The organism is Saccharothrix sabaoui (assembly GCF_051756985.1).
Classification (GTDB): domain Bacteria; phylum Actinomycetota; class Actinomycetes; order Mycobacteriales; family Pseudonocardiaceae; genus Actinosynnema.
The window spans coordinates 1-56,631 of sequence record NZ_JBPKJK010000046.1; the positions used below are offsets into that span (position 1 = coordinate 1).

The window sequence follows — 56,631 nt, forward strand, 5'->3', positions numbered from 1 at the left end:
CCTGTCATCGGAAACTGCGACTTGACATCAGCGTACCCCCTAGGGGTATCTTTCGGTCGCTTTGCAAGATACCCCTAGGGGGTATAGGTGACGAAGATTGGAAGGACCGTCATGAACCCCGATCCCCGGCGCTGGTGGGCACTGGTCGTGCTCGCGGCGGCGCAGTTCATGGTCATCATGGACACTTCGATCATCGCCGTGGCGCTGCCCGACATGCAGCGCGACCTCGGTTTCACGCCCGGTGGTCTCCAGTGGGTGTTCAACGCCTACGCGGTCGCACTGGGTGGTCTGCTGCTGCTCGGCGGCAGACTTTCGGACCTCTGGGGCGCACGTCGGGTGTTCGCCGCAGGGTGGACCACCCTCATCGCGGGGTCCGTCGTCGCCGCCGCCGCGACCGGCGTCGGTGTGGAGATCATCGGCCGCGGTGTGCAGGGCGTCGGGGCGGCGTTGATCGCACCGGCCGCGATGACGCTGCTGATGGTCCTGTTCGCCGGTCAGCCGAACGAGCTGCCCAAGGCGATGGCCTTCTACGGCGCGGCGGCACCGGCGGGCGGCACGGCGGGTGTGTTCCTCGGTGGCGTGATCACCGAGTGGCTGAGCTGGCCGTGGGTGTTCATCATCTACATCCCGATCGGCGTGCTGACCCTCGCCCTCACGCCCAAGCTCCTGCCCGCCGTCCCCGGTCGCAGCGGTGGCATGGACGTCGGTGGCGCGATCGCGGTCACCGGCGGGCTCGCCTTGGCCGTCTACGCCATCGTTCAGGCTCCTGAGAAGGGCTGGGCGTCGACCGCCACTCTCGTGCAGCTGGCTGCCGCGGCGGTCCTGCTGATCGGGTTCCTGCTGGTTCAGCGCGCGGTGAAGAACCCGTTGATGCCGCTGAAGGTGTGGCGCACCCCCGACCTCGCCGCGGCGAACGTCGCGATGGCGCTGCTGGGCGCGGCGTGGATCCCGATGTGGTATTTCCTCAACCTCTACGTCCAGCAGGTGCTCGGGTTCGACGCGTTCGCCAGCGGTGCGGCGCTGCTGCCGATGACAGTGCTGATGACGGTGCTGATGACGACCGTCTCCGGCCGCCTGATCGGCCGGTTCGGCACCAAGCCGCTGATCGTGGCCGGGCTCGCCGTGCTGGCTGTCGGCCTGGGCCTGCTGGCCACCGCCGACCCGGACGGCAGCTTCGTCGTCGACGTCTTGCCGGGCTCGCTGATCTCGGCGGTCGGCATGGCGCTGGTCTTCATCCCGGCGACGATGGCCGCCATCGGCGGAGTCTCCCCTGAGCAGGGCGGACTGGCCTCGGGCATCGTCAACACCACCTACCAGGTCGGCTCGGCGCTCGGCCTGGCCGCGATGACCGCGGTGGCGACGTCACAGGGCGCCGACCGGCTGGGTGACGCGGTCGCCCTGACCGACGGCTACTCGGCCGCCTTCACCGGCGCTGCGCTGGTCGCCCTGACTGCTGCGCTGCTGGCTGCCCTCACCCTGCGCGGCCGGGTCGCCCAGCCTGCCGAGCAGGCGGCGGCCGAGGTCTAGTCCGGTGGCGTGTCAAGCTCGCACCGGTCTGCTCCCCGTATACCCCGAAGGGTATACGGGGAGCACTTGCACAGGTGCACGTCACGCAGTGACCGGCGTTGACCAGAGCACTACCCGTCCTAGTACGTTGAGGGCTGTAACGGCGGCGGCATGGAGATCAGGTGTCCGATTCGAGCAAGTTGACCGTCTGCCGGGGCTGTTGCTGCGGCACCGTGAAGAAGCACCCCGACGTCGACCACGTGAGGCAACTACGCAGGTTCCGCGAAGGTGTTGGGTCGCACGCGGTCACCGTGGCCAACTGCCTGAGCTCCTGCGAGTCGTCCAACGTCGTCGTGGTCAGGCCGGCGCGCGGTGTCGCGGCGAGGCCGGTGTGGTTCGGCGGCGTGCTCACCGACGAGGCGGTGGACCTGATCCTCGATTGGGTGGCCGCGGGCGGCCCCGGCCGTGCCGAGATGTCGGAAGGCCTGAACAACCACCTGATCGACCGACCGGCCGACGACAGCGCCGCGAGCTGAACCGCCGGGTGCCGGTCATCGGACCGGTGTCGGCCGCTGCTCACGCCGCTGCGCCTGCTGCCTGCGCCACCCGTAGCGCGTGACACCGCGCGGCTTGTACACCGACAGCATCACGACCAGCAGCAACACCGCCGAACCGCCGGCCGAGTGCAGGAGCGTGCCGGGCAACTCACGGGGATCGGCGGCCGAGGTCGCCGCGTCGGCCAGGTGGCGCACCGCCGACACCTCGGTCAAGAGCACGGTCGCGGCGAACGTGGTCAGCAGCAGCTTGACCAGCACCCAGTAGTGCCGCAACAACCCCCACGGCGTGCCCAGCGCGTTGACGATGCCGATGAGCACTGATGCCAGCGCCAGCGGAACGATGACGTAGGAAGTCATGAGTTCCATCGCGACATATGCGGCCCGCACCGTCTCCACGTCCTGACCGGTGGTAGCGGTGATGTCCAGCGCGAGGTAGGCCAGGACCGCCCCCAACCACCCCACCGCGGTCGTGATGTGGACGAGCAGCACGAACTTGCGGGTGCCGGGCGCCAACCTCACACCTCACCGCCGGCTGCCGTCTCCTCGGTCGTGACGCCGACCGTCACGCCGGCACCGGTGTGACGACCAGGGCCGTGCTCGCCTCCGAGTCCGGTCAGCATCACGATCAAAGCCAGCAGGATGAGGGCTCCGGCGATGACCGCGAGCACTTTCACCCAGCGCGGCACCCCGGGCGGGGTGTCCGAGTCCGGTCCCGGCGCGGGACTCGGGCCGGTGTCGTCGCCGGAGTGGTCGGGCGGTGTGCTCACGGTGGCCTCCTCGTCGTTCCGCGAAGTTTATCGAGACAATCTGTCGCTGTCCAACCATCGTGTCTCTGTGTTGTCGCGCCGTACACTTCGAGCGTGCCAAGGCTGTGGAACGAGACGATCGACGCGCACCGCCAAGCGGTCCACGAGGCCATCCTCGATGCCACCGCAGAACTGGTCCGGGCGCACGGCCTGCTGTCGGTGACCATGTCGAAGATCGCCGAGCACACCGGGATCGGGAGGGCGACTCTCTATAAGTACTTCCCCGACGTCGAGACGATCCTGCACACGTGGCACCAACGACAGGTCGAGGATCACCTCCGGCAGCTCGTCGACATCCGGGATCGGGTCGCCGACCCCCGCGAGCGGCTCGATGCCGTTCTGCACGCCTACGCGCACATCTCGCGGGAACGCTCGTCCCACGACCGTCCCGGCCACCAACTCACCGCGGCCCTCCACCAGGGCCCACAGCTCGTTCATGCCCAACAGCAGGTCCAGGACCTGATCAAGGACTTGCTGATCGAAGTCGCGGCGACCGGCGACCTCCGGGACGACGTCGCACCCGACGAACTCGCCGCCTACTGCGTGCACGCCCTCTCGGCAGCCGAGAGCCTGCGATCCGAGGCCGCCGTCCGCAGACTCGTCACTGTCACGATCGCCGGCCTGCGACCGCCGCGCTGACGGACGCAGTCGCGAAGCCTCGCCGGCCGGCGACTCCGATAGGTCCACCGCGCACATCGAATCGCTCTTCGCTGTAACGCCCCGCGCGTTGCGATCGACTTCTGCGGTGACGGCTTTCTACTACGGGTCATAGTAGTCAGTGCGTCACGGACTGTTGATGCCCCGGAGAGGTGACCCGTCATGACGACACCGCAGGTGCCGCTGCGCTCGATGCTCATCGCAAGACTCCTGCGGTTGGTCGTCGCGCTTGCGCTCGCACTCGGTGTCACCGTCGTCATCGGCACCATCGCCCCTCACGTGGCCAATGCCGCACCGTGTGATGCGCCGGTGGTCAACAAGGTGGCGTGCGAGAACACCAAGGCGGGGGCGGACAACTGGCAGGTGCCCGTGCGCAACGACTCGATCGTGGGTTACACCACGGACATCAGCGCGCTACCCGGTGGCCGCGTCGACTTCAAGATGCAGACCACCGCGACATCCTACCGGCTCGATATCTACCGGTTGGGCTACTACGCGGGCAAAGGCGCGCGGTTCGTGGGATCGGTGTCGCGGAGCTCCGCGCAGAACCAGCCGCCATGCCTGCGTGACGGCCCGACCGCGTTGATCGACTGCGGCAACTGGGCGGTGTCGGTAAGCTGGAATGTTCCGGCGGATGCGGTCTCGGGCATCTACTACGCACGGGTGCAGCGCAACGACACCGGTGCTCTGAACGAGATCGTGTTCGTGATCCGCGATGACGCGAGCAGATCGAGGGTCCTTTTCCAGACCTCGGACTCGACGTGGGTGGCCTACAACCGGTACGGCGGCAACAGCCTGTACTTCGGTGACGGCCCCGGTCAGGGTGGCCAGGCGTACAAGGTGAGCTACAACCGGCCTTACACCGGAGGTGACGGCGACGACAACTTCGTCTTCAACGCCGAGTACCCGATGCTTCGGTTCCTGGAGCGCAACGGGTACGACCTGAGCTACACCACCGACGTGGACTCGGCTCGCCGCGGACAGCTGATCAAGAACCACAAGGTGTTCATGGCCGTCGGCCACGACGAGTACTGGTCGAACGAGCAGCGCGCGAACGTCGAGGCAGCCCGTGAGGCTGGCGTGCACCTGGCTTTCCTGACCGCCAACGAGATCTTCTGGAAGACCCGGTGGGAGAAGTCCATCGACCCCTCGCAGACGGACTGGCGCACGCTGGCCTGTTTCAAGGAGACCAAGGGAACCCAGAACGACGGGCTCGCCGATTGGACGGGCACGTGGCGCGATCCCCGCTACAGCCCGCCACAGGATGGCGGTCGGCCGGAGAACGCCTTGTTGGGCAACATCTTCACCGTCAACGGTCGCCGCGAAGACTCACTCCAGGTGCCTGCCGCCTACGGCAAGATGCGACTGTGGCGCAACACGTCGCTGCAGACCATGGCCGCCGGATCGACCTACACGTTCGAGCCGGGACGCTAGGGTACGAGTGGAACACCGTACCGGACAACGGATCTCAACCCCCTGGTGTGGCGCAGATGTCGCGGACGTCGGTGTACCTGGCCGGCGTCTACGGGTTGAAGAACTGGGGTGACGTGTACGGTTCCGGCACCGAGACCCACGCCATCACCTACTACCGGCACCCGTCGGGATCGTTGGTGTTCGGCGCGGGAACGGTGCAGTGGGCGTGGGGCGTGGACAACGAGCACGCGTTCCTCACCAACACGCCGACGGCCGACGTTCGGATGCAGCAGGCGACGATCAACTTCCTCGCGGACATGGGCGTGCAGGCCACCACGTTGATGGCCGGTCTGGTCCAGTCGGGCGGTATCACGGACACCCAGGCGCCGACCGTCGCTTACACCAACGTGCCCGCGGTGTCCACCGTGGGCGTTCCGCACACCTTCTCCGGCACGGTGACCGACGCTGCGGGCCAGGTCGGAGGTGTGGAGGTATCCACCGATGGTGGCGCGCGATGGCACCCGGCCGTGTGGCAGGCCGGTCAATCGTCGTGGAGCTACACCTACACCCCGTCGGCGTCCGGTCCGGCGCAGTTGCGGGTCCGGGCGGTGGACGACTCGTTGAACCTTTCAGCACCGGTGTCGGTTTCACCCGTCGTGGCGGCCCGGACGTGTCCGTGCGGCCTGTGGACGAATGCCGACGCACCGGCCGTGCCGGACAACGCGGACGGCGGCTCACTCGAACTCGGCGTGAAGTGGCGCGCGAACGGCGACGGCTACGTGCGCGGAGTCCGCTTCTACAAGGGGTCGGGCAACACCGGAACGCACACAGGCACCTTGTGGTCGTCCACGGGGCAGCAGTTGGCGACGGGCACGTTCACCGCTGAGACGGCATCGGGCTGGCAGACGCTGGCCTTCCCTGTGCCGGTCGCCGTCACCGCGAACACCACGTACGTCGCCTCGTACTTCTCACCGACCGGCAAGTACTCCGTCGACACGGAGTACTTCAGCCGCAAGTCGAAGTACCTGGAGCCGCTGACCGGCTTGCAGGCCGGAGTGGACGGACCCAACGGGGTCTTCCGGTCGGGCGCCGGGTTCCCGGACCGCACCTCGGTGGACAGCAACTACTGGGTCGACGTGCTGTGGGCGCCGGACACGGGTCCGGACACCCGGGCGCCGGACCTGGTGAACACCATGCCGTCGAGCGGCGCGGGCAGCGTGGCGCTGAACCCCACGCTGACCGCGACCTACGACGAAGCGGTCAACCCGACCTCGGTGCAGTTCGCGGTCAGCGGGCCCGGCGGCGCGATCACGGGCACCACCTCGGTGACCGGCAACGGCAGGACCGCGCAGTTCACCCCGAGTGCGGCGCTCCTGCCCCGCACCGCCTACTCGGCGTCGGTCCGCGTCGCCGACTCGGCGGGCAACCAGACCAGCCAGTGGACGTGGTCTTTCACCACCGGCGCGACCCGGCCCGCGACGTGCCCCTGCACGGTGTGGGACGACTTCACCCGCCCCGCGGCCGAAACCTCCGGCGACACCGCGCCGGTCGAGGTGGGCACGAAGGTGCGGTTCGACGGCAAGGGCGAGGTGTTGGGCGTCCGGTTCTTCAAGGGCGCCGGCAACACCGGCACGCACACCGGGTCGTTGTGGTCCTCGACCGGGCTGCTCCTGTCCACCGGCACGTTCACGGGCGAGTCCTCCTCCGGCTGGCAGACCCTGACGTTCACCACCCCGGTCGTCGTGCAAGCCAACACCACCTACATCGTGTCCTACTACGCACCCAACGGCCGCTACGCCGTGACCGGAGGCTACTTCGCCGGAGCGAGCGCGGACTACGGTCCGGTGCACGCGCTCGCGAACGGAGCCGACGGACCGAACGGGCTGTACCGCTACGGCGGAGGGTTCCCGACCTCGTCGTACAACGCGGGCAACTACTGGGTGGACGTGGTGTACCGCAACGGGCTCAACGGCGACACCACCCCGCCGACTTTGACCGCCCGCACCCCGGCGGTCGACGCGGCCGGCGTCGCATTGACCACATCGGTGACCGGGACCTTCAGCGAGCCGGTCGACCCGGCCAGCGCGCAGGTCTGGCTCACCGACCCTGCCGGGGCGAAGCTCACCGGCACGGTTTCGTTGTCAGGTGACCAGCGGACCGCGACCTGGACGCCGTCGGGGGCGTTGACGCCGGGCACGACCTACGGCGTGAGTTTCCGCATCGCCGATGCCAACGGCAACGCGATGCCGGGCGCGGCGACGTGGTCGTTCACCACGACCACCACGGCGTCGTGCCCGTGCTCGTTGTTCAGCACCGCCACCACGCCCGCGGTGACATCCGCCCAGGACAGCGGCTCCTACGAGCTGGGCGTGCGGTTCAGCCCGACGCAGAGCGGCCGGATCACCGGCGTGAAGTTCTACAAGGGTGCCGGCAACACCGGCACGCACACCGGCTCGCTGTGGTCTGCGACCGGTCAGCGGCTCGCGACCGGCACCTTCACCGTCGAGTCGGACACCGGGTGGCAGACCCTGACGTTCGCCACCCCGGTGACGGTGGCGCCCGGCCTGGTCTACACCGCCTCCTACACCACGACCACCGGCAGCTACGCCAACGACCAGGGCTACTTCCAGCGGGCCGGGGTGGACGCGGGGCCGTTGACCGCGCCGCGCAACGGCGACGGCAACCCCAACGGCGTGTTCCAGCCCGGCGGCGGGTTCCCGACCATGACCTACCAGGGCAACAACTACTGGGTCGACGTCGTCTACACGCCCAACACCGACACCACCGCGCCCGTGATGACCGGCCGCACACCGTTGCCCGACGCCGTCGACGTGGCACTGACCAGCACCGCCACCGCGTCGTTCAACGAGCCGATCGATCTGACCAACACCCGGGTCACCGTCCGAGACCCCGGCGGCGCCACGCTGGCCGGCGCGGTCACCCGCTCCGCCGACCAGCAGACGGTCATCTGGACACCGGCCGCGCGGCTCGCGGCGTCCACGAAGTACACCGCCACCGTGCGGGCGGCGGACGTCAACGGCAACCTCTCGGCGTCGGCGAGCACGTGGTCGTTCACCAGCACGGCGAGTCAGACCTGCCCGTGCTCGCTGTTCAGCGCGGCCACCGTCCCGACGACCACAGCGGCGGAGGACACCGGTGCCTATGAGCTGGGCGTCCGGTTCGCGTCCTCCGCCGGCGGCTCGGTCACGGGCGTGAAGTTCTACAAGGGCATCGGGAACACCGGCACGCACACCGGTTCGCTGTGGTCGCTCGACGGGACGCTGCTGACCACCGGGACGTTCTCGAACGAGACCGCCACCGGCTGGCAGACGTTGACCTTCGCCACCGCCGTGCCGATGACCGTCGGGACCGGCTACATCGCCTCGTACACCACGACGACCGGTCGGTACGCGATCAACCAGGGCTACTTCGGCGGCTACACGGTGACCAGCTCACCGCTGACCGCACCGGCGAACGCCGAGAACTCATCCAACGGCGTCTACCGGGTGGGCACGGGGTTCCCGAACACCTCGTTCGGGGCCAACCACTACTGGGTCGACGTCGTGCTCACCCGGTAGCCGATCACATCGGCAGCAGTGGGCAGGAGATCGCGGCCGTGGCGACCAGCAGGCCCAGTCCGGCCAGACCGGGCAGGCTGGTCGCCGCGACCGCGACCGTCACCAGTGCGCCGACGCGGCGCACGAGAGGGGTCCGGTGCGTGCGCGCCAGCCGTTCGAGTCGCAGTGCGACATCGTGATCGGCTGCCGCCAGCGCCCCGGCCGGTGCGCCGCCGGCCCCGATCCGGAGCAACGCGTCGCGCACGGTGTCCGCGCCGTGCCGTGCGGCGGCACGGCGGTCTGCGTCCATCTCCGCCAGTACTCGGATCGCGTCCGGCGCTTGGCGGGTCAGCGGCACGAACGGCATCGCCCAGGCCAGGGCTTCGGCGAGCCCGACGAGCATGTGGTGACGTCCGTGGATGTGGGCACGCTCGTGTTCAAGCACGGCGTCCAACTCTGCGTCGGACAACCGGTCGGCCAGCCCGCGGCTCGCCACGATGAACGGCGGCGTGCCGGAGGCGCTGTAGGCCAGCGGCTGGTCGTGGTCGAGCCACAGCACCGGGATGGGGCCGGGTTGCTCGCGTGCGGCGATCCGGAGCAGGTCCAGTTGTCGGCGGTGCGTACGTCGGGAGGCGGCACGTCGTCGGGCCGCGCCGATGCCGACCCTGGCCGCGACGGCCAGCAGCACGGTGGTGCCGAGGAGGCCCGCCAGGTCGTCCAGACGGGGCATGCCGCCGTGGGACACGGCGGTCCAGCACCCGTGCAGCCATTCCAACACCCACCTGGCCGGGCCGTGCTCCGGGAGCAGCACCATCACCACGCCCGCCGCCGCGGTCGCGGCCACGCCGAGGCAGGTCAGGAACCACCAGGCGATCCCCAATGCCGGGTCTACCCGGCTCGTGGTCAGCCTGTGCAAATGCCGTGGGGCCGCCCAGCCGACGACCAGGGCGCCCAGGACGAGCGCGAACGCGAGAATCATGGTTCTCCATCGAGGGCTTTGCGCAGCACCTCGGACTCCCGTGCGGACACCGTTCGCGCGAAGTGCATCAGGACCGCCTCCGGGTTGCCTGCCGTGTCCAGCAGTTCCCGCAACGCCTTGGCCTCGGCCTCGTCCCGACTCATCGCCGCCTGGTATCGGTAGGCCCGGCTCTCCATGTGGCGGACCACCCAGCCCTTGCGGTGCAGGTTGTCCAACACGGTCATGACCGTGGTGTATGCGAGCGTGCGTTCCTTGGTGATCGCTTCAAGCACATCGCGGACCCGCTTAGCCTCGGACGTGCGCCACAGCACGTCCATGATCGCGGTTTCCAACTCGCCGAGCCCTCGCATCACGCCTCCTACCGGGGATAATAAGCGTGATGCGAGGGCAGCGGTACTCGATCGGCGTCAGCCGGTCTGGAGCAGGCCTTGCATCTCGGTGATCTCGGCCTGTTGCGAGTCGATGATTTGCTGGGCGAGCTTCTTGGCGTCGGCGTTGGAGCCCTGCTGGAGCTCGGTCTGGGCCATCTCGATCGCGCCCTGGTGGTGCTTGATCATCATCTCCAGAAACATCTTGTCGAAGTCGGCGTCCTTGGCCTGCTTCAACATGTCCATCTCGGCCTGGCTCATCATGCCGGGCATGGGTGTGGAGCCGTGGTCCATGCCGGGCATGCCCGTGCTGGGCGCCTCGGCGCCCCACGCCTTGAGCCAGTCGGTCATCGTCTTGATCTCAGGGTCCTGCGCCTTCTCGATGCGCGACGCGAGGTCGAGCACCTTGGCGTTGGACGTCCGTCCCTCGGCGAGCTTGGACATCTCCAGCGCGCCCTGGTGGTGCGGGATCATCCCCTGCGCGAACGTGATGTCCGCGTCGTTGTGCTCGCCCGCCGGCGCGGCGGCAGCGCTGGTGGTGCTCGTGGTCCCGGTCATGCTGCCCATGTCGTGGCCGCCGGAGCCGGTGTCGGAGCCGTTGCCGCACGCGGTGAGCACGAGTCCGGTGGTCAGGACGGCAAGCGCCGTCCCGACCAGATTCTTCCTGGTCATGATGTCCTCTGCGGGTGTTGAAGATCGAGTCGGTCGTGTGGCGTCGCGTCGGCGTCCTGATCGGACGTCACGCGCCGCCTGTCACAGCCGCAAGACGCAGAGGTTGGCCAGCAGCGCCCGAGCGCCACCCGGTCTCGGAGGAGGGGGACGCGGCCGCACCGCTCGCGTCCGCAGTGAGCTGAAACGTTCCGTGATTGCCCGACCGCGCAGAGTAAAAAGGGTCAGCGTCAGGCCCAGTACCGCGCACAGGATCGCCAGGCACAGGTGCAGCATGTCGTGTTGGCCGCCGGGGGCCGGAGCGTGCTCTTCGGACGCGCCGTGCGCGCAGCAGTCGACCACGGTGACGGCTGCCGAGGCGGCCGTCGGGTGCGCGGCCGGCTCCTGCGTGCCGAGGTGGTGCATGCCGACCACGGCGAACGCGACAGCCCACACCAAGGCCCACTGCGAGGCTCGGATGCGGACGCGATAGAGCACGCCATCACGATACACAAATCACCTGACGCGCACCGGGCGGGCCTTTGTTCACGCCGAAGAGGTACGTTTCGATGCGGATGTGGAATGTGGTGAATCACATCTGAACCGAAGTCGTCGTCTTTCCGTAGCGGAATCGAATTCGCTCTCACTCTTTGCGGCCGTGCTCCACCGCCGAGCGCCACGGGACCGTGACGTAGCTCGTCAGCAGACCGGTCGCGCACGCGATGAGGATCGAGCCGGTCCACAGCTCCACCGGCCAGGTGACCCCGTCGGTCAGCGCCAGGGCGAGGAAGTACAGGGCGAACAGCACGAGCGGAACGGCGCTGCTGACGATCCTCAGCACGACCACCCGCCCGGACGCCGGTCGCGCGGGCGATGAGCAGGTCGGCGAGCAGGCCCGCGGCAGGCACGGCCGGGATCAACTGCTGGGTTCCGTGGACCAGGCACCCGATCGCGATCTCGACCGTGAACAGCGCGGTCACCGTGCCGAAGGGAGGGCTCCAGCGGCGGAGCAGGAGGAGTAGCGTCCCGGCGATCACCGCGCTCTGGAGCATCACGCTCGACACACCGATCAACTGTCCCCCTCGGGCGGCAGTTCGACCGCGCCGGGCATCTGCGTCCGGCCGGCCACAGGGTGTTGAACACGCTGCCGAACTCGGCGAAGAACCCGATGAGCGAGGACGTCAGCACCAGGGAGACGACCGCCGGCAGCGGAGCGCTCCCGCCGGGATGCGTCCGCCACGCGGATCGCAGCGGTCCGGACAACACGAGGACGCCGCCGGTCAACGACAACAGATGCGTCGGACTCAGCGCGGCTTCCAGGTCGACTTCGATGTCGAACGCGAGATGCCAGGCCAGGTCGGCCGCGCCGCCGACGAGGAACAGCGCCACCCCCAGCAGTGACGGCAGGTAACCGTCGGGCAGGGATCGCCGCAGTCCTGATCGCCGAGAGCGAACAGCAGGAATGACGAGCACCGCGGCCACCACGGCGAAACCGGAGTACAACACGGCGTGCCACGGGGTGAAGAACGTTTCCAGGGCCGAGGCGAGGTTGTGATGGGCCCACCCGTCGAGCACGACGCCTCCGAACAGCAACGTCGAGCCGCCGGCGACCGCCCAGTCGAACCGGGGCGACGCGGTCGTCCGTTCCTCGGTCGTGACCATGTGCGGAGCCTCCATTCCGGGACGGCGCCTCAGCGGCCCCCGGTCGGGTACGGCCACGCGTTGGGCCGGCACACCTTGCCGTCCGCGACCACTCGATCGGTGCCGAGCGCGGTCAGGTAGTCGTTCGAGACGCCCCAGGACTGCTGCATCATCACCGGGGCGAGCGCGCCGTTCTCCTGGCACGACTTGTGGGGGTAGCCGAGGCCGTGCCCGACCTCGTGGTTGACCACGTACTGTTTGTACTCCACCAGCGCGCCCTGGAACGAGACCGCGCCGCGCACCCACCGGGCGACGTTGATGGTCACGACGTCGGTGGTGGCGCAGGACCCTTCGTACGGGATCGAGAACCCGCAGACCTCACGCGTGGTCAGCTGCGACGTGAGCTTGATGCGCAGGTCCGGCTTGCCGTTGTCGATCCGCTGGAACCCGGTCTGCCCGTCGCCGATCCACCCCCGCGGGTCGGCGAGGATGGTGGTGACGTCGGCGGCGAAGCCCTCGGGGCCGCCGACGAGCTGCACGCCCTCTTCGATCTCGATCGTGTAGGTGACGCGGTCCGGTCCGCCGACGGCCGCTGCCGTGCCGGGGAGCACCGTCCACTTCTTGCCTCCTTGTGCGGTGAACTCCCCGCCGGGCGGGAGCTCGGCCGAGGCGGTGGCCGCGTCGAACAGCGCCGGATCGGGGTTGGGTGCCGGGGGAGTGCGGCCGGGGGAGGGGTGCCCGCCGTCCTCGTGGGCGTCGGCGGCGGCTGGCGCCGCGACTTGGACCGGCAGTGGAGGTGATGTGACGGTCTTGCGCACCACGACGACGGTCAGCCCCGCGAGGAGCAGCACGCTCATCGCCGCCGCGACCTGGCTGCGGGCTGAGCGCCGGCGCGGCTTGGCCGCTCGGTGGCCGTCAGCCGGCCGGGGTCGGGCGACGAGTGGCTGGTCGGAGCGCCGTCTCGGGTCCGATTTGGCGCGTTCGCGGAGCTGCGGCTTCATCACGACCAGGACCTCACATCGTCTACGATAGTTCATAGTAGGCCGCTCGCGGCGGTAAGGGTTGTGCACGGGAGCGGTTCGGGGGAGACGGTGCGGCACGCGCGGTTGGTCGGCCTGGCCGTCGTGGTCCTCGGGCTTGCCGTCGCAGCCGTGCTGGTCGACCTGCCCGAGCCCGAGCAGCTCCGCAGCTGGGTCGCCGGCAACGGACTGTGGGCTCCGCTCGTGTTCTTCCTGCTGTGCGCGGTGGGCACGGCGGCGTTCTTCCCGAAACCCGTCCTGGCCACGGCGTCCGGCCTGCTGTTCGGCATCCTGCCCGGACTGGTCGTCGCGGTGGTCGGCTTCACCGTCGGTGCGCTGATCGCCTTCTTCATCGGCCGCCTGGCGGGGCGGCGGTCCGTCGCGCGCTGGCTGGGGTCCGGCAGGCTGCGGGTTCTCGACGCCGTCTTCGCGCGCAACGGCCTGGCCGCCACGCTGGTGCTCCGCCTGCTCCCGGTGATCCCGTTCGCGGTGTCCAACTACGGCGCCGGCGTCACCGCGGTCGCCCCGACCTCCTTCGCCGCCGGCACCGCGCTCGGCCTGGTACCGACCACCGCCCTGGCCGCCACCCTCGGCGACGCCGCGCTCGCCCTCGACTCACCCCGCTCGATCGCGGCAGCGGCGGCCTGGCTCGTGCTGGCCGTCGTCGGTGTCGTGTGGGGCGGGCTACTACTCCGTCGGGCGGCACCGCCGGCTGTCGATCGTCAACTACTATGACGGGTAGTTGTTGCCGGGGGAGGTGGGGGAGGCGCGATGAGACCACCGCACGTGGTCCTGTTGCTGTGCGCTGCGGGCGGTGCGTTACTTCTCGCGATCCCTTTCCTCTTCGCCCCCAACTTCTTTCCCCAGGCGAATCAGGCGACCTCCGACAGCACTTCCGCGTGGCAGCAGACGTTCGAAATCGGGAAACTGCCCGCGCTGGCGCGTGAGACCGCGCCCCTGATCGACTCCTTCGTCGCGGCGAACTGCCCCGAGTTGAGTCCGCTGCGGGTCGTCGCCGAGGTGCAGGCCGAATCGGGGTGGCGACCTGGGGCGTGGAGCAACGACGTGAACGGGGGCGCGGCGGGTCTGCTCCAGATCAACCAGGCGAACTGGATCAGCCTCGGTGGTGAACGGTGGGCGAGCGTGCCGCCGACCGCCGATGCGGACATCTTCAACCCGGTGATCCACCTTCGGCTGGGGCTGAAGTTCCTGTGCGGCAACCTGCGGGCGATGACCGCGCACGTCGAGCGGACCGGCAAGTCGATCGAACCCCACGACGCGATGAGCGTCTGCCACATCGCCGGGTGCGGACGGGTCCTGTTCAGCCGGACCGGCATGCCGGAACCCGGTGAAGTGGACTGTGGTGCGCAGTGCGTGTCGCTCATCCGCCGCTACCTCGACAACATCCGGCGGTACGAGCGCGAATGCGCGGCTGTCGGCTCCACACCGGACCAGGCGGGCCCGGTCCCCGTGGGAGCGGACTTGGCGGGACTGCCCGCGCCGGTGGCCTACACCGGGCCGGTGACCGGATGCGTGGTGGACGACCCGACGACCTCGGGATGTCTGACTGCCGGCACGGCGCACGCGCTCGGTCAGATCCGGTCCGCGTTCGGCGGGCAGATCGCGTCGGTGAGTTGTTGGGGCGCGCGTCCCGAAACGCCCACCAGCGACCACCCGACCGGGCGTGCGTGCGACGTGTTCCCGGATCGCTTCGGCGTCTTCCCTGCCGGTGAACAGCTTGTCGCCGGGTGGCGGGTGGCGGCGTGGGCGCGAGCGTACGCGGGTCCACTGAAGATCCGTTACATCATCTGGCAAGCGCGGTACTGGGACCCCTCCACCGGTGATCAGGACGGGTGGGGCGAGCGGTACACGGGTGCGGGCGTGTACGACGTGAGCAGCCCGACCGGTGGCCACTACGACCACCTGCACATCAGCTTCGCCGCGTGACCGGGGAGTGGTGATGGCATCGGGAAGTGTCCGGGGAGTCGTGCTCGTGGCGTTGTTCGTCGGGGGAGTCCTGCTCATCTCCACACTGGACGACGAAGACCCCGGCGCGGGAAGCCCGCCCACCGGCCAGCCGTCCGCCTCGACCACCTCGGTGGACGAGCAGCCTCCCGGCCCGGACGCGAGGTCCGCTGCCGCCGTCCCGGTCGAGCCGCCCGAATCCGGCATCCCTCCCGCCGAACCGGGCGTCGACTTCACCGATCCCACGTCCGTCGCAAGGGCATACCTGGTTGCCGCGCACACCGTTCGACCGGAGGAGGTGAGCCGCGTCAACCGCCGTGTGCTGCCGTACCTCGCACCGGACAACCCCGACCACCCCAGGGGCAAGGTGGTCGGGGACGACAAGGTGTCGGTCGCCGGTGTGCTGTCACTCGACGTGGTGACGGTCGACGAGAACCGGGGCGCGATAGCGCTACGCGGCACGTGGCAGGCCGGTGACAAGCCGGCCCAGGACAGCTCTCTCGTGCTGCACCGGCAACCGGACGGCCGGTGGCTGGTCACCCAGGAATCCGCACGCCTTCAGCCTGCCGACCGGTAGGGGCCGACACGCCGGGACGCCGTTGCGAACGGAGCGACGTCAGGCATGTGTGGGGACTGGACAGCTGGCGAGGCATCTGCGCTGGCGCACGTCAGTGCGGCGGTCGCAGGCCGTCGAGGGTGACCGTGACGAGACGGCGGACCGCGGTCTCGGATGGCAGGCTGCCGGCTGCCGCGAGGGCGTGGACGCAGTAGCCGGCGAGTTCGCCGGGTGCGACGTCGTCCCGGAGGTCGCCGGTCGCCGCTACTTCGGTCAGCAGGTCCTTGATCAGGCCGTGGACGTGCTGCTGGGCTTGGGTGACGTGCATGCCTTGGTGCAGCAGCGCGGCGAGGTGAGGGCCGGGATGGTCGTGGGAGAACCGGTCGCGGGAGATGCGCGCGTAGGCGTGCAGGACGGATTCGAGTCGCTTGCGGGCGTCGCCGGCTTGATCTCGGATGTCGGTGAGTCGTCGGAGGGGATCGGCGATCTGCCGTTGGTGCCAGGCGTGCAGGATCGCTTCGACGTCGGGGAAGTACTTGTAGAGCGTCGCCCGCCCGATCCCGGTTTTCTCGGCGATCTTCGACATGGTCACCGACAGCAGTCCCTGCTCGCCCACCAGTTCCGTGGTGGCGTTGACGATCGCCTCCCGCACCGTGTGGCGGTGCGCGTCGATCGTGTCGCTCCATAGCCTGGACACGCTCGCAGTATACGTGACGACGACCCTGTGACGCTTCCGTCAGACAGCGACACAGTGTCTCAATAAACTCGGTGCAACGACCGAGGAGGTCCCTGGTGAACACATCGCCCGATCCGTCCAGCGGCGACGACACCCGCGTCACGCCCGACCGCGGACCGCGCTCGCACACACCGCCCAGGGTGCCGCGCTGGGTGAAGGTGTCCACGATCATCGTCGGCATCCTGGTCCTGCTGGTCGTGGTCGCGCAGCTCACCGGCCTCGCCAGTGATCACGGTCCCGGTCGCCATATGCGCTCCTCATCGCGTTCCCGATCCTGACGGCCGCGTTGTTCGGCCTGCTCGCCGACCGCCGGCTCGGCGCACACGTGTTCGACCCGGCCAACGGTGGCGTGATCCTGTGGCAGCACCTGTTCTGGTTCTTCGGCCACCCCGAGGTCTACATCGTCGCGCTGCCGTTCTTCGGCATCGTGTCGGAGATCTTCCCGGTGTTCAGCCGCAAGCCGATCTTCGGCTACAACGGCCTGGTCTACGCGACGCTGGGCATCGCGGTGCTGTCCGTGGCGGTGTGGGCCCACCACATGTACGCCACCGGCGCGGTGCTGCTGCCGTTCTTCGCGTTCATGACCTTCCTCATCGCGGTGCCCACAGGCATCAAGTTCTTCAACTGGATCGGCACGATGTGGAAGGGGCAGCTGACGTTCGAGTCACCGATGCTGTTCAGCGTCGGCTTCCTGGTCACGTTCCTCTTCGGCGGGCTCTCCGGAGTCCTGTTGGCATCACCGCCGATCGACTTCAACCTCTCGGACACGTACTTCGTGGTGGCGCACTTCCACTACGTGCTGTTCGGCACGATCGTGTTCGCCACCTACGCCGGCATCTACTTCTGGTTCCCGAAGATCACCGGCCGGATGCTCGACGAAGGTCTCGCCAAGCTGCACTTCTGGACGACGTTCCTCGGCTTCCACGCCACCTTCCTGGTCCAGCACTGGCTGGGCAACCAGGGCATGCCACGCCGGTACGCGGACTACCTGCCCAGCGACGGCTTCACCACGCTCAACACCATCTCCACCATCGGCGCCTACCTGCTCGGCGCGTCCACGCTGCCGTTCATCTGGAACGTGTTCAAGAGCTGCCGCTACGGCGAAGTCGTCACTGTGGACGACCCGTGGGGCTTCGGCAACTCACTTGAATGGGCGACCTCGTGCCCGCCGCCGCGGCACAACTTCACCGAGCTGCCCCGCATCCGCTCCGAGCGGCCGGCCTTCGAGCTGCACTACCCGCACATGGTGCAGCGGATGCGCGACGAAGCACACGTGTCCCTGGTCAAGCGGCCGGGGCGCAGCACCCCTGCGGATCAACTGACCGAGGCCGTGCTGGCCGCCACCGACCGCGAGAACCCGACACCTCCACACCATCGCGAGCAAGAGACCGGTGAGCGGAACCAGTAGGGCAAATGACGCGGCGGTTGTGCGGGCAGCAGCAACCCCCATCGGCTGCGCTGTGCCCCTGCCGGAACGACTCCTCACCCACGTGCCCACGGATTCCCGCCTCCGGGGAGCGGCGGGCGAAGCGGAAGTCGGGCACCGCCCGCACCGGCCCGATGACGCTGTCGACGTACGCCGCCACGACGGCGTGGCCGCCCTGGATACCGAATACTAAAGTGGCCGCGTCGCCGGTCAGGTCGTCGACCACTGGACCTGTGCGGCGGGCGAACTGTCTGGATGCGCCCGGTCGAGGTGGTTCGGGCAGTATGTACACGTGCATGTCAAGGACCTGATCGCCGCCCACGGCCACGGGCACGGCCCCGCCGAGCCCGCCTCCAAGCCGGTGCGCAAGCTGCTGCTGGTCCTGCTGCTGCCGTTCGTGCTGGCGACCGTGGTCGGCACGCTCCTGCTGTATCCATTCGGACGAGACCAGCCCACGGGTGCGGCGGCAGGGTTGGCGCAGGTGCCGGTGCGCGGCGACGTGACCGCCGTGGTCCAGGGCGGATGCGGGCCGGACGCGACCGAGCCGGGCGCCACCGGGTGCGTGCTGGTGACCGTGAAGATGAGCGACGGCGCGGCAGCCGGGCGGGAGATCCGCGTCCCGGTGCCGGACCAGCCGGGCACGCCGAAGTTCGCGGTCGGCGACGCGGTGGTGCTGTCCTACGGCGGGGGCAACCCCGGGGAGAGCACGTCGTACCAGTTGGCCGACTTCCAGCGCGGGGTGCCGTTGCTGCTGCTGGCCGTGCTGTTCGCGGTGGCCGTGCTGCTGCTGGGGCGTTGGCAGGGGTTGGCGGCGCTGGGCGCGCTGGCGTTGAGCTTCGTGGTGCTGGTGCTGTTCGTGCTGCCCGCGATCCTGGCCGGTGAGAACCCGCTGACGGTGGCCGTGGTCGGCGCGGGGCTGATCATGTTCGTGGTGCTGTACCTGACCCACGGGCTGTCCGCCCGGACGTCCACCGCGGTGCTGGGCACGTTGGCGAGCCTCGGGTTGATCGGCGTGCTGGGCGCGCTGTTCTCCGCGGCCGCCAAGCTGACCGGGCTCGATGAGGACACCGCGAACCTGGTGTCACTGCTCGGGCACGGCATCGACACGCGCGGGCTGTTGCTGGCGGGCACGCTCATCGGCGCGCTGGGCGTGCTGGACGACGTGACCGTGACGCAGACCAGCGCGGTGTGGGAGCTACGGCGGGCCAACCCGGGGCTGGGGTTCCGCGAGTTGTACGCGGCGGGGTCGCGGATCGGCCGCGACCACCTGTCGTCCGTGGTGAACACGCTGGTCATGGCGTACGCGGGCGCGGCGCTGCCGTTGCTGCTGGCGTTCTCGCTGTCCGGGCGGAGCCTGGGCGAGATCCTGACCGCGCAGGAGGTGGCGCAGGAGGTCGTGCGGACCCTGGTGGGCAGCATCGGCCTGGTGGCCGCCGTGCCGATCACCACCGCCCTGGCCGCGTTCGTGGCCGGTCGCGAACCCGTGCCGGCCGGCGTCGAATCGGAGTCCGCCCCGGAATCCCGCGCGGAGTCCCCCGGGAAGTCGTCCTCTGGGGCGTCCTCTGCTGAATCCGCGTCCGAACCGGCGTGGCGCAAGCGCGTGACCGGCGACCTGCGCACCGGCTACGACCCGGCCAAGCGCCCCTGGCGACGCCCCGGTGCCAGCGAGCTGGCAGGACCAGCGACAACGCGATCGCGGCGGGCACGGACCGCACGAGAAGAATCCGACGACCGACCGTCGCTGCGCCGTACGGGACCGGGATGACGAGGCGGATCCGGGTGTGGGGTGTCGGGGTGACGACAGGTCGGTCGAGCACGATCGGGTCAGCTCTGGATATCCTAAGGGTGCGCTGAAGCGGCCCTGACAGCGCCGTCGACGAGGTGGCGGTCCAGGTGCGTGCCGAGCAAGGCGGCGTCGTGCCCGACCTAGCCCGACAGGGCGGATCCACGATTGCGGCTGTGTCGGGCGGGGGCGAACAGCCGCAGTGAGTCCCCGCCGCAGCCAGGGGCAGCCGACCTGTGCGGCGGCGTCGAGGATCAGGAAGTTCCGTCCGGCGCCGGACAGGGCGTCGATGTGGCAGGAATCCACCGCTCTGGCACGTCCCTACTACGAATGATAGCAGTCCGATTGCAACGGTTGGATGATTGGCTACTATCAGACATAGTAATACTTGCGTAGGCGATCGAAGTCCTACTTTCGTAGGTGTGGTCGGCGGTCGGGACGTGGCTCACTGCACTGTGGTACCGGCACCTCACGGGCACCGTCCCTGCGTCCTGAGGGGCCCGCCATGCGCTAACCCCTGTGGGCACTTGTGCCCATGGTCATCGCTGCCTTGGTGACGACCGCGTTGCCCGTGAACGCCACCAACAGTTGGAACAACTACCACTGGAACCGGTCCTCTACCTCCACTCCGTTGCGTCTGGCCATCCTGGACAGCGTCACGTCCACCTGGGATTCGAGCCCCACCCAGGCCAACGCCGACTGGAGCCGGTCGGCCGCGTTCGAGAACGCCATCACCGCGAGCGACACGAGCACCTCGACGCGGAGCAGTTGTCCCGCATCATCGGGTCGAGTGCGTGCGTGTGTGCAACTACACCTACGGCCAGAACGGATGGCGCAGTCTGGCTCGGGTCAACCTGTCGGGCGGGCACATCGCCTGGGGTGCCACCAAGGTCAACGACTCCTTCTCCTGGACAAGTGCGGGCCGGTGGCACGTCATGTGCCAGGAGATCGGCCGCGACTTCGGGCTCGACCACAGGGTCGAGGACGCGGACGGCAAGGTCGTCTTGGAATGCTCGTACCGGTCCGCCCCCGCCGAGCTGTCCGAAAGCATGACCGTCGGGAGCTACCGGATCGTCACGTGGACTCGCGCCTGCGGCGGATCGTTCCCGGAGAAGAAGGACGAGGAGCTGGGCAATCCGGAACGGATCTGTGGGGCCAAGGTGAACGTGTTCGGCGAGGCTGTGACAGAAGTGGTGGTCAGCGTCCCCGCGGATGCCGACTGCGTCGTGAAGGCAGCCGGCTGACAGGGCTTGCCTAATTACCCCCCGGGGGTATGCTGGGCTCGTCTCCGATCAAGACGGGTGGTCTGCAGTGGACGAGCGCGGTGTGGGTCCGATCGGTGCTTGGAGCGTGGTGGCGGGTGCGGTTCTCGGGTTGTTCGCCACCTATTGGGACGATGGGTGGCACACGATCGTGGGACGCGACGACGCGTTGATCCCTCCGCACCTGCTGCTGTACGGGTCGATCGCCGTGGTGGGCGTGGTGCTCGCGACGTGGGTGGTGCGCGTGCTGGTCCGGACTCGATCGTTCAAGGCCGTCCTCGGCACACCCGGTCTGCCGCTCGCGGTGGCGGCCGGCGTCGTGACCGCGGGTGCCGCCCCGGCCGACGCCTGGTGGCACGCGGCCTTCGGGCGCGACGCGGTGCTGTGGTCACCGCCCCACCTGTTGTCCGTGGTGGCGACCCTCGTGCTCCTGGTCGCCGTGTTCGTCGGCCTGCGTCCGGGTGGATCGCGACCGCTGCACGGCGCGTTGGGCGGGGTTCTTCTCGGTGCGGGCCAGGTGGTGTTGCTGGAGTACGACACCGATGTCCCGCAGTTCGCCGGTTGGCTGTACCTGCCCGTGTTGGTCGCGGTGAGCCTGGGAACCGCGTGGGTCGTGCGTTCAGTGGTCGGACGCCGCTATGCGGTGACCTGGGCGGTGGCCGGCTACGTCGCGTTGCGCGCGGTCGTCGCGGCCGTGCTCGCCCTGGCGGGGTGGCCGGGGCCGGACCTGCCGCTGCCCCTGCTCGGGTTGCTGTTGCTGGACTTCCCCGGCCGGTGGGCCGCCGCCAGGTGGCCGCTCGCCGGGCTGGGAATCGTGGCGGGCCAACTGGTGGCGTCCGCGACCGGGCTCAGTTCGGTCGGTCTGACCGACACTGCGATCGCGACGGCCGTCGTGGTGCCGCTCCTGCTCCTCCTTCTTGTCCTTCGGCGTGTCGGAGCCCTCAAGGCCGCGGCGGCCGTCGGGTTGCTCGTGTTCCTGCCGCTCCTGACCCCACCTCAGGCCCGTGCCCATGACCCCGGGCAGGGCGAGGAGGTCGCCACCGTCGGGATGGAAGTCACGGCGGAGGGGGCTGGCCGGCTACTCGTGCGGGTGGCGGATCCGACAGGGGCGGCCACCGTCGACCTGATCCCGATGCGGCTGCTGGCCCGTCGCGCGGGTGAGGTGGTGGAAGCGCCGCTCACCGGGGCCGGGGAGTTCCGCGGTGACATCACGCTGCCTTCGGTCGGTCTGTGGTTCGTCTACGCGGAGCTGACATCGGAGGGACGTGCGGTCGAGGCGTGGGTGCCCGTGGACTTCGCCGGGCGCGGTGTCCGATCCGAGCGTCGTTCCCTCTACCTGCCGGCCGGCGCCGAACCCGCTGAGGTGGGGCAGTACGCAGCGGGAACCGCCCTGCTCCTGGTCGGAGTCGCACTCGTGGCGTGGGGTGCCCTCGTCGTGCGCAAACGCCGCTACTATGGTGCATAGTAGACAGCTCGACGGGAGTGAGATGACGACACGACGGGTTTTCCACCGACGCCGGTTCCTTCAGCTCGGTGTCGGTGCCGCGGCCACCATCGGACTGGCGTCGTGCTCGTCGTCCGGCCGAGCGGGCACGACCCCGGTCGCGCCGAACTCACCCAAGGTGGCCGACGCCGAGAACGCACGTCGGGCGGCCGGTGCGGCGAAGACGTCCGTGCGGTTGAACGCGGTCACCGGAGTGGTGGACCTCGGTGGTGTGCAGGTCGACACCTGGAGCTACGGCGGACAGTTGCCGGGCCGGGAGATCCGGGTCAAGCGGGGCGACGTGCTCAGCGTCGAGCTGGGCAACGAGTTGCCCGCCCCGACCAGCATCCACTGGCATGGCCTCGCCCTGCGCAACGACATGGACGGTGTGCCGGGGCTGACCCAGGACGAGATCGCGCAGGCCTCGAAGTTCACCTACGAGTTCACGGTTCCGGATGCCGGCACGTACTTCTTCCACCCGCACTCGGGCGTGCAGCTCGACCGCGGGCTCTACGCGCCGTTGATCGTGGAGGATCCCGAGGACGGGGCGGACTACGACAGCGAGCTGGTGATCGTGCTGGACGACTGGCTCGACGGCATCGACCGCACGCCCGACGAGGCACTGGACGAGCTGAAGCGCAACGGCATGGGCGGCATGGACCACGGGTCGATGGGCGCGATGCCGCGGTCGGTGCTGCTGGGCGGGGACGCGGGCGACCTGGTCTATCCCCACGTGCTTGCCAACGGACGCACGTTCCGCGACCCGGTCTCGACCGAGGTCAAGGCGGGTCAACGGGTGCGTCTTCGCCTGATCAACGCGGCGGCCGACACCGCGTTCCGGGTCGGCCTGCCGGGGGTGCGCATGCGCGTGACCCACACCGACGGGTTCCCGGCGAAGCCGGTCGAGGCCGACATGGTGATGATCGGCATGGGCGAGCGGGTGGACGCGGTCATCACCATGCCGGACGGGGCCGTGCCGGTGCTCGCCATCGCGGAGGGACGCGACCTGTACTCGCAGGTGATCCTCCGGAACCCGACCACGAAGGTGGCACCGGCCGGTCCGGAGGCGGTCGCGGAGTTGATGGAGCTGCGCGTGCTCATGGCGGTCGAACTGGAGGCGGCCGACCGGGTCGCGGTGCCGGTGAAGCAGCCCGATGTGGTGCACGACCTGGTGCTGGAAGGCCCCGGGGAGCGCTACGACTGGACGATCAACGGCAAGCCGTACGACCCGAAGGACGGCCTGCCGATCCGCGAAGGGCAGTACGTGCGGCTGCGGATGAAGAACAAGTCCACGATGTTCCACCCGATGCACCTGCACGGGCACACATTCCAGGTGCGCGGCTCCGGCGACCGCGGGCCACGAAAGGACACCGCGCTCGTCCTGCCCGGCCGGAGCCTCGACGTCGACTTCGTCGCCGACAACCCGGGCCAGTGGCTGACCCACTGCCACAACGTCTACCACGGCGAGGCGGGCATGATGGCGGTCGTCTCCTACGTCGAGTAGTGCGGAACGACCGGTCGCGTCCTGTCACGTGCGTGCGCGGCGGGACTTCCTGATACCGCGGTGATGTGCTCCGTGCGGGCTCATCACCGTGTCCAGGACGGGTCGGTTCGCCGCTCGTAGAGCGTCACCGCGAACGGCCGCCAGGATGTCCGGTCGACGTGCTCGTGCAGGCGCCGCAGTGCCGTGTCCGGTTCGAGGTCCGCGTGCAATTGCCGTGCCTCGGGCCATGGATGGGCCATGATGAGGATCCCGCCCGGCGTCGGCAGCTCGCTCAGTCGTCGGCACAACTGCCGCACCGCTCGGGACGGCCGAGGTGGTACAGCATCTCGGCGCAGATCACGACGTCGTACCGGTCGTCCAAGTCGTCGCTGACGATGTCCAGCCGCAGGTAGCGGGGCCGCTTCCCGGATCCGGACGCACTGCCGGCGCGAGCGCGGTCGACCGGCCGCTGGGTGATGTCCACGCCGACGACCTCGGCCTGCGGGTATCGCGCGGCCAGTAGTTCGGTGAACACGCCTTCGCTGCAGCCCGCGTCCAGCACTCGTCGGTAAAGCCGCTCCGGGAGGTGGTCGAGCATGGTCTGGTAGCTGTGTTGTTCGTAGTCGTCTACCGCGAACCCCATGGGTCCGGCCTGCCGTGCCACCACTCGAACCCCAGCCTCAGTAGTCGTCCCTGTTCGGCGGGGCCGGAGCGGGACAGGAGGGCGAAGATCCTGCGGTGACACGAGTCGAGGAACGTGTTCACGGCGACGCCGTAGCCCGCTGATTTCACCGCCGCTGTGCGAAATGGACAGAGACCGGCCTGCGGGCTGACGTGGTGTCCGTGCTGTAGCTGATCACATCGGAAGCAGAGGTAGGAGCAGGGTGAGAACGCCGCTCGGCGGCCCACGTGGGCCCACGTGCGTGCGGCGACCCCGGCAGTCATGACGGACAGCTTTCTACTATCCAAGATAGTTGTTAAGGTCCCCGCGTCCCCCGAGCGGAAGAGGCTGTGCGTGTCCCGTCGCCGAGTGGTTGTGGTAGCCGGTGGAATCATGATCGGAGCAGCTGCGGCAGCGGTGCTGGACTCGCCGGAGAACGCGCCGCCGCCGGGTGGGATCGTGTCGGGTGACATCCGGCCGCTGGCGGCGGCGAACTTCGCCGGGGTCGGTGGTCAAGCCGCGCCGCCGGCTGTGGTGCTCGTGGCCAAGCCCGCCCAGGACGAGGTCGGCAAACTGCGCAAGTCGCAGCGAATCGACGACCAGCGCATCGAGGCGCAGCGGCAGGCCGAACGGGAGGCGGAGGAGGCGCGCCGCCCGAAGGTCGTCGCGCCGGTGCAGGGCGAGATCACGTCGAACTACGGGCCGCGCTGGGGCACCACCCATTACGGGCTCGACATCGCCAACCGGATCGGGACGCCCATCTACGCCGCCACCGACGGCGTGGTCCGGGAGGCCGGGCCCGCGAGTGGTTTCGGGTTGTGGGTGAAGATCGAGCGCGCGGACGGCACCATGACCGTCTACGGGCACATCGACAGCTACTCGGTCCGCGAGGGACAGCAGGTCAAGGCCGGCGACCTGATCGCGCGAGTCGGCAACCGGGGCATCTCGACCGGCCCCCACCTGCACTTCGAGGTGTGGGAGCCGGACGGTCGCAAGGCTGACCCGCTGGCCTGGTTGCAGGCACGTGGTGCGGGGATCAGTTGAGCGCCTGCCGCTGGGTGAACGTGGCGCCGCCGTCGGTCGAGCTGTGGATCGCGGTGGTGGTGGACACGAAGACCTCGGATGGACCGTTGGTGGCCAATGCGGTCGGTTTGCCGGGCACCTGACCGGGACGGGCCCAGGTCGTACCGCCGTCCGCGCTGACGTGGACCCCGCCGTTCGGGGCGACACCGACGATGGTCGCCTCTGACGGCCAGTCGACCAGTTGCAGCAGCGGCGCGCCCGTGAGCGGGGTGAAGGTGCGTCCACCGTCGGTGCTGCGGGCGAGTCCCTGCTCGGTGGTCGCCAGCAGGGTGTCCGGACTCGTCGGGCTGACCGCGAAGTCGGCCAGGGGCACCTGGCCGCGCCGGTCCCAGTTCCGCTGGTCCGACGTGACGGCGAGCTGCCCGGTCTGACTGTCGTAGCCGTACACCGCACTGTGCTTCGCCTCCAACGAGTGGAAATCGGCCTCACCTTCGAGCGACAGCGAACGCCAGCTCTTCCCGGCGTCCGTGCTCTCGATGAGACCGAGCTGTGGTGCCTTGCCGGCGTCCCTCGGGTCCGGGTGACCGCTGCCCAGGAAGTGGTTCGGGCCGACGACCGTGAAACCCATCGTGTCCTGCATCCGATCGCCGACCCGCTCCGCCTCCGCGCCTTCAGGCACCGTGAACAGGCCGTAGTGGCTCGCCGCGTACAGCATGCCGTCCGCCGGATCCACGCCGAGGCCGTGCACGTGGGCCAACCCGGGCGCCGCCGCGCCGGATGTCCCCGTGCCGGGCTGCTCTGGGCTTGCCTGGCTGCATGCGGTGGCCAGCGCCGCCAGCGCCAGGCAGGCGAACACCTGGATCCCACGTCGCATTCGGTCCTCCTCGGGAAGTGCGCCGCTCGACGCGGTGCGGTGCGCGATCTCCTTGTCGGACCGCGGTACTAATATGCATAGTAGAGGTCGTGGACATCGACACCGTGGTGATGCCTCGGGTGGCAGCGGGCCGGCCTGATGGCATCGGCCGGCGCATGCTCAGGGGCCTCGGCGAGTTGCTCGTCACCTTGGGGCTGGTGGTGCTCCTGTTAGTCGTCTACGAGGTGTACGTCACCGATCTCATCTCGGCGGGCAAGCAGGGCGAGGCGAGTGCGGCGCTGGACGAGCGGTGGTCCGCGGACGCCAACACGGTGCAGCAGGTCGGCCCGCAGCGCCAGTCACGCGTGGATCTCGTGCAGGGTGAGGCGTTCGCCAAGATGTACGTGCCGGTGTTCGGTGCCGACTTCCGGTTCGCGATCGTCGAGGGCGCCACCGACCGCGACCTGGAAATCGGTCCCGGCCACTACCCGGGCACCGCGCTGCCGGGGGAGAACGGCAACTTCGCGGTCTCCGCTCGCCGATGTCGCCGTCCGCTGCCTCGGCGCGCCCGGCACGGTTGATCTCGGCGACGCGCTGGTCGGCCGGACCGTGCTGCTCAACCTGTGGGCGTCCTGGTGCCAGCCCTGCCGTGAAGAGATGCCCGTGCTCCAGGCGTACGCCACCGAACCGGGCGCCGTGCCGGTGCTCGGGGTCAACGTCAAGGACCGGGCATCCGACGCTTTGGACACGGTCATCACGCTGGGAGTGCGGTATCCGAGCGTCGTCGACGACTCCGAGGCGGTGCAGCGGGCGTTGAAGGTGCCGCAAATCCTCCCGGTCAGCTACCTCGTCCGACCGGACGGCTCGGTCACTCAGGTGACCGAGCCGCTGGTGTTCCGCACGCCCGGGGAGGTCGGGACCGCCGTGGCACATTTCGGCGCCGGCTCAGGCTGACGCCTGTTCCGGCTTCCGGCGTCGCACCAGGAGGAACGCGACCACGACGACGAACAGGATCACCGACGTCCACACGTTGAGCCGCAGCCCCAGGATCTCGTTGGCCCGGTCCACCCGCATCATCTCGATCCACCCGCGTCCGGCGGTGTAGAGCGCGACGTACAGGGCGAACAGCCGGCCGCCCTCCAACGCGAAGCGCCGTCCCGCCCACAGCAGCACGAACAGCACACCCAGGTTCCACAACGACTCGTAGAGGAACGTCGGGTGGTAGAGACCGATGTCCGGGGTGGCCGCGGGACGGTGCGTGGGATCGATCTCCAACGCCCACGGCAGCGTCGTCGGGCCGCCGTAGAGCTCCTGGTTGAAGTAGTTGCCCCACCGTCCGATGGCCTGCGCGAGCACCAGGCCGGGCGCAGCGGCGTCCGCGAAGTCGGCGAAGCCCACACCGTTGCGCCTGCACCCGATCCATGCGCCCACCGCGCCCAGCGCGACCGCGCCCCAGATGCCCAGGCCGCCTTCCCAGACGTACAACGCCTCGACCGGGTTGCGGCCCGGTGCGAAGTACAGCTCCGGGCTGCTCACCACGTGGTACAGCCGCCCGCCGACGATGCCGAAGGGAACCGCCCACGTCGCGATGTCCAGCACGACGTCGGGGTCACCGCCCTCGGCGCGGATACGGCGGCGGGTCAGCAGCACCGCGGCGATGATGCCGAGGATGATGCACAGGGCGTAGGCCCTGATCGGCAGTGGACCCAGGTACCAGACCGACGTCGGCGGGCTGGGCAGAGCGGCAAGCGGCATCGATCGTCTCCCACGTCGTGGTCATTTGCGGCTGAGGACGACACCGCCCGCGACGGCGAGCAACCCGGCCATCGGGTATCCGGTGAGCAGGTCCTGAAGCCCGGTGGTCGGCAGGAACTGCACGCTGCCGAGGTGCACCACGACGTGAGTGGCCCCCGTGACGACCGCGACAACCAGCAGCGAGATGCCTACGAAGCGGCGGACCAGCCACCGCTTGTACGCGCTCGTGTAGCCGACCTTCTGCTGCTTGGAGACCTCGTCCTCGTGCAGGTTCGCCGCAGCCGCCCGGTCGCGTTCACGCCGGGTCCTCGATACCTTCGGCATCGACCTCACGCCCTTCGCGGACCTACTATACTAAATAGTAGACTTCGGTTGGTGTGGAGCGACGCGGACAAGGACACGGCTCGGTCACGGCCACTGCGCCGGCACCTCCGGCCGCACTCCCTGCTCGGGGTGGTGGTGATCGGGTGCTGGTCATTGAGTCTGGGATTGGACATCGCCTCGTACTCGGCCGCCGATCCCGCGCCGCTGGTGCGGGCGTCGACGTCGTGGATCGGTTACGGCCTGCTCGCGGCCCTGGCGGCGGGCATCGCGGGGTTCGTCGACGCGCTCCCCGTGCCGGTCCGCACCAGGTCACACGTCCTCGTGCTGCTTCACTTCGCGTTCATGACAACCGTGGCGGTCACCTTCCTGGTCGGTTACGTGCTGCGCCGCTCCGAGCCGGTCGACCAGCCGTTGGGCGTCCAGGCGCTCGTCACCTCGCTGATCGGTGCGGCGATTGTCCTTGCTGGCGGTGTCATCGGGGCGTTGCTCGCTCATCGGCGCGCCTGAGCCCGGCGACCGTCGCGGCCACCACGAGCAGGGAGGCCAGGAGTTCGAGCCAGGGGGACAGCCACGGCGATGTCGTGGTGCGGAGGTTGACCCGTTCGACCAGGACCTGCCTGGCCCACGGCTCGGTGGCGGCGGCGATCGAGCCGTCCGGTCGGACGACGGCGCTGACCCCGGTGGTGGAGGCGACTACCGCGGGTCGGTTGTGCTCCACCGCGCGCACCCGCGCCATGGCGAGCTGTTGGAGGGTCTCGCCTCGTTGGCCGTCGAGCATGTAGGTGGCGTTGTTGGTCTGCACGACGAGCAAGGCCGCTCCGGCTTCGACCGACGAGCGGACCAGGCCGTCGTAGGCGACCTCGTAGCAGATGACGTCGCCGATCCGGGTGCCGGCGGCGTCGAGCGCGCCGTCTCCGGTGCCGGGGCTGAAGTCGCGTGGCACGTACTGCAACTGCCCCACCCAGCCGAACAGCGACCGGCCCGGCACGTACTCGCCGAACGGCACGAGCTGCCGCTTGGCGTACTCGGCGGTAGCACCCCGGTCGGGCAACCACAACTGGCCGACGTTGAACATCCGACCGCCCTCGCGGACAATCGCGCCGATCAGCACCGGGCGGTCGATCGCCTGCACGGCTGAGCGGATGGCCTCGGCGACCACAGGGTTGCCCCGAGGGTCGGTATCGGTGGAGTTCTCCGGCCACACGACAAGATCCGGCGCGGGCACTCGCCCGGCCCGCACGTCCTCGGCCAGTTGCAGCGTCGCGTCGGCGTGGTTCTGCGTGACCTGCCGCACGCGCACCTGTTCGGTCAGAGTGCGCCCGCGCGGGACGTTGCCCTGCACCACCGCCACGACGAGGTCGTCGTCGGACGCGCTCGGCGCGGGCAGGACCACCCCGGCCGTCCACACCAGACCGGTGGCCAGCACCGCCGCCGCACCGGCTTTCCACGGGACGCCCGACAGTACCGCCCAAGCCAACGCCGTGCCGGTGGCCGCCGCCAGCAGGGTCAACAGCGGAACCCCGCCGAGGCTCGCCCAGGGCAACGAAGGGGCGTCCGCCTGGCTGAAGCCCAACCGGCCCCACGGGAACCCGCCGAGCGGGAACCGGCCACGCAGGGCTTCGACCGCCACCCAACTCGCCGCGACCGCCACCGGCCACCACGGCAGCCGCATCAGCAACCGGACGAGCACCCCGTGCAGGCCGAGGAACAACGCCTGGAGCACGACCAGACCGATCCACGGCAGCAGACCGAGGTTGCTCAACCACCACAGCAACGGGCCGAAGAAGGACAGCCCGAAGACCGTCCCGAGCCCGAACGCGACGCGCAAACGGCGGCCGGCTACCGACAGGACGAGCAGGGCGGGTCCGAGCGCGGCCAGGGGCCACAGGTCGAACGGTGGAAACGCCAACGCCAAGCTCACGCCGCCGACCACCGCGGTCGCGACCGCCCGCCACGTCGTGCGTCCGACCGTCTTGACCGGCACCACCGGCGGCCTCGTTTCTACTGTGGACATCGGTACGGGTTGACGAGGGTCAGGGCGTGCCGGCCGGCCGGGGAGGTCGGCGACCGGTGGCGTGGCGGTCACACCGAGTTCTTCGCGTCCCGCTGCAAGGGGATTGCCTCGCCTTGCGCGGGTGGACACGTCTGCGGCGCGCAATCGCGGAGCCGCCATCGGGCGGCCACTGCGGTCGCCAGGATGATCAGCGAGGCCACGGCCAACAGGGGTTGGAGCGGAGCCCACACGGCAAGCGCGCTGGACGTGCCCAAGAGTGCGATGACCACCTTGTTGCACACCGGGCACCCGACGGCCAGCGCGCCAAGCAGCGAACTTCCCCAAGTGCGGGCCGAGCCGACGCTCTCCGCGCGCTGTGGCCGAAGTCCGGCCCACATCGCCGTCAGGGCGGCGATGCACACCATGACCGGCAGTTCCCACCAGCGCACCGGGGTCATCCGGGTGAAGAGCGGGTTGTCGATGACATCGGTCGGCACCGCGACCGCGATCGCACTGAGCGCTGCACCGACAAGCGCGCGAGGCCAACTCCACAGCCCAACCACAGATCGCACCCCGCTCTCTCGGTCTACTAAACCTCATAGTAGACATGTCCCCGGCTCCTTGTACCGTCCGGCCTGCTTCCGAGGAGCCGTCCACCACCCCGACCGAGGAGGTATCTGCCCACGTGATGTCGCGACGAACCGAACGCGGCCTGCGAGCCACCTTCGCCGCCGCCGCTGTCATGACCGTCATCGGAACGAGTTCCGGTCCCGCTGCCGCGCAGCCGGCCGAATCCGATGCGGTCAAGCAGTACGAAGAGCTCAGCGAACAGGCGGAGAAGCTCAACGACGACCTGCTGAAAGCCCAGGAGGACCTCACCGCGAAACAAGGGGAACTCGACCGCGCCAACGCCGATCTGGCCTCGGCGGAGCAGGCGCTGGGCGGAGCCAAGGCCGACGAGGAGCAGTTCCGCGGGAGAGTGGACCTGCTCACCGAGGCGACCTTCGAGGGCGCCCGGTTCAACCAGCTGTCCGCGCTGCTGGTCAGCGACTCGCAGCAGGACTTCCTCGAGCGGATGTCGGCCTTGGACCTCCTGGCCGCCGACAACGCCGAGTCACTGGATCGGCTGGGTGCGGCGGTGGCGCAGGCGGACGACGCCCGTGCGAACGCGGAAGACGCGAGGAACCGCGCCGGGCAGGCCGCGGACGACGCGGCGAAGCTCAACGACGACCTGGGCAAGCGCAAGACCGACCTGGACGGTCGCATCGGCGAGTTGCGCAAGGCGATGAACCGGCTCAGCTCCACCGAGAAGTCGAACCTGGGCTTCGGGCAGGTCAAGGACACCGGCAGTTACCTCGGCCCTCTCGGTGCGGCCAACACCGCGCTCCAGACGGCGCTCGGCAAGCGGGGATCGCAGTACCAGTGGGGTGGCAACGGGCCGGCCGCGTTCGACTGCTCCGGCTTGACCAAGTTCGCCTACGCCGCCGCCGGCGTCACGTTGCCGCGGGTCGCGGTCGACCAGTACCGCGTGGGCAAGCCGGTGTCCCAGGACCAACTCCAGCCGGGCGACCTGGTGTTCTACGACGACGGAACGGGGAATCCCGCCGCCATCCACCACGTGGCGATCTACGTCGGCGAAGGCAAGATGGTGGACGCGCCCACCGAAGGGCAGTTGGTCGACGTCCGCCCGTTGCGCGGCGACGGGCACTACATCGGTGCCCGCAGGGTGGTGGGCTGACCCAGGCGGCGTGCTCGATGAGTGCTCGCTAGTTGACGCTCCGTAACAAAAATATCAGGTTTTGTTGTCGGACTGTTCCTTATTTGTGTCACATTAGTCACATTTCACGGTTCGTGTCTGAAGTGGCACAGTGCGTGAAGATCTCGGTAGGGTGGCCATGTGCCTATCGCTGCCACTGGGGGCGCGCGACCGCGCGGCGGTTCGACGGCCATCCTCACGGCCGTTCTCGCCCTGCTCGGTGTGTTGTTCTGCCATGGGCATGTCGACAGCGAGGCACGCACGTCGTTCGAGGCGGTAGGTGCTCGGACGTCTCAACCGCTCTTCGACACCGCGGTCGTTCACGATCATCACGGGGACAACGACCTGGCGGCTGAAGGCGGCCCGTCGGACTCGTACGACGTCCCGGACGGATCGGGCACTCCGGCCGAGCACGACGACCCGATCTGCGGGCCGTCGGGGACGGGACTGCTGGCTGTGCAGGCTGACACAGTCCGCTCCCCGGAGCTACCCGTTGTGCAGGTGACCGCACCTCAGCCGCAGGACGCCGCCGGCGCTTCTTGGCGTCCTGCGGCAGAGATCCCAGTGGTGTGCCCCCTCTCTGGCATCCGGTTGCTGGTGATGGTCTGCGTGTCGCGGCAGTGACAGGTCGCCGAGGCGTCCACCACCGTCGCCGCCCCCGTGCCGGAGGCGCCGCACCCGCGTGAACACGCCGCGGGCGGACTTCGGGAACGGGCTGGTCCACGGCGCGCTCGGCTCAGGGCTGTTGAACGCTGTCGTTTCGTTACTATCGAAGAGGTCTTCTTCCAATGTCTGTTTCTTCTCCAGTCGTTGCCGCACGCCCTGGTGCGGACGTTGCCGAGCAGCCCGTGCCGTCCTCGGCGCGGTTAGTGCTCACCTCCGCCGCCGCGCCCTGCTACACGCCGGCCGGGGTGGTGGGCAACACGCCGGTGCTGTGGATCGACGAGCCGTTCACCAACGATGGCCGGGGGTTCTGGGCCAAGCTCGAAGGCCACAACCCGGGTGGTATCAAGGATCGGCCCGCGCTGCACATGCTCGAACGCGCCCGCGACCGCGGCGAGTTGGCTGCGGGCGCCCCGATCGTCGAGTCGACCAGCGGCACCCTCGGCCTGGGGCTGGCGTTGGCCGGCATCGTGCACGGGCACCCCGTCACCCTGGTCACCGACCCGGGCATGGAGCCGATGATGGTGCACATGCTGCGTGCTTACGGCGCGCGCGTGGACATCGTCGCCGAGCCGGATCCGGTCGGCGGGTGGCAGGAGGCGCGCAGGCGTCGGGTGCGAGAACTGCTTGACGCCGAGCCCGGCGCGTGGTGCCCGGACCAGTACCACAACCCCGACAACGTTACCGCCTACGAGCCGCTGGCGATGGAGCTCGTCGCACAGTTGGGCCGGGTGGACGTGCTGGTGACCAGCGTGGGCACCGGCGGCCACTCCGCCGGCGTCAGCCGCGCGCTGCGCCGTTACAACCCGCGGCTGCGGCTCGTCGGTGTGGACACCGCCGGTTCGACGATCTTCGGTCAGCCCGCCGGGCCGCGGTTGATGCGTGGGCTGGGCAGCAGCATCTATCCCCGCAACGTGGACTACCGCGCGTTCGACGAGGTGCACTGGGTCACCGCACCGGAGGCGGTGTGGACGTGCCGGGAGCTGGCGACCGGCCACTACGCCAGCGGAGGCTGGAGCGTGGGCGCGGTCGGCCTGGTGGCGGGGTGGCTGGCCCGCACGCTGCCGCCGGAGACCCGCATCGCGGCGATCTTCCCGGACGGGCCGCAGCGCTACTTCGACACCGTCTACAACGACACCTTCTGCCACACTCACAACCTGCTCGACCGCGCCCCCTCCGAGCACCCCGACCAGATCTCGCACCCCGGCGAGCGGGTCGTGGACCGCTGGACCCGGTGCACCACGGTCACCGACCCGGTGACCGACCCGCGCCTGGCGCACTTGAGGGCCGGGCGATGACCGGCACGTGGCGGCAGTTGCGTGCCCTGCCCGGCAGCGTGCAACTGCTGGTGGTCAACCAGTTCGGCATCAATCTCGGTTTTTACATGCTCATGCCCTACTTGGCCAACCACCTGTCCAACGGGCTCGGGATGGCCGCGTGGACCGTCGGGCTGGTGCTGGGCGTGCGCACGTTGAGCCAGCAGGGCCTGTTCCTGCTGGGTGGTGCGCTGGCGGACCGGCTCGGCTACAAGCCGATGATCATCGCGGGGTGCGCGCTGCGGACCGTGGGGTTCGCCCTGCTGGGTGTGGTGGACACCCTGCCCGCGCTGCTGGTCGCGTCCGTGGCGACCGGTCTGGCCGGGGCGTTGTTCAACCCGTCGGTCCGCGCTTACGTCGCGGCCGACGCCGGTCCGAAGCGGGTCGAGGCGTTCGCCGTGTTCAACGTCTTCTACCAGGCCGGGATCCTGGTGGGCCCGCTGGTCGGACTGGCGTTGATCACGCTCGACTTCCGGGTCGTGTGCCTCACCGCCGCGGCGATCTTCACCGTGCTGGCAGTGTTGCAACTCCGCGCGTTGCCCGCGCGCGGCCAGGACCACGACGCCGAGCGCCCGACCGGCGCGGCCGGGGTGCTCGCGGACTGGCGGACGGTGGTGGGCAACCGGGCGTTCCTGCTGTTCTCCCTGGCGATGATCAGCTCCTACGTGCTGTCGTCGCAGATCTACCTCGCCCTGCCGCTGCAAGCCGCGCACGTGCTCGGCGCGGAGGCGGGCGACACCGGCAGCAGCGCTCTGTTCGCCGTGTCGGCGGTCGTGGCTATCCTGGGCCAGGTGCGGCTCACCGCGTGGGCCCGCACCCGGTGGAGCGCGGGCCGTTCGGTCACCACCGGGTTGGGGCTGATGGCGGTGTCGTTCCTGCCGCTGGTGATGACCGCTCACCTGTCGACGCCACCGGCGGCGGGCGTGGGTGCGGCGGTGCTGACTCTGACGCCCGCGTTGGTGTCCACGGTGTTGCTCACCGTGGGCATGGCCATCGCCTACCCGTTCGAGATGGACACGATCGTCACCCTCGCCGATGGTCGTCTGGTCGCCACGCACTACGGCTTCTACAACACCCTGTCGGGAATCGGCATCACGCTGGGCAACCTGGCCACCGGGTGGGTGTGGGGCGTGGGCCTGACCAGTGGGTGGCCCGCTCTGGTGTGGATCGCCTTGACCGCCACGGGTGCGGTGGGCACAGGTGCGCTCGCGTTGCTGCTGCGAGCCGGGCACCTGCCGTCCACGGTCTCACCGGCCGTCGTGCAACCCACGGCCACCACAGCCGCCACCAGCGGAAGGACGAAGTGATGAGCACTCAACCCCAACAGGCACCCACCGCCGCGACGGTGACGGCACGCGACGTGCACGACGCCGCAGCACGTTTGGCCGAGACTGCGGTGAGAACGCCCGTCTTGCACGCGGCCCCGTTGGACGAGCACACCGGCGGCCAGGTGCTGGTCAAATGCGAGAATCTGCAGCGCACCGGTTCGTTCAAATTCCGGGGCGCCTGCAACGCCGTCGCACGGCTGAGCGCCGAGCAACTGGCGCGCGGCGTCATCGCGTTCTCCTCGGGTAACCATGCCCTGGCCGTGGCCTCGGCCGCCGCGGCGGTGGGCAGCACCGCGATGCTGGTGATGCCCGCCGACGCCCCGCCGGCCAAGTTCGCCGCCGTCAGACGACTCGGCGCCGAAGTGGTGACCTTCGACCGCTACACCGAGGACCGCTTCGCCCTGACCGCCCGGCTCGCCGCCGAACACGGCCTCACCTCGATTCCCCCGTACGATCACCACGACGTGATCGCCGGCGCGGGCACCACCACCGCCGAGTTCCTGGACCAGGCAGGACAACTCGACGTGCTGGTGATCCCGCTGGGCGGAGGAGGCCAACTGGCGGGAGCCGGTGTGGTGACCGCGGCAGCCGACCAGGGCACCCGCCTGATCGGCGTCGAGACCGCGGCGGGGGACAAGAACCGCCGGTCGTTGCGTGCAGGGGAACGAGTGCGGATCCCGGTCCCGCGCACCATCGCCGACGGCGTCACCGGCGAGATCCCCGGTGAGCTGACCTTCCCGCTCATCCGCCGTCACGTGCACGAGGTGCTCGTGGTGGACGACGACGAGATCCGCGCGGCGATGGCACTGCTGTTCAACGAGATGAAGCTGGTCGTCGAGCCTTCCGGCGCACTGGCAGCCGCAGCGGTGCTGGCGGGCAAGGTCCACGCTCCCGGCGGACGCGTGGGAGTGGTGCTCTCCGGTGGCAACGTCGACCTCAGCCGCCTCCACGGACTGTTGCGCTCGGGGATCGTCGAGACCAGCAGCTGAGCACACCATCCGCACGGTTCGGCGGTACAGGCTGTGTGCCTGTACCGCCGAACCGTGCGGCTACACCGTCACGTCATCGGCGACGCGCGATATCCGAGTTCCTCGATCGCTTGGATGACGTCCTCCGGGCTGTTCCGGCTCAGGTCCAGCTCGACGGTGCTGCGTCCCTGCTTGACCGTGGTCTGCGTGTCGAGCACGCCGGGGAGATCCTCCAGTGTGTCGTCGATGAGCAGTGCGCAGCTGCCGCAGTGCATACCCTCGACCTGGAACACGTATGTCGTCATGGCTACTGTGGACTCCTGTTCAGACGATGGTGATGACGCCGGTGTACATGCCCATGCCGCACGCGTAGTCCAACCGTCCCGGTTGGAGCACGCCGAGGTCCACGCGGGTCTCCCCTTCGACCGGCAGGATCTTGTGCTCCTCGCGGATGACGAAGGACCGCGCGCAGCCCTGAACGCCGTCCGACTTGACCACGAGCGTGGTGGGCACGCCGGACTGGATCCGGACGTTCGCCGGGCTGTAGGAGCCCGTCCGTGCGGTGATCACCACGGTCTGCCGTCCATCCACGACGGACGCCGCCGTGGTGTCGGCCGGCGAGTCGGAGCCGCCCACGGCCTGGGTGATCCGGCTGGCCGCCAACGGCGAGCCCGCCAACTCCAACCCGCCGTTGAGGGTGTAGAGCCCCATGGCCAGCACCACCAGCCCGGTGACCACGGCCAGTCGTCCCCGCCATGCGGTGGCAGCCTTGCGAGCGGCGTAGCCGAGCACGGCGAACAGCGGCCCGGTGCCGAGCACGAACACCGACATGGTCGCCGCCCCGGCCAGAGCCGAGCCCGACGTCAACGCCAGCGCCTCCACCGACAGCGTCACCCCGCACGGGATGAGCACCGTGGCCACCCCGAGCAGCGCCGGAGCCAGCGCAGCCTGCGAACGGGCCCGGTTGCGCACCAGCTTCATCCAGGAGATCGGCGGCTCGACGACGATGCCGCGGAAGCCCGGCACCCCGAGCTGGGCCAGGCCGAACACGATGATCAGCAGACCAGCGCCGATCTGGAGCCACGTGCGAACGCCGACCGACAGCTCCACGGCGCTGCCGAGCGCGCCCAGCAACGCGCCGAGCACGGTGTGCGACACGAGCTTCCCGGCCAGGAACCCGCCGACCGGAACCATGTCGTCGGCGAGCCGGGCCCGCCACGTGGGCGGTTCGGCGGCCAGCACGGTCTGCTCGTCGCGCGCGGCGTCGGTCCCGCTGTGGCGGGTTCGACTTTTCGTCCGGCGCGGAGGTGCGGCCAGCTCGGTGGTTGCGGCCTTCTGCCGGGTGATCAAGCCTGTGAGCAGACCACCCTGCACAGCGGCGCAGGATACGCCGCCTGCGAACAGGCCGGTGACCAGGACAGCGCCAAGACTCACGGAAATGCCTCCAGCGGAGAACGGAAGAGGAAGGGACGACGAACGCCTCCGACCGGAGAGTCGGTGCGCGCGGTGATATCCGCGCCTCGACATGCGGTCCGTGACGCGGGCAGACTCCTCCTACGTCCGCAGCAAACAGAGTTCCGCGAGGCTGAGCGCCCGCGGCCGGACCGCACGGACCACTACTGCGGGGGCGGGTCGAAGCAGCCGGAAGACGCCGCGGAGCCGGTCCGGACCCAGCGACGCGGCGGCGGCCACGACGGCGACCAGGAACGCCAGACAGACCGCCAGCGCACCGCCCAGGCCGTCGGACTTCGGCGAGCCCTCTTCCATGACGGTTGCCAGGCTCACGCACGTGCCGAGCACCATGTCCGCGGCAGGTGAACCGCACGCGCAGGAGGCGGAGGTGACACCGTGTGCCATGGGCATGGCCGGGGCCATGCCGTCGGTGCACTGGAGACCGATCGCGAACCCGGCGAACACGGCCAGCACGACAACCAGCCGCGCGAGGCGTCCACACGCGGCCTGGCGACGGCGGGCCGTACCTGGCACGGCGGTGATGGTACGACTCGACGCCCTCGAAGCCGCCTTCGGATCCGTCAAACGCCTTGGCCAGAGGGATAGGACGACGTGGCGGCAGATCCCGCCGCCTGTGCACACGGCTCGACGGCGACGCTAGGCGTCGGGGCCTTCCAGGTCCTCCACCTTGAGCCGCGTGCCGACGTCGGTGTTCGGCACGCCCGGCATGGTGGACTCCTTGTCGGTCAGGTGGATAAGCTCACGCCCTTCTCGGCGCCGAACTCCGTGCGGCGTTGTCGGCGATCACGAGCTGTCCTCGGCCGACGAGCGCTCCCGAGAGCGTCTTGATGCGGCCGTAGATGCGTTGGCCGAGCTACCGGTCTTCGCGTTCGTCCCTTTCGGGGCGAGCACGGCATGCTGGACGAGCTACGCTCCCTATCCGACGCTGGCGACACTCACGCTCGCCGTCAGCTCTATCACCAGCTTGCAAAGCACGACACGATCGACGAGTTGCGCGCTCGTGGCGACGCTGGCGACACCGACGCCGTAATCGAGCTGGCCCGACACCTTGCCACGCGTGGACGCCTCTCCGTGGCCGTGACACTACTGCGCAGCCGTGCCGAAACCGATTCCACGTGTGCGTGGGCGTTGGCGGATCTGATAGCCAAGCATGGCGAACACGAGCTGCTGTGGGACGAAGTGCACGCCGGCAACAAGCACGCCTCTCGCGGCCTGATCAACTCCCTCCAGGCCACCGGGCAGCAGGAACACGCCGAGCGGCTGCGCATGTGGGGCCTGACATCCGACGGAGTGCCATCGCTGCCCTGGTGACTACTGTAGCGGCGAGCTGCACCGGTGAACCCAGCCATTGACGAGTATTTCTCGCTGGGCACAGTCACCTGGGTGGAGGCAGACACCACCGCGCAAGGATGGGCGGGCAAGCGGCACGGCGCATACCCCTCTTGGCCGACGCAACACGCAGCGCCCGGCCCGAACCGCTGCCCGACCATGTGGCTGGCCCGACGTCGCTAGCTGGTGGAATCCGTCGCAGGCAATGGCGGGATGGAATCGCGCATCATGCCGATACCGGCGCTGACAAGGAACTGGGCCGACTCCGAGCCAAGTTTCCACGGGTGCTGAAGAAGCGCACGTCGCAGCCGGTTGTTGTCTGCGATCTCCCGTGGGCGTGGGCGCAATCGGGAGAACCATTGGCCTTCCGTGCCCCAATGCGAGTCGGTCGGGTCGTCCAGCGCGCGGACGAAGCGGTCGACCAGCCCCGGCCAGGTCGGGGTACCCCACCAGTGGCGACAGGCAAGCCCTGCATGGGCTGCGGCGCGCCAGAAGGCGTAGTGGGCGTTGCGGTCTTCGGCCAGCTGGGCAACACCGCCGAGGACCCCCAAGGCGTGATCGGTGTACTCGTCGAGGTTGTCGCCAGCGAGGTCGGCGAGGGCGACCCCGGTAGGCAGTCTGCGCCGAGGGTCGGTCAGCCAACGGCACAGCTTGCCCGCGAGCCAGTCGACCGCCTCGATGTCGAGTTCGTCCAGATAGGCGACGGGTGCATGGGCGTCGATGCCGCAGTCGGTGCGCCAGCGTCGGATGATGTCGCGCACCCGGCTGGTTGTGTGGGAATTGATGCGGAGCATGTCGCCGTCGCTCAACGGGCCGTCGCCGGCGTGCCAGTCCTCGACCGGACTATTCCGCCACGCGCTGTTGACCAGTCCCACTGCGGCGAGGTCGAGGACCGCGCCGCAGTGGTCGGGTTCGATGCCGACCTGGTGGCGCAGCATCCGAGCCACCAGCTCTTCTTCTTGGGCGGGAGTCAGTTCTTCGCGCCCGGTGGTAGCGCCCTCGCTCACAGCGTCTCCGTTTCGACTTGCCGCGTCGGTGGTGTTGAGGTGTTGAGCCTCGCATAGTGGATGGCGTGACGCCGGATCCACCCGCACGGCCGAGATCAAGCGAAATAGAACATCGAGCAGGCTCGCAGGCTGCAACCGCACAGCAGCCTTGATAATAACTTATCGTTGTCGTATTAGGTGTGCGGGTTTAGCGATCCGTTTGATGGACAGTCGCCTTCTGGTCCAGAAATCACGCATGCATCGCGAGCATAGGACACGCATGTTCGAGGCCGACCAGGACTACAAGCACTACAACGCACCTGGCTCCGTCTGCACGTCGCCGGGCATGGCGCTTCTCGATGACCGAGGACGACGTCCGCTGCTCAGCACTTCGTGATTAGCCAGGCAGGTCCGAGAACCGGGCGTAGTGCAACTGGTGAGCAAGGGTCACGGTGGCCGTGGGGCCGCCGCGGTGCTTGGCGACTATCAGGTCCGCTTCACCGGCACGCGGATCGTCGCGCTCGTACTGGTCCGGACGGTGCAGTAGCACGACCGTGTCGGCGACCTGCGCCATCGTGTCGGACTCGCGGAGGTCTCCCAGTTGGGGACGGTGGTCCAGGCGTCCCTCGACGGCACGCCCGACCTCGCACGTCACCACGATCGGGATGTCCAGGTCCAGCGCGAGAGTCTTCAGCTGGCGTGTCACGATCGACACCTCGCGTTCCCGGCCTGCGCCGGGTTCCGTCCTCGCCCGCACCATGTTGAGCGGGTCGATCGCCACCAGGTGCAGCGCCTCGTCACGGGCCAGGGCGACGGCCTCCTCGCACAGTCCGTCGAGGTCGGCCGACGGTGTCGCGTTGAGGATCAACGGCGCCTCGTGTACCTCGCTCATACGTCGGGCCAGGCCCGTCCAGTCCTCGTCCGACATACGCCCGGTGCGCATGTCATGGGGTCTGATCGACGCTTCGGCGCACAGGATCCGCTGCACTACGTCGATGCCGGGTTGGTCGAGGCAGAACAGCGCGCTACGCAGCGAGTGCCGGATGGTGGCGTGGCGCACGAAGTCGAGCAGCAGCGTGCTGCGCCCCGAACCCGGCCGACCTCCGATCACGGTCAACGTGCCCGGAGCCAGTCCGCCGGTCAGCACGTTCAGGTCGGCGAACGGCGTCGGAACGCCCACGGGCAGACCATCTCGGGACGCGACGGCGTCGACGCGGTCCATCGCGTCCTGAAGCCAGTCCTCCAACACCATCGACGGCGCCATCTCGACCCGCTGGACGTCGGGCCGGTGGCGAGTGGTTCGGCGTCGCGTGAGCAGCAACCTGGTCTCCTCGGAGACGCCGGTCGTCCCGGGCCTGTCGCGGAACGCCTCGATTCCGGCCAACACGTCGTCCACGATCGGCGCTTCGGCCGGGTCGCGGGAGTCCAGCGTCACGCCCGCTTCGTGGTTACCGGTCAGGCCGCCGCGAGTCAGGTTCGCCGACCCCACCCACGCCTCCGCGTGACCGTCGGGGAAGTGGAGGTGGTAGGTCTTGGCGTTCTGGAACTCCTCGGGACCCACCACGACCCGCAGCACAGCCCGGTCACCGTAGGGCGCAAGAAGCTCGCTCAGCCGGACGAGCGCGTCCGGGTCGGCCTGGTCCGGCGCGCCGCCTGCGACGACCAGCACTCGACCCTCCCGGTCGAGCAGCCCGAGCAGGTGCTGCTCGATGGTGTCCACCGCTGACAGGGTGAGGAACCCGGTGCGGATCGCCGCCAGGTCGGCCTCGGCCAGACGCGGGAGCAACCAATCCTCGAACGTGGACCCGGCGGTGACTGTGTCGATGTAGCGCACGGTAACTTCTACCATCTCCGGGTATCGACTCGGTGCGATACGGGCTGCCGCGGGCCGAAGTGAGCGGCTCGTGAGACGTGCTCCTGCCTGCCTGCTGTGCAGTGTCTGCCCTGAGTGATCGCTTCCTGGTCGGTGAGGAGCTGCGCGGGCGGTGTTCGGCAGGATCGGTCGATGGTCAACACGCCGAACCTGGAAGCCCTGCGTGATGCACTCGACTTTCTGCCGCGATACCTGAGCGAGTCGGCGGTCACGCGCGATCGGCCGCCAGGGCAATACCGCTGGCACTGGGACTAGCGGGATCCACGCCCCGTCCGGGTCCTCCAGCGGACCGGCGGATGCCTCGTCCACCGGAAGGGAAGTGGATTGGTTTGTTCGTCAGCCAGGATCCACACGTCTTTCGAGTTGAGAGAAGGTCGGCGGACGGCGAGCCTGCGGGATCCCGACACTGTCGTTGGATGAAATATCTCCGACATCAGGCCCGCGCGACGGTGTGATCCTCGTCGCACTGCCGCAGGCTGGCATGCCTTCATTCTTTCGGCCAGTGGAAGGATTTGAGTCGCACGCCGTGGGAACGGCCACTGTTCGAGCGCGCACGCGCCGCTCGCCCTCGGATTTCGGCAGGTGAAATGCTGGCGACCGCATTTGGTGCGAGCTAACCTCGTCGGTACATCTAGTGTCGATGTTACTTCGGGGGGACTGTGAGCGAGAGTGTCGAGGCTGCGGGCCGATCTCTCGTCTCGCCTGGTTCTGGCTTCTCCGGCATCGATGATGCCGTTGTCGGCGCGCTCAATTATCCGGTGGTGCTACCTGGGCGGCAACGTCGCCAGATGCGCAAAGTGGATCTGGGTGACCTGCATTCTCGCATCAACGGTTCCGTGATTACCTTCGGTGCATGCCTGGTCGACGATCGCGGGCGCGTGGCGGGTCGCCATGTTCTCAGGTCGTTGAACTGGTCAATTGACACGCGTTTGGCCAGTTCGATCGGTGCTAACTACGCGGTGTTGAAGCCGGTTCCGGACGGTCGACTGACGGTTGACGGTCAGTTTCGGATTCGACTTACTGCAAGCCTGCTGCATTATTGCGACCTGTCGAACGGCGATTTGGCGTTTCTCGTTGGCGTGCCCGAGTACAACATGCTGATTGTGCATCCTCCCGTCAACGTCGAAGAGATGGTACGCGGCTTCCATGAGGAGCAACTCCGGCGCAGTATTGACGTGCAGGTAGGTGGATCACGTCATGAGCGGTGACATCGAAATGGCGGCGGCGCTTCTTGGGAAGTTGGGAGTATCGCCGGAACAGCTTATTGGTCGAGGGAGCCGTCGATCGCCTCTTCCTACTTTTGTGGAGTTTGTTCCGCGGGTTGCCGGTGCGGTGCCGGACGGGACACGCAAGCTTTATTCGACTTATTGGAACAAGATGCTGGGGGTATGGGCGGATCGTCGCATCGATGAGATTGATCCTACCGACGTCAACTGGTTGATCGAGCATACGAAGGCGACGGTGGTTCAGCGGCGGTCCGGCCGGGGAGGACACAGCGCTGCGGAGCATGCGTTCGAGGCGTTGCGATGTCTGTACCGACACGCCGTCAGCAACCGACTGATGGATCCCTGGGATGTACCTACCGAGCACGTGAGAAAGCCCAAACGTGTGAAGTCGAACCGTCGTTCTTTGGATGTCGGTCTGGTCGAGGAGATCGTAGAGGTCGCTTCGTTGACCGGAAACGATCCGAAGCTTGACTCGTTGCTGCTGCGGTTCCACATCGAGACTGCGGCGCGGCGTGGTGGGGCGTTGGCCCTGCGGCTTCGAGACCTGGATCCGGTGCAGTGCCTCGTGCAGTTGCGGGAGAAAGGCAATGTTCATCGGTGGCAGCCCGTGTCGCCGACGTTGATGTCGCACTTGCAGCGCCACGCGCGCACGCGTGGGGCGCGCGATCCGGAGAGCGCCGTCTTCCGCTACTTGGATGGGAAGCCGTTGACCGACCGACGGTATGACCATCTGTGGTCGCGTCTCGGTGAGCACATCGAGTCGGTGAGGACCCAGGGCATCACCATGCACTGGCTTCGGCATACCACTCTGACCTGGGTGGAGCGCAGTTTCGGCTATGCGGTTGCGCGAGCGTACGCGGGGCACGCGACGGCTTCGACGAACCGGTACGGGGTGACGGCCACGTACGTGCGTGCGTCAGTGCAGGAGGTGGCCGAGGCGCTGTCGGCCCTGACGGGTGAGGCGCATCCCTTGGCGCCGCAGGGCGAAGATCGAGGTAAGTCGTCTGCTGCGGGGTGATGTCGTGGCCGCCTGGGCTGGCGGGTGTCAATGAGGCGATGGTGACGGATGGCTGTGGTCGCGGACTCTGATTGGAGGTTTGCTCATATCTCGTGCGAGACCGCACTTTTGCGGTGTACGGTCGCTTGGGCACGGTAAGTGATCATCTTCTGTCTCTGTGGAGTCCTGCCTGGTAGGGCTCCAGCGGGAGCGGTCTCATACCGTGTCCGTGGAACCAGGTCGGCGCGGTGGGTGTGCCGGCTGTACTACGTGCCGGGGGGCAACGAGCATGGTGATAGGAGCTGAGGCGAACGGAGGCAGAAGGGCGATTCCTGCGTCGGAGCAGGAGTTGCCCGTCGACTTCGCCATCAGTGCCGCACTGTCGGACATGACGAGCTTCATCGGGCGCGGCACACTGCTGCGGGCGACGACGAAGTTGCTCGCCACGAAGCGTCTGGTGACGCTGACCGGTGCCGGTGGTGTCGGGAAGACGAGGTTGTTGGAACGCCTGACCGGTGATCTGGCCGGCGATTTCGACGAGGTCGTGCTGGTCCCGCTGGCGGGACTCAAGGCCACCGAGGACCGGCTGGCGTCCACGATCGCCGAGGCGTTGGGCCTGCTGAACAACTCGCCCGCTCCGGCAACGGCACGACTGATCGAGCACCTGTCGACGCGGGGCAGGATGCTGCTCGCCCTCGACAACTGCGAGCACCTGGTGGGTAGCGAGCCGGGATCGGGGCAGGTGCCGCGGCTGCTGCGTCATCTGCTCGCGGCTGCCCCGCGGCTGCATGTGGTGGCCACAAGCAGAGAGAATCTCGGCGTCAAAGGTGAGCAAATCGTAGCCGTGCCACCCCTGTCGGTGGTGAACAACGAACGTGCCTGCGTCGAGGAGTGCTCCTGCTGCGTACCTGAAGCGTTGCAGCTGTTGGAGGACCGGGCTCGGAATGTCGGCGCGGAGATCCAGCCATCGGATTATCCCGTGGCGATCGAGCTGTGCGAAGCGCTCGATGGCATTCCGTTGAACATCGAGCTGGCGGCGGTGCAGCTGGAGACGATGACGCTGCACGAGATGCTGGCGGAGCGCAGGGAGCTGTTGGACACGCTGGTTGGCGGTGACGCGGTGCAGGAGCAGCACCGGTCCGTGCGCGCCACGCTGGATTGGTCCTACGGTTTACTCGCCGAGCCGCTTCGGCAGATGTGGGCGTTGTTGTCGGTGTTCGCCGGCGGGTTCGACTTGGACGCGGCGGCGGCGGTGTCGGAGAGCCGAGGTATCGACCGGGCCGAGGTACGGTCGCTGCTCACGCGTCTCAAGCGCAAGTCGCTGCTGGTGGTCGACCAACGCGGGCCGAGCACCCGGTTCCGGCTGCTGGAGACCATCCGCCTCTACGGCGAGGAGCTGGTCGAGGCGTCCGGCGAATCGATGAAGCTGCGCTGCGCCCACGCCAACTACTTCCTCTCCCTCGCCGAGCGGGCGGCTGAGCAGTGGCTGGGGCCCGACGAGGTCGGGTGGATGAAGCGTGTCCGCGCGGAGTTGCCGAACATCCTCGCGGCGCAGGAGTTCTTCCTTGCGATGGGGCATCGGCGATCGGCGCTGCGGTTGACGTTGGCCACCGGACGTAGCCGTGCGTTGGTGTTCGCGGGAAGGCTCAACGACGGTCGCGACATGGTGGCCGCCGCCTTGGACGACACCGCCGAGACGGCGACCGTCGAACGTGTCGCGGCCCTGTCGCTGACGGCATGGCTTGCGTTCATCCAGGGCAACCAGGCCAATGCGCTTCCACTGCTGGAGCAGGCCGAGGACGGGGCACGCGCGCTGAATTGTGAGGACACGTTCCCTCCGCTGCTGTACGCGCGGGCGACGAGGCTGTGGCTGGCCGAACGAGATCCCGAACGCGCGCGAGGCTCTGTGGAGGGCTATCGACAGGCGGAACACGCGTTCCTGGCAGCGGGCAGCGAGGCCGATGCCTTCATGGCGCTGATGTTCGGCGCCATGAGCGCTGCGTTCCTCACCGATGGCGATACGGCGTTCCCCTGGTGCCGACGGCTGTTGGTCACCGCGGAGAAGGCCGAAGCCACGTGGTCGATCTCGTGGGCTCTGTGGACGCTGGCGCTGGCCGAACTGCTGCACGGCAGCCCCAGCGAGGCGATGGTGCTCGCTCAACGCACACTGCGTATCCAGCACGCGATCGGCGACACCTGGGGGCCTGCGTGGACGAAGTGGCTGCTGTTCCTGATCGCCGTCGAGTTCGGCGACCACGAGCACGGCGCGCAGTTGATGGGCGCGGCCCTTGCCGCTCGCAAGCTGACCAACGCGTCGATCGAAGGACTTCTTCCGTGGCTCCGCGTGCAGCAGAGGGCGGAGGACAAGGCTCGCAGCGAGCTGGGTGACGAGGAGTTCGACATCAATGTCGCGTTGGGCAAGCGCCTTGCCGCCGACGCGGTGATGGCCCTGGCCGATGATCTCCGGCCGCGGCCGATCATGAACGTCCGCCGTCCGGCGGATCTGTCCAAGCAGGAGTTCCTGGTCGCTTCACTGGTGGCGAAGGACATGAGCAACAGGGAGATCGGCGAGACCTTGGGAGGGCTGTCCCACCGCACGGTGGAGGTCCATGTGTCGAAGATCATCGGCAAGCTCGTCGCCGAAGACCCGAGCCGTGGGGTCAAGGATCGCAAGGGTGTCCGTAACTGGTTCTTGGGCCTGTCGGCGGACGAGGTCGCCGCCGGCCTGGCCGGTGCGTGATCGGGACGGCGGCGACACGACGCCGATCGTGTCGCCGCCCGCCCGGCTGTCTATGGTCGGCCGCCGAGTACGGGTAGTTCCTCGATGCCGGCCATGATGGCGCTGCGCTGTGCTGGGAGCCGGTCGGATTCGACCGCGAGCCGGGCGCGCGGGAAGCGGGCGATGAATTCGCGTAGTGCGATCTCGGCTTCCATGCGGCCCAGGGGTGCTCCCAGGCAGTGGTGGATGCCGTGGCCGAAGGACAGGTGTCGGCGTGCGTTCCTGCGGTCGATGTCCAGTGTGGTCGGGTCGTCGAAGGCGTCCGGGTCGCGGTTGGCGCTCATCAGCGATACCAAGACGATCTCGCCGGCCGGGATCTCGACGCCACCGTAGACGACCGGTGCCGCGGTGACCCGGTGGGTCGCCATGCGTACCGGCGAGTCGAACCGCCACACCTCGTCGATCGCCTGGGCAGTCTTGTGCGGGTTGTCCGCGAGATGGCGCCACAGCCGGGAGTCGGCCATGAGCCACCGTGCGGCCTTGGTGATGGCGTTGGTGGACGTTTCGTGTCCGGCGACGATGATTAGGAAGATCGTGCCCATCAGCTCCTCGTCGTCGAGACGGTCGGCACCCGAGCCCCGGAGCAAAGCCGAGAGGAGATCGTCTTCGGATCGTGTGCGCTTGGAGCGGATCAGCTCGGTGAAGTAGTCCTCCATCGCCAGGGAGGCCGGGAGCAGGCGCGAGGGGTTGTCGTCCATCAGCGCTGCGGTCCAGTCCCGCAGTGCCTCATGATCCTGTGCCGGTACGCCCATCAGTTCGCAGATCACGGTGAGCGGAAGCGGGAAGGCGAGCCTGTCGACCAGGTCGAACGGCTTGTCGGCGGGTAGCGCGTCGATCAACGTTCTGGTCAGGTGCAGCACCCTGGGGCGGAGTTGTTCGATCCGCGTGCGGGTGAACTTGTCGGCCAGCAAGCGACGCAGACGTCGGTGGGCCGGTTCGTCCTGGAACAGCATGTGCGGCCGGAACATCCCGGACAGTTCGGTCGGTAGTCCTGCGGCGTGCAGGTGCTGCTCCAGGACCGGGCGGATGAGGGCGGCGTCCTTGCTCAGGTCGGGGTCGGTCAGGGCGCGTCGCGCGTCGGCGTAGCGGCTGATGATCCACACGGGCAGGTACCCGCCCACCGCGGCGCGGTGCACGGGCTCGCTGGCCCGCAGTGCGTCCCCCACTTCCAGTGCCTGCTGCCAGTAGTCCTCCTCGAAGAGGCGGACGTGCGTCGTGTCGGTGTGCATTGCCAGTCCCCAGTGTGTCGTGAAGTTCCGCGCCTGCACGCAGAGGCGCGGATCTCGTTATTTAGGGTAAGTATCGATAAGTTGACAGGGATGCGCTATTAGTGGAACCACGTAGTGCTCCGCTAGGGCACTTAGAGGGACCACGTAGTGCTCCGCTGGAGCACTTAGTGGAACCACGTAGTGCGACTAGAAAAGCTACGTAGCTTCTCCACGAGCCACGTAGAAGCACTCCCGTGCACGTACTGCTTCGGCTTCTCCCGCAAGGCGGGACAGTCGGCTGACCGGCTTTCACATGTGAATGCGACGTCGTAGGCCGCGCTGCCATGTTTTAAGGGGGTGCGTGCCGATGGAGTTTCGACGGAATTTCACGCGCTGCTGCTGGAAGGTCGCTCCATGTGCGCACAGGCGCCCGTAGAGACGGTAGGGAGCTGCTGTTACGTGGACACAGGGCTGTCGCCTACGTGTTGGTTGCGCCCAAAACTACGTGCCTAAGTGGTAAGCGCCCCCACTCGAAAAAAAGCGCCCTGAAACTCCGTTCACGTTGACATGGAATATTGATGACATATGCTTTCGCCTGTTGACAGGCAGGGGTGATGCCTCCGGGCGTTGCGTCTGAACTGTGGCATCGGATGGATGCCGGCGGGATCGTGACGACGTGGCGATGCAAGGAGTGACGTGGGTGACACCGCACAGGTCCGGCAGTCGAGAGGTTGCATTGACCATCCGGGCCGCGGTGCCACACATGTCTGTTCGAAGGGCGCGGGTGTGCGCCGGTGATCGTGCTCCGACAATGCCGTGTGGTCATGAATCCGCGGGTGCGTGCTGGATACCCGGCACGCGTGGTGCGGGCGCTGACGGCGATGCGGAAGCCGTCGTCACCATCTCGTGCCCCGTCATCCGGCAGGCCGGGACGCCGGGGGTGTCCCGAGGTGAGGTCCGGCGCGCCGCGAACGGCGCGTCATGCCTATCCAGACCGTAACGGGCGGCGATCACCGAAGGGTTGGTCGCGTGCAGGACGAGGGAGGGAACACGTGTCGTTCACCAGTGAGGGGCGCAGCAGGGACTGGCGGTCTGACCGTGCACAACGGGAACCGCAAGCGGACGAGGAAGTGGTGTCGGAGAGCGATGGAGCGGACGACGCGGTCGGTGACGGCGGCCGAGGGTCGGTGCTGGAGCGGGCGTTCCAGGTGTTGGAGCAGGTCGCCAGCGGCGCGCGGCCGTTGAACCTGACCGAGATGAGCCGCGCCGCGCGGCTGCCGTTGCCCACCACCTATCGACTGGCGAAGACCCTGGTGCAGCTGGGGGCTCTGGAGAAGGAGTCCGGTCGGTACACCCTCGGCCCCGTGTGGTCAGAGTGGTCGGAGACGACAGGGCCGGAACACGCATGCACCTCGAACTGACGGACGGCGCTTCCTACCCGCACACCGAGCATCGGAGCCGTTTCGCGACTGTTCAGCCGTCCGCCCACTTTGCCGGCAGGGCCGCGGTGGTACCCCGAGCCGGGTTGTGGGGGCGTGCGGGGAGCGCTGGTGGCGAGTTTGCGGGCCGGTCGGCGAAGGAACGCTTCCGGCGCATCACGGAGGCGGTGGTGCGCGCCGGGCTGGTCGGGGGCGACACTGGAGCGGTCAGGGCGCTTCGGACCAACGTGGACGCCGGGGAGTTGGACGATGTTCTGGTGTGGATGATCGAGGCGGCGGTCGCGTGCCTGCCCGACTCGGGTGAGCCGTTGACTTCGGCGCTGTTCACACGCTGCGGGCACTGTGGTGGTGTGCTGGAGGGCTTCGACCGGAGCGACTCGGGCTTGGGCTTGGCGGGGCAGGCGGTCGAAGCGGCACTCGCCGACGATCACGCGCTGGTGCGCGGGTCGGCCGGGGGGCTGTTGGACGTGACCGATACCGACAGCCGCAACGAGGGGTTGGTGTGGCTGCTGCGCGTCGTCGTGTGGTGCTTCGGCGAGGTGCTGCACACGATGGACAACGTCTCGACCGGCCCACAGCATGGTGACGTGTGGTAACGAACCACGCGGGGTGGTCCGATAGCGTTCGTGTGAGACAGGACGACGACCCCGGCACGGCGACCGCGATGCAAGTGCGGGCGCTGGCCGGGGTCTTCGCTGTGATCGGCGCGACGGACGTGCTGCTGGCGTTGTTCGCGATGGAGCTGTGGCCGGTCGCGCTGGCGGTCGCGGCCGGACTGTTCGCAGGGTTGCTGTGGCACCGTGCCGGGTCTGCGTCCGTCTCGGGTGGTGTTCGTCGCCGTGGACCGGCTAAGCCGCAGGCCGGGAACCGTGATCGATCACGTCGGGTCGACGGGTGCCGTTCAGCGTTGCAGCACGACCGTTCCGGCGGTGACCGACGACAGCGGTCCGCGTAGGCCGTCGGGTGTCGGCACGCACCCTTGACCGTCCGACTGCCCGAGCGGGGAGACCTGGGACAGGGCGGGCATCACGAGGGTGCCGAGCATGCCGGTGCAGATCCGGTCGCTGTTGATCAGCAGTGGCTGCCAGATCCTGGCCAGCCAGCCGCCGTCGATGGTTGCGGGAGTGATGGCCATGAACGTGCGCGGCCGGGTGGCCGGGACCGGTGTCGGATCCGGTGGACCGCTGTCGGTGGTGACGCGGCTCAATCGGGCCAGCACGGTCGCGCTGCCGGTGGTGTGGTCGATGTCGACGCGGTGCGCCGACTGCGACAGGACCACGGTCTGGTCCAGGTACAGCCAACCGGTCGGTGCGATGCCGCCGTCGAGAGGGCGAGTGGGCAGCAGGACCCGGGCCCAGCCCGGCTGATGCTGCACGACCGGCACCCAGGTCGGGGTGAAGACCTGTCTGACCGGCAGGCGTGCGAAGGGTTGCCCACCGGGAGCGTCGTAGACGGCCGTCGTTGCGGTCGGGTGCAACACCTCGGGGCCTGGGTCGGAGGCGGGGTCCGGGTCTTCGGGCGCGTGCGGTAGGGACTGTCCGACCACGGCGAGTGGAAGTTGGTCCAGCTGGTCCTCGGCGAGGGGGCGTGGAGCGATCGCCGCGGGGTCCGGAGTGGGCGTGGTTGTGCTGGGTGTGGCCGCCTCGGTCGACGTGGTGTCGACCATGACCGTCGTGGTGGCGGTGACTACTGGGCGCGTCGTGGCCGTGTTGTCGTCATGGCCGCGTAGCAGCAGCACCAGGGCGACCAGCACGACGAGGCCGGCGGCGAGCAGCATTGACGGACTGCGTAGCGCGGTGAGCATCCGCGAACGTGCCGGTGTCAGGGGGCGCATGGGCTGGGTGGTCTCGGTCGCCGTGTCCGGCTCCTGTCCGGGGACGTCGACGGTGACGTCCCCGGACAGGGCGTGGACACGGACCTGCGGTCGGGTCACGGTGCGGTCGCCGCGATCTTGTCGGCGACGGTGCGGGCGATGGAGCAGGTGTCGATGTCCGGGAACCGCCCGTTGGTCAGACTGACGCCGCCCACGCCGTTGGCGAGTTGGATGATCGCGGTGCACATGGCATTGCCCTTGCGGTCCTTGCCGGGCTTGAGCACGCCCTGTTTGCCGCCGTAGGTGGTGGCCGAGGAGCCTGGGTGGTCGGCGGGGTTGGTCGAGATCTTGTCGGGGCGTGCCCAGACGATGAGTGCGAGGAAGTCCCGGCCGGTGTTGCTGCTGGCGTTGCCCTGTTCGTCGACGGTGGCTTCGACGGTGTCGCCGTTGTCGTAACGGCAGGCGATCGCGAAGGCGTCGTTGTCGCGCGGTGGGCGCAGCGATGGCTTGGCGTCGGTTTTGGTCGGGCGTACCTCGGCGGGGAAGGCTGCCCAGCCGATGGAGCAGGGGTCGTAGGGGGCGCCGACGCTCGCGGCGTCGACGCGCTGATCGAGGTCGCCGAGGGTGATGGGCGCGTCGGGCCGGTCCGACCCCGGCGGTGTCGCCGAGCCTGGGGTGGGAGTCGTGACCGCGGTCGACGATCCTGCGGTTTCTGATGTGGCACCGGCCGGGGTGGCGGTGCCGGGGACGGTGGTGGTGCAGGAGGTCAACGTCATCGCTGCTGATGCGGCGGTGGCCAGGGCCAGTGCCGCGATGGTGGTGCGCATGGCTGGTCTCCGTGTCGGTGGAAGGGTCATCGCGGGTAGAGCGCGCCGAGCAGCGCGCCGGCGAGGTGGTCGCGGAACCCGATGCGGTTGCGGTCGACCGGGGTGTTGGACGGTTTGCCGCGTGGCGGGTGCAGCTCCAGGTGGATCAGCAGCACGCCGGGCTTGCCTGCGTCGCCGTGTGGGGCCAGGGTGATCTGCTCGCCGTCGCGTCCGATGCCGTCGGAGTCGGTGGCCAGGCCGGTGGTCATGGCCGGTACTCCGGCGATCTGCACCTGGTGGGTGAGCGCGGCGATGCCCGGGTCGGACTGGAACCGGGTCAGGTACTCGCGCAGGGGCGCGGCTCCGAACAGGCCGAGTTTGATCGCGACCTGGTTGTCGTCGGACCACAGTTCGCACCAGGAGGAGTCGTTGACGTAGCGGTAGAAGCCCTCGCCCAGCCACTGTTGCCAGGTTTGGTCGGGCAGCGCGCTGCACAGCATCTGCGTGCTGGCGGCCTCGTCCTCGGCCCACGCTTGGAACAGTTGCTGGCCCTTGGCCGGTTCGGTGCGCTGGAACTCGGCGCAGCTGTCCGGGTCGGGCGCACGACTGCACACGGCCTGTTGAGGGTTGTCCGGGGTGGGTTGTGTGTGGGGGCGCGCGGTGCCGCCGATGGTGGTGGTGCAGGCCGATAGTGCCATGACCGCCGCCAGAAGCATGGTGCCGAGCGGGCGGGGGCGGGTCACGGCTTGCCCACCGCGTTGAGGATCTTCTCGACCAGTGCCTGGGACTGCTGTTCGCAGTCAGGGGTGTCGACCTGGATAACCTGGACCGCAGGTAGCGCGTCGTCGTCCTGGTGATTCTCGACGATCGTGGTGTCCGAATCCCAGACCGCCACTGTGCGGCACTGCCCGGCGCGGGTACCCGTCACCGCCTTGTACCCGGCGATGTCCACGGCCCGGTACTCGTCGGGCGAGATCGTCAGGTTGCGTGCGGGGTCCTCGTCGACGCCGAACACGACGGTGATCTCACCGACCCCGGCTTTGCTCTTGGGGTTCACCGTGCCGCCGGCGCCGGGGATGATGCTGCACTCGTAGACCTCGTGCGGCTGGATCTCCGCGTCCGCGCCCAGGTCGTCGACCACGGCGGTGAGCGCCTGGCAGGGGTCGCGCAGCGCCAGCGGCAGGGCGGGCTGGGTGCGGTCCGAACCGTGGCGTGGCAGGTCGCGCCACCGGTCCGCGAGCTGCCCGACGTAGTCGCGGGCGAAGTCGCACACCGGTCGCACGACGTTGTCGCGGTTGTCGGGGTGGACATCGAGCACGACCGCGTAGGTGTCGTCCAGGGGGCGGGCCAGTTCGCAGGAGGGTTGAGGTGCGCCCTCCTCCTTGACGTAGAACTCGACGCCGCCGATCTGCTCGGGCGCGGCCTCGCGCCGCAGCGCGGCGTCGTACTCCTGCGCCACGTGCAGGTACATCGTCCACGTGGAGTCGAACTCCGACTTGTGCAGCCGCAGGGTGCAGGTGTTGAAGCCGTCGTCGCTGGGCATCAGCTCGTCGCCGGTGCTGCCTTCCCCGGACGCCTTCTCGGCCGCCGCCGGGTCGTGCAGTGCGCAGGCGTCGATCTCCCGGTAGCGGGAGTAGGCCTCTGCCGCCGGGCGCAGGTCCTCTGGGATGGCCGGGTGGACCTCCGCCTGCGCGGAGGGGTTCGGGTCGTGCGTCGAGGTGGACGTCGACTGGTCGGATGGTGAACCGGTGCACGCCACTGCCGCGAGCGCCACAGCGCACAGCAGCAGGACGGCCCGAACAGGGCCGCGCAACATGGATCTCCCTACAGGTGAGTGAAGGCGCGCCGAGAGGTCAGCGCTTGAGGTGGTGGGCGAGGTCGACGACCGATACGCCGTCGAGGGTTTGGGTCGCGGGTGTTCGCGAGTCGTCCCGCATGACGTCGTTGCTCGCTGCCGGCCGAAAGGGCTGCGTGACCAACTCGCGCTGGCAATCGCGTGAGGAACATGTTTGGCTGCCGGCCCGGGATGCCTGTCCGTCCTGTGAGGACTCCCCGGGCGCGGCGAAGCGCCCGGTCCGGTGCAGCAGGATCGCGATGACCGGTCCGAGCAGACCCGCCAACAGCACAGAGCCCAGACCCACGGTTCCGTCGGTCACCGCGGCCACTGGTCCCAGGGCAAGCCAGCCCACCAGCAGGCAGGCGACGTCCGCGACGACCCGGATCGCCGCCGGACGCAGCCACGGCCGTCGGCGGTGCAGCTCCAGCATCAGGCCGTCACGAGGAAGTGCGCCGATCCCGGCACCCAGGTACAGGGCGATCCCCAGTGCGAACAGCACGCCGCCGAGCGGGAACAACGCCAGGCGCCACACCAAGGCGAAATCCGGCAGCAGCGCCAAGGCCACGTCGCACACGACCGCCGGAACCGTCGCGGCGACGACCGTCCCCACGCCCGGCCGCACCCGCAGCGGCAGGTAGGCCAGCAGCAGAACCGCCTGGACTGCCAGGAAAGCGCCGCCCATCGTCCACCCGGTGTGCCTGCTGATCGCCGCGTGCAGGACGTCCAGCGGCAGCAGGCCGAGCCGGGCACGCACCAGCAGCGCGATGCCCAACCCCATCGCGACCGTTCCGGCTACCAAGCGGATGAATCTCGCTCTCTGCGCCGTGATCCGACGGTCGGCGCTGGTCATGCCCGCACCTGTCCGGCCCTGCTTCGCCGCGCAATCGTGGTTGGTGACGTGACCTCGCATCGGACGGGCGGGCCGACGGAAGTCGACATCGCATCACGCATGGCTGTCCCCTTTCGGATTTCGTTGTGCGAAAACATCGACTAGCAAGGGGGACGCCGGCCGCGCGCTGAGCACCATAGCGGACTCCACGTGCTACGGGGAATGTTTTCATCAGTCGAAAACGTCCTTGCGGCGCGCGTGGCGAAAGATTCAATCTAGCGGAACCCGTCCTTTTCGTACATTGAAAGGATTTCACTCGAAGAAATATCAGACCGCGTCCAGGTGTGGGCGTTGGCGCAGGTCAGAAGGCTATTTCTGCCTTGTTTCAACTTTTCTCGTGACGTGATGAGGGGGTTTGTGTCATTGTTCTACCGGCAACGGGGTCACCTGTTGCGGCGAACCTGACGGATGTGGACATGGTCAATGGCCTGTCGCGATGACGCGGAACTCGTCTGCATGTGTCGGCTTGTTCGCGCTCGAAGGATTAATCGCTCGTGGACTGCCAGGGGGACGGCCGTCGAACGAAGTCGGGTCAAGCGGTTGTACGCGCCCTGCTGACGGGTGGATAACAGGGGGAACAAGGTGGAGACACGTCGTGCACGATGGCGGCACACCGTGGAAGGGCAGCTGCTGGTGCTGCTGGGACACCGGGCGGATCCGGTGCCGCAGACGATCAGCGACCGCCTGATCAGGGACGGGACGCTCCAAGTTCTGACCACCGATGCCGCCAACGATCTGCTGCTGCTGGAAGCAACGCTGCGGCGTGAGTCGGCCGAGGCGCTGGAACGGACCGACGACGCGGAGCGGCGCATCACGACGATCCGATCCGCGATCAAGCCCGACGTCGGCGCGCTGAAGCGGGCGGTGGACGAGCACACCGAGGCCGTGCGGGAGCTGGAGAACGCACGTGCCCTGGCCGAGGATCTCCGCGACTTCGTGATCGGGCTGGACCCGCCGTCGGGTCCGCTGCGGTCGGCCGCCGACGGCTGGCGCCTGTCACCGGACCTGCCGGCCCAGGTGATGGTCTTCGACGACGAGACCACCTTCCTCACCCTCGACCCCCGCAGGGCGACCGTCACTGGCCTTGGCGTCTTCGCGTTGGATGGTGTCGAGGAGTGGGGCTGGGCCTGGCGCCGCGACGGTGATGACGACGACCTGTCCTCTGCCCTGCAACCGGATCGCTGCGGTCAGTGGGTGCTGGGCTACCTGCCGGCCACCCAGGAGATCTACGCCGTCCTGCGCGGTGCGGGGGTGCCGACGCGGATCTGGCTGCTGGGACGGGACTTCGCCCGCGACACCGCCCACGCCGTCCTCGACGAGTTGGCACCGCGGATGGCGCAGCCGAACTCGTTGATCGCGGCTGCCGGGACGGTCCACGCAGCGTCGCTGTGGCGGACGCGGGAGCCGACGGTGCCGCTGACGGACTCGATGTTCTGGGACGTCGGAGTCCCGACCGACGAAGGCGACCTGCGATGAAGCGCCACCGACGGA

Annotated in this window: 58 protein-coding genes and 2 pseudogenes; 31 read left to right on the forward strand and 29 right to left on the reverse strand. The window is 68.6% G+C overall.

Translation table 11 applies throughout. The annotated features are described in order from the left end of the window. Positions 1-111: 111 nt before the first annotated feature. A complete protein-coding gene (locus ACR807_RS16475) occupies positions 112-1,527 on the forward strand; it encodes an MFS transporter (RefSeq protein ID WP_438922197.1) in 1,416 nt (471 codons plus the stop codon). A 157-nt stretch (positions 1,528-1,684) separates the two neighbouring features. Here ACR807_RS16475 and ACR807_RS16480 read toward each other — a convergent pair whose 3' ends face one another. After that, positions 1,685-1,918 (reverse strand): hypothetical protein, encoded by a 234-nt coding sequence (locus tag ACR807_RS16480; protein WP_438922198.1) that lies wholly within the window; start codon positions 1,916-1,918, stop codon positions 1,685-1,687. Between ACR807_RS16480 and ACR807_RS16485 the strand changes: the two genes are divergently transcribed. Then, positions 1,911-2,042 carry a hypothetical protein gene (locus tag ACR807_RS16485; protein ID WP_438922199.1) on the forward strand — a complete coding sequence of 44 codons (132 nt, stop codon included), beginning with the start codon at positions 1,911-1,913 and terminating at the stop codon, positions 2,040-2,042. The genes ACR807_RS16480 and ACR807_RS16485 overlap by 8 nt on opposite strands. A 15-nt stretch (positions 2,043-2,057) precedes the next feature. Here ACR807_RS16485 and ACR807_RS16490 read toward each other — a convergent pair whose 3' ends face one another. Both ACR807_RS16490 and ACR807_RS16495 read right to left on the reverse strand, forming a co-directional pair. After that, complete coding sequence (locus ACR807_RS16490; protein ID WP_438922200.1) at positions 2,058-2,576, reverse strand: DUF2269 domain-containing protein; 519 nt, start codon at positions 2,574-2,576, stop codon at positions 2,058-2,060. A 2-nt stretch (positions 2,577-2,578) separates the two neighbouring features. Continuing rightward, positions 2,579-2,830 carry a hypothetical protein gene (locus ACR807_RS16495; protein WP_438922201.1) on the reverse strand — a complete coding sequence of 84 codons (252 nt, stop codon included), beginning with the start codon at positions 2,828-2,830 and terminating at the stop codon, positions 2,579-2,581. A gap of 93 nt (positions 2,831-2,923) precedes the next feature. On the opposite strand from ACR807_RS16495, the gene ACR807_RS16500 reads away from it, so the two are divergent. The 4 genes and pseudogenes from ACR807_RS16500 to ACR807_RS16515 all read left to right on the forward strand — a co-directional run bounded on the left by ACR807_RS16500 (position 2,924) and on the right by ACR807_RS16515 (position 8,517). Further along, complete coding sequence (locus ACR807_RS16500; RefSeq protein WP_438922202.1) at positions 2,924-3,508, forward strand: TetR/AcrR family transcriptional regulator; 585 nt, start codon at positions 2,924-2,926, stop codon at positions 3,506-3,508. A gap of 459 nt (positions 3,509-3,967) precedes the next feature. Then, a complete protein-coding gene (locus ACR807_RS16505; protein WP_438922257.1) occupies positions 3,968-4,960 on the forward strand; it encodes a N,N-dimethylformamidase beta subunit family domain-containing protein in 993 nt (330 codons plus the stop codon). Further along, positions 4,849-5,124 (forward strand): annotated as a pseudogene (locus ACR807_RS16510) (hypothetical protein); the annotation flags it as partial. The gene ACR807_RS16505 and the pseudogene ACR807_RS16510, both read left to right, overlap by 112 nt. A 156-nt stretch (positions 5,125-5,280) precedes the next feature. Continuing rightward, entirely contained in the window at positions 5,281-8,517 is a 3,237-nt protein-coding gene (locus ACR807_RS16515) for a DUF4082 domain-containing protein (RefSeq protein WP_438922258.1), read from the forward strand. Between the two features lie 4 nt (positions 8,518-8,521). On the opposite strand, the gene ACR807_RS16520 is transcribed toward ACR807_RS16515, so the two are convergent. The 7 genes from ACR807_RS16520 to ACR807_RS16550 all read right to left on the reverse strand — a co-directional run bounded on the left by ACR807_RS16520 (position 8,522) and on the right by ACR807_RS16550 (position 12,989). Then, positions 8,522-9,475, reverse strand: coding sequence for a M56 family metallopeptidase (locus ACR807_RS16520; RefSeq protein ID WP_438922203.1), 954 nt, complete (start codon positions 9,473-9,475; stop codon positions 8,522-8,524). Beyond that, on the reverse strand, positions 9,472-9,825 hold the full coding sequence (locus tag ACR807_RS16525) for a BlaI/MecI/CopY family transcriptional regulator (protein WP_438922204.1): 354 nt from the start codon (positions 9,823-9,825) through the stop codon (positions 9,472-9,474). The genes ACR807_RS16520 and ACR807_RS16525 overlap by 4 nt, the downstream gene beginning before the upstream one ends. A 57-nt stretch (positions 9,826-9,882) precedes the next feature. After that, entirely contained in the window at positions 9,883-10,515 is a 633-nt protein-coding gene (locus tag ACR807_RS16530) for a DUF305 domain-containing protein (RefSeq protein ID WP_438922205.1), read from the reverse strand. An 81-nt stretch (positions 10,516-10,596) separates the two neighbouring features. Beyond that, a complete protein-coding gene (locus ACR807_RS16535; RefSeq protein ID WP_438922206.1) occupies positions 10,597-10,989 on the reverse strand; it encodes a hypothetical protein in 393 nt (130 codons plus the stop codon). 145 nt (positions 10,990-11,134) lie between these two features. Continuing rightward, entirely contained in the window at positions 11,135-11,332 is a 198-nt protein-coding gene (locus tag ACR807_RS16540) for a hypothetical protein (protein ID WP_438922207.1), read from the reverse strand. Next, positions 11,326-12,153, reverse strand: coding sequence for a hypothetical protein (locus tag ACR807_RS16545; RefSeq protein WP_438922208.1), 828 nt, complete (start codon positions 12,151-12,153; stop codon positions 11,326-11,328). The genes ACR807_RS16540 and ACR807_RS16545 overlap by 7 nt, the downstream gene beginning before the upstream one ends. 29 nt (positions 12,154-12,182) lie before the next feature. After that, positions 12,183-12,989: a DUF3152 domain-containing protein gene (locus tag ACR807_RS16550; RefSeq protein ID WP_438922209.1), complete on the reverse strand. Its 807-nt coding sequence runs from the start codon at positions 12,987-12,989 to the stop codon at positions 12,183-12,185. Positions 12,990-13,196: 207 nt separating this feature from the next. Here ACR807_RS16550 and ACR807_RS16555 point away from each other — a divergent pair, with 207 nt between their 5' ends. Genes ACR807_RS16555 through ACR807_RS16565 form a run of 3 tightly spaced genes read left to right on the forward strand, consistent with a single transcriptional unit; the run spans position 13,197 to position 15,693 of the window. Continuing rightward, entirely contained in the window at positions 13,197-13,886 is a 690-nt protein-coding gene (locus ACR807_RS16555) for a TVP38/TMEM64 family protein (protein ID WP_438922210.1), read from the forward strand. Between the two features lie 51 nt (positions 13,887-13,937). After that, positions 13,938-15,098 carry a VldE C-terminal domain-containing protein gene (locus tag ACR807_RS16560; RefSeq protein ID WP_438922211.1) on the forward strand — a complete coding sequence of 387 codons (1,161 nt, stop codon included), beginning with the start codon at positions 13,938-13,940 and terminating at the stop codon, positions 15,096-15,098. A 13-nt stretch (positions 15,099-15,111) separates the two neighbouring features. Further along, on the forward strand, positions 15,112-15,693 hold the full coding sequence (locus tag ACR807_RS16565; RefSeq protein WP_438922212.1) for a hypothetical protein: 582 nt from the start codon (positions 15,112-15,114) through the stop codon (positions 15,691-15,693). A gap of 91 nt (positions 15,694-15,784) precedes the next feature. On the opposite strand, the gene ACR807_RS16570 is transcribed toward ACR807_RS16565, so the two are convergent. Next, positions 15,785-16,369, reverse strand: coding sequence for a TetR/AcrR family transcriptional regulator (locus ACR807_RS16570; protein ID WP_438922213.1), 585 nt, complete (start codon positions 16,367-16,369; stop codon positions 15,785-15,787). A 95-nt stretch (positions 16,370-16,464) separates the two neighbouring features. On the opposite strand from ACR807_RS16570, the gene ACR807_RS16575 reads away from it, so the two are divergent. The 3 genes and pseudogenes from ACR807_RS16575 to ACR807_RS16585 all read left to right on the forward strand — a co-directional run bounded on the left by ACR807_RS16575 (position 16,465) and on the right by ACR807_RS16585 (position 19,599). Then, complete coding sequence (locus ACR807_RS16575; protein WP_438922214.1) at positions 16,465-16,686, forward strand: hypothetical protein; 222 nt, start codon at positions 16,465-16,467, stop codon at positions 16,684-16,686. Beyond that, positions 16,662-17,816: pseudogene (locus tag ACR807_RS16580) on the forward strand (cytochrome c oxidase subunit I); the annotation flags it as partial. The gene ACR807_RS16575 and the pseudogene ACR807_RS16580, both read left to right, overlap by 25 nt. 310 nt (positions 17,817-18,126) lie before the next feature. Further along, positions 18,127-19,599 carry a YibE/F family protein gene (locus ACR807_RS16585; RefSeq protein WP_438922215.1) on the forward strand — a complete coding sequence of 491 codons (1,473 nt, stop codon included), beginning with the start codon at positions 18,127-18,129 and terminating at the stop codon, positions 19,597-19,599. A 615-nt stretch (positions 19,600-20,214) separates the two neighbouring features. On the opposite strand, the gene ACR807_RS16590 is transcribed toward ACR807_RS16585, so the two are convergent. After that, on the reverse strand, positions 20,215-20,364 hold the full coding sequence (locus tag ACR807_RS16590) for a hypothetical protein (protein WP_438922216.1): 150 nt from the start codon (positions 20,362-20,364) through the stop codon (positions 20,215-20,217). Between the two features lie 53 nt (positions 20,365-20,417). Here ACR807_RS16590 and ACR807_RS16595 point away from each other — a divergent pair, with 53 nt between their 5' ends. From ACR807_RS16595 to ACR807_RS16605, 3 genes are all read left to right on the forward strand, one after another. Next, positions 20,418-20,861, forward strand: a complete 444-nt coding sequence (locus ACR807_RS16595; RefSeq protein ID WP_438922217.1) for a hypothetical protein — start codon at positions 20,418-20,420, stop codon at positions 20,859-20,861. Positions 20,862-20,928: 67 nt separating this feature from the next. After that, positions 20,929-22,344, forward strand: a complete 1,416-nt coding sequence (locus tag ACR807_RS16600) for a hypothetical protein (RefSeq protein ID WP_438922218.1) — start codon at positions 20,929-20,931, stop codon at positions 22,342-22,344. A 157-nt stretch (positions 22,345-22,501) separates the two neighbouring features. After that, positions 22,502-23,866: a multicopper oxidase family protein gene (locus tag ACR807_RS16605; RefSeq protein WP_438922219.1), complete on the forward strand. Its 1,365-nt coding sequence runs from the start codon at positions 22,502-22,504 to the stop codon at positions 23,864-23,866. 271 nt (positions 23,867-24,137) lie between these two features. On the opposite strand, the gene ACR807_RS16610 is transcribed toward ACR807_RS16605, so the two are convergent. Beyond that, the gene (locus tag ACR807_RS16610; RefSeq protein ID WP_438922220.1) at positions 24,138-24,509 is read right to left on the reverse strand and encodes a class I SAM-dependent methyltransferase; all 372 of its coding nucleotides are present in this window, start codon (positions 24,507-24,509) and stop codon (positions 24,138-24,140) included. Positions 24,510-24,899: 390 nt separating this feature from the next. On the opposite strand from ACR807_RS16610, the gene ACR807_RS16615 reads away from it, so the two are divergent. After that, positions 24,900-25,550 (forward strand): M23 family metallopeptidase, encoded by a 651-nt coding sequence (locus ACR807_RS16615; protein WP_438922221.1) that lies wholly within the window; start codon positions 24,900-24,902, stop codon positions 25,548-25,550. On the opposite strand, the gene ACR807_RS16620 is transcribed toward ACR807_RS16615, so the two are convergent. Next, complete coding sequence (locus tag ACR807_RS16620) at positions 25,543-26,403, reverse strand: F510_1955 family glycosylhydrolase (protein ID WP_438922222.1); 861 nt, start codon at positions 26,401-26,403, stop codon at positions 25,543-25,545. The two genes, ACR807_RS16615 and ACR807_RS16620, sit on opposite strands and share 8 nt — an antisense overlap. An 89-nt stretch (positions 26,404-26,492) precedes the next feature. Between ACR807_RS16620 and ACR807_RS16625 the strand changes: the two genes are divergently transcribed. Further along, positions 26,493-26,963: a class E sortase gene (locus ACR807_RS16625; RefSeq protein ID WP_438922223.1), complete on the forward strand. Its 471-nt coding sequence runs from the start codon at positions 26,493-26,495 to the stop codon at positions 26,961-26,963. Between the two features lie 28 nt (positions 26,964-26,991). Continuing rightward, a complete protein-coding gene (locus ACR807_RS16630; RefSeq protein WP_438922224.1) occupies positions 26,992-27,336 on the forward strand; it encodes a TlpA family protein disulfide reductase in 345 nt (114 codons plus the stop codon). Here ACR807_RS16630 and lgt read toward each other — a convergent pair. Together lgt and ACR807_RS16640 are read right to left on the reverse strand one after the other, a co-directional pair. Beyond that, positions 27,328-28,137, reverse strand: coding sequence for a prolipoprotein diacylglyceryl transferase (gene lgt / locus ACR807_RS16635; RefSeq protein WP_438922225.1), 810 nt, complete (start codon positions 28,135-28,137; stop codon positions 27,328-27,330). The genes ACR807_RS16630 and lgt overlap by 9 nt on opposite strands. A gap of 21 nt (positions 28,138-28,158) precedes the next feature. Continuing rightward, positions 28,159-28,461 (reverse strand): hypothetical protein, encoded by a 303-nt coding sequence (locus ACR807_RS16640; RefSeq protein WP_438922226.1) that lies wholly within the window; start codon positions 28,459-28,461, stop codon positions 28,159-28,161. Positions 28,462-28,512: 51 nt separating this feature from the next. On the opposite strand from ACR807_RS16640, the gene ACR807_RS16645 reads away from it, so the two are divergent. Next, positions 28,513-28,968, forward strand: a complete 456-nt coding sequence (locus ACR807_RS16645) for a DUF2231 domain-containing protein (protein WP_438922227.1) — start codon at positions 28,513-28,515, stop codon at positions 28,966-28,968. Here ACR807_RS16645 and lnt read toward each other — a convergent pair. Together lnt and ACR807_RS16655 are read right to left on the reverse strand one after the other, a co-directional pair. Further along, the gene (gene lnt, locus ACR807_RS16650) at positions 28,934-30,475 is read right to left on the reverse strand and encodes an apolipoprotein N-acyltransferase (RefSeq protein ID WP_438922228.1); all 1,542 of its coding nucleotides are present in this window, start codon (positions 30,473-30,475) and stop codon (positions 28,934-28,936) included. The genes ACR807_RS16645 and lnt overlap by 35 nt on opposite strands. Before the next feature lie 68 nt (positions 30,476-30,543). After that, positions 30,544-31,017: a hypothetical protein gene (locus ACR807_RS16655; RefSeq protein WP_438922229.1), complete on the reverse strand. Its 474-nt coding sequence runs from the start codon at positions 31,015-31,017 to the stop codon at positions 30,544-30,546. Between the two features lie 44 nt (positions 31,018-31,061). Here ACR807_RS16655 and ACR807_RS16660 point away from each other — a divergent pair, with 44 nt between their 5' ends. From ACR807_RS16660 to ACR807_RS16680, 5 genes are all read left to right on the forward strand, one after another. Then, complete coding sequence (locus ACR807_RS16660; RefSeq protein WP_438922230.1) at positions 31,062-32,192, forward strand: NlpC/P60 family protein; 1,131 nt, start codon at positions 31,062-31,064, stop codon at positions 32,190-32,192. A 159-nt stretch (positions 32,193-32,351) separates the two neighbouring features. Further along, entirely contained in the window at positions 32,352-32,834 is a 483-nt protein-coding gene (locus ACR807_RS16665; protein WP_438922231.1) for a hypothetical protein, read from the forward strand. Positions 32,835-33,079: 245 nt separating this feature from the next. Continuing rightward, a complete protein-coding gene (locus ACR807_RS16670; RefSeq protein ID WP_438922232.1) occupies positions 33,080-34,171 on the forward strand; it encodes a PLP-dependent cysteine synthase family protein in 1,092 nt (363 codons plus the stop codon). Next, entirely contained in the window at positions 34,168-35,496 is a 1,329-nt protein-coding gene (locus tag ACR807_RS16675; RefSeq protein WP_438922233.1) for an MDR family MFS transporter, read from the forward strand. The genes ACR807_RS16670 and ACR807_RS16675 overlap by 4 nt, the downstream gene beginning before the upstream one ends. After that, on the forward strand, positions 35,496-36,506 hold the full coding sequence (locus tag ACR807_RS16680; RefSeq protein WP_438922234.1) for a pyridoxal-phosphate dependent enzyme: 1,011 nt from the start codon (positions 35,496-35,498) through the stop codon (positions 36,504-36,506). Before ACR807_RS16675 ends, ACR807_RS16680 begins: the two co-directional genes overlap by 1 nt. A 68-nt stretch (positions 36,507-36,574) precedes the next feature. On the opposite strand, the gene ACR807_RS16685 is transcribed toward ACR807_RS16680, so the two are convergent. From ACR807_RS16685 to ACR807_RS16695, 3 genes are all read right to left on the reverse strand, one after another. Beyond that, a complete protein-coding gene (locus tag ACR807_RS16685) occupies positions 36,575-36,790 on the reverse strand; it encodes a heavy-metal-associated domain-containing protein (RefSeq protein WP_438922235.1) in 216 nt (71 codons plus the stop codon). Between the two features lie 19 nt (positions 36,791-36,809). After that, positions 36,810-37,835, reverse strand: a complete 1,026-nt coding sequence (locus ACR807_RS16690; protein ID WP_498371970.1) for a sulfite exporter TauE/SafE family protein — start codon at positions 37,833-37,835, stop codon at positions 36,810-36,812. Between the two features lie 204 nt (positions 37,836-38,039). Beyond that, positions 38,040-38,471, reverse strand: coding sequence for a hypothetical protein (locus tag ACR807_RS16695; RefSeq protein WP_438922237.1), 432 nt, complete (start codon positions 38,469-38,471; stop codon positions 38,040-38,042). Between the two features lie 381 nt (positions 38,472-38,852). Between ACR807_RS16695 and ACR807_RS16700 the strand changes: the two genes are divergently transcribed. Then, the gene (locus ACR807_RS16700; protein WP_438922238.1) at positions 38,853-39,269 is read left to right on the forward strand and encodes a hypothetical protein; all 417 of its coding nucleotides are present in this window, start codon (positions 38,853-38,855) and stop codon (positions 39,267-39,269) included. Between the two features lie 197 nt (positions 39,270-39,466). Here the strand turns inward: ACR807_RS16700 and ACR807_RS16705 are convergent, their stop codons facing one another. Further along, a complete protein-coding gene (locus ACR807_RS16705; RefSeq protein WP_438922239.1) occupies positions 39,467-40,435 on the reverse strand; it encodes a hypothetical protein in 969 nt (322 codons plus the stop codon). A 235-nt stretch (positions 40,436-40,670) separates the two neighbouring features. Next, complete coding sequence (locus ACR807_RS16710) at positions 40,671-42,107, reverse strand: DnaB-like helicase C-terminal domain-containing protein (RefSeq protein WP_438922240.1); 1,437 nt, start codon at positions 42,105-42,107, stop codon at positions 40,671-40,673. 698 nt (positions 42,108-42,805) lie between these two features. Between ACR807_RS16710 and ACR807_RS16715 the strand changes: the two genes are divergently transcribed. The 3 genes from ACR807_RS16715 (at position 42,806) to ACR807_RS16725 (ending at position 47,109) form a co-directional block, all read left to right on the forward strand. Continuing rightward, positions 42,806-43,354, forward strand: coding sequence for a hypothetical protein (locus ACR807_RS16715; RefSeq protein ID WP_438922241.1), 549 nt, complete (start codon positions 42,806-42,808; stop codon positions 43,352-43,354). Beyond that, positions 43,344-44,390 (forward strand): tyrosine-type recombinase/integrase, encoded by a 1,047-nt coding sequence (locus tag ACR807_RS16720; protein WP_438922242.1) that lies wholly within the window; start codon positions 43,344-43,346, stop codon positions 44,388-44,390. Before ACR807_RS16715 ends, ACR807_RS16720 begins: the two co-directional genes overlap by 11 nt. A gap of 328 nt (positions 44,391-44,718) precedes the next feature. Further along, complete coding sequence (locus ACR807_RS16725; protein ID WP_438922243.1) at positions 44,719-47,109, forward strand: helix-turn-helix transcriptional regulator; 2,391 nt, start codon at positions 44,719-44,721, stop codon at positions 47,107-47,109. 50 nt (positions 47,110-47,159) lie between these two features. On the opposite strand, the gene ACR807_RS16730 is transcribed toward ACR807_RS16725, so the two are convergent. Continuing rightward, the gene (locus ACR807_RS16730) at positions 47,160-48,377 is read right to left on the reverse strand and encodes a cytochrome P450 family protein (protein WP_438922244.1); all 1,218 of its coding nucleotides are present in this window, start codon (positions 48,375-48,377) and stop codon (positions 47,160-47,162) included. Between the two features lie 1,031 nt (positions 48,378-49,408). On the opposite strand from ACR807_RS16730, the gene ACR807_RS16735 reads away from it, so the two are divergent. Both ACR807_RS16735 and ACR807_RS16740 read left to right on the forward strand, forming a co-directional pair. Further along, positions 49,409-49,777 carry a helix-turn-helix domain-containing protein gene (locus ACR807_RS16735; RefSeq protein ID WP_438922245.1) on the forward strand — a complete coding sequence of 123 codons (369 nt, stop codon included), beginning with the start codon at positions 49,409-49,411 and terminating at the stop codon, positions 49,775-49,777. After that, positions 49,762-50,391 carry a hypothetical protein gene (locus ACR807_RS16740; protein WP_438922246.1) on the forward strand — a complete coding sequence of 210 codons (630 nt, stop codon included), beginning with the start codon at positions 49,762-49,764 and terminating at the stop codon, positions 50,389-50,391. The genes ACR807_RS16735 and ACR807_RS16740 overlap by 16 nt, the downstream gene beginning before the upstream one ends. A gap of 305 nt (positions 50,392-50,696) precedes the next feature. Here the strand turns inward: ACR807_RS16740 and ACR807_RS16745 are convergent, their stop codons facing one another. From ACR807_RS16745 to ACR807_RS16765, 5 genes are all read right to left on the reverse strand, one after another. Then, entirely contained in the window at positions 50,697-51,572 is an 876-nt protein-coding gene (locus ACR807_RS16745; RefSeq protein ID WP_438922247.1) for a hypothetical protein, read from the reverse strand. Positions 51,573-51,724: 152 nt separating this feature from the next. Continuing rightward, positions 51,725-52,435, reverse strand: coding sequence for a DUF3558 domain-containing protein (locus tag ACR807_RS16750; RefSeq protein ID WP_438922248.1), 711 nt, complete (start codon positions 52,433-52,435; stop codon positions 51,725-51,727). Between the two features lie 26 nt (positions 52,436-52,461). Further along, complete coding sequence (locus ACR807_RS16755; RefSeq protein ID WP_438922249.1) at positions 52,462-53,157, reverse strand: hypothetical protein; 696 nt, start codon at positions 53,155-53,157, stop codon at positions 52,462-52,464. Further along, positions 53,154-54,230: a hypothetical protein gene (locus ACR807_RS16760; protein WP_438922250.1), complete on the reverse strand. Its 1,077-nt coding sequence runs from the start codon at positions 54,228-54,230 to the stop codon at positions 53,154-53,156. Before ACR807_RS16760 ends, ACR807_RS16755 begins: the two co-directional genes overlap by 4 nt. Before the next feature lie 37 nt (positions 54,231-54,267). Further along, the gene (locus ACR807_RS16765; protein WP_438922251.1) at positions 54,268-55,101 is read right to left on the reverse strand and encodes a YczE/YyaS/YitT family protein; all 834 of its coding nucleotides are present in this window, start codon (positions 55,099-55,101) and stop codon (positions 54,268-54,270) included. 654 nt (positions 55,102-55,755) lie between these two features. On the opposite strand from ACR807_RS16765, the gene ACR807_RS16770 reads away from it, so the two are divergent. Next, entirely contained in the window at positions 55,756-56,616 is an 861-nt protein-coding gene (locus ACR807_RS16770; protein ID WP_438922252.1) for a hypothetical protein, read from the forward strand. Positions 56,617-56,631: the final 15 nt, after the last annotated feature.

Coding starts and splice junctions, on each gene's coding strand:
- lgt (WP_438922225.1), bottom strand. CDS start 28,137: ATGCCGCTTGCCGCTCTGCCCAGCCCGCCGACGTCGGTCTGGTACCTG.
- lnt (WP_438922228.1), bottom strand. CDS start 30,475: ATGTCCACAGTAGAAACGAGGCCGCCGGTGGTGCCGGTCAAGACGGTC.
- ACR807_RS16745 (WP_438922247.1), bottom strand. CDS start 51,572: ATGCTGCTCGCCGCCGGCCTCGTCGTGCTGGTCGCCCTGGTGCTGCTG.
- ACR807_RS16660 (WP_438922230.1), top strand. CDS start 31,062: ATGTCCCCGGCTCCTTGTACCGTCCGGCCTGCTTCCGAGGAGCCGTCC.
- ACR807_RS16505 (WP_438922257.1), top strand. CDS start 3,968: ATGCAGACCACCGCGACATCCTACCGGCTCGATATCTACCGGTTGGGC.
- ACR807_RS16550 (WP_438922209.1), bottom strand. CDS start 12,989: ATGAGCGTGCTGCTCCTCGCGGGGCTGACCGTCGTCGTGGTGCGCAAG.
- ACR807_RS16525 (WP_438922204.1), bottom strand. CDS start 9,825: ATGCGAGGGCTCGGCGAGTTGGAAACCGCGATCATGGACGTGCTGTGG.
- ACR807_RS16515 (WP_438922258.1), top strand. CDS start 5,281: ATGGCCGGTCTGGTCCAGTCGGGCGGTATCACGGACACCCAGGCGCCG.
- ACR807_RS16565 (WP_438922212.1), top strand. CDS start 15,112: ATGGCATCGGGAAGTGTCCGGGGAGTCGTGCTCGTGGCGTTGTTCGTC.
- ACR807_RS16530 (WP_438922205.1), bottom strand. CDS start 10,515: ATGACCAGGAAGAATCTGGTCGGGACGGCGCTTGCCGTCCTGACCACC.
- ACR807_RS16750 (WP_438922248.1), bottom strand. CDS start 52,435: ATGCGCACCACCATCGCGGCACTGGCCCTGGCCACCGCCGCATCAGCA.
- ACR807_RS16700 (WP_438922238.1), top strand. CDS start 38,853: ATGCTGGACGAGCTACGCTCCCTATCCGACGCTGGCGACACTCACGCT.
- ACR807_RS16675 (WP_438922233.1), top strand. CDS start 34,168: ATGACCGGCACGTGGCGGCAGTTGCGTGCCCTGCCCGGCAGCGTGCAA.
- ACR807_RS16615 (WP_438922221.1), top strand. CDS start 24,900: ATGATCGGAGCAGCTGCGGCAGCGGTGCTGGACTCGCCGGAGAACGCG.
- ACR807_RS16765 (WP_438922251.1), bottom strand. CDS start 55,101: ATGACCAGCGCCGACCGTCGGATCACGGCGCAGAGAGCGAGATTCATC.
- ACR807_RS16520 (WP_438922203.1), bottom strand. CDS start 9,475: ATGATTCTCGCGTTCGCGCTCGTCCTGGGCGCCCTGGTCGTCGGCTGG.
- ACR807_RS16620 (WP_438922222.1), bottom strand. CDS start 26,403: ATGCGACGTGGGATCCAGGTGTTCGCCTGCCTGGCGCTGGCGGCGCTG.
- ACR807_RS16740 (WP_438922246.1), top strand. CDS start 49,762: ATGCACCTCGAACTGACGGACGGCGCTTCCTACCCGCACACCGAGCAT.
- ACR807_RS16640 (WP_438922226.1), bottom strand. CDS start 28,461: ATGCCGAAGGTATCGAGGACCCGGCGTGAACGCGACCGGGCGGCTGCG.
- ACR807_RS16680 (WP_438922234.1), top strand. CDS start 35,496: ATGAGCACTCAACCCCAACAGGCACCCACCGCCGCGACGGTGACGGCA.
- ACR807_RS16545 (WP_438922208.1), bottom strand. CDS start 12,153: ATGGTCACGACCGAGGAACGGACGACCGCGTCGCCCCGGTTCGACTGG.
- ACR807_RS16720 (WP_438922242.1), top strand. CDS start 43,344: ATGAGCGGTGACATCGAAATGGCGGCGGCGCTTCTTGGGAAGTTGGGA.
- ACR807_RS16475 (WP_438922197.1), top strand. CDS start 112: ATGAACCCCGATCCCCGGCGCTGGTGGGCACTGGTCGTGCTCGCGGCG.
- ACR807_RS16685 (WP_438922235.1), bottom strand. CDS start 36,790: ATGACGACATACGTGTTCCAGGTCGAGGGTATGCACTGCGGCAGCTGC.
- ACR807_RS16730 (WP_438922244.1), bottom strand. CDS start 48,377: ATGCACACCGACACGACGCACGTCCGCCTCTTCGAGGAGGACTACTGG.
- ACR807_RS16760 (WP_438922250.1), bottom strand. CDS start 54,230: ATGTTGCGCGGCCCTGTTCGGGCCGTCCTGCTGCTGTGCGCTGTGGCG.